Source organism: Rothia nasimurium, assembly GCF_928381415.1.
Classification (GTDB): domain Bacteria; phylum Actinomycetota; class Actinomycetes; order Actinomycetales; family Micrococcaceae; genus Rothia; species Rothia nasimurium_H.
The window spans coordinates 282716-340386 of sequence record NZ_CAKMSF010000003.1 but is presented as its reverse complement, the minus strand read 5'-3'; the positions used below and the strand labels follow the sequence as shown (position 1 = coordinate 340386).

55 protein-coding genes (2 of these 55 running past the window's edge) are annotated in these 57671 nt (G+C 59.4%); 18 read left to right on the top strand and 37 right to left on the bottom strand.

Translation table 11 applies throughout. The annotated features are described in order from the left end of the window. From L7A20_RS05185 to galU, 3 genes are all read right to left on the bottom strand, one after another. A protein-coding gene (locus L7A20_RS05185) for a CYTH and CHAD domain-containing protein (protein ID WP_237222625.1) crosses the window boundary here: on the bottom strand, positions 1-674 show its start. It extends 967 nt beyond the left edge of the window; only the first 674 of its 1641 coding nucleotides appear in the window; the start codon lies at positions 672-674; its stop codon lies off the left edge, out of view. Positions 675-803: 129 nt separating this feature from the next. Then, the gene (locus tag L7A20_RS05180) at positions 804-1694 is read right to left on the bottom strand and encodes a hypothetical protein (RefSeq protein ID WP_237222624.1); all 891 of its coding nucleotides are present in this window, start codon (positions 1692-1694) and stop codon (positions 804-806) included. A 196-nt stretch (positions 1695-1890) separates the two neighbouring features. After that, complete coding sequence (galU, locus tag L7A20_RS05175) at positions 1891-2796, bottom strand: UTP--glucose-1-phosphate uridylyltransferase GalU (protein ID WP_237194634.1); 906 nt, start codon at positions 2794-2796, stop codon at positions 1891-1893. 100 nt (positions 2797-2896) lie between these two features. On the opposite strand from galU, the gene L7A20_RS05170 reads away from it, so the two are divergent. Both L7A20_RS05170 and L7A20_RS05165 read left to right on the top strand, forming a co-directional pair. Next, positions 2897-3502 carry a 5-formyltetrahydrofolate cyclo-ligase gene (locus tag L7A20_RS05170; RefSeq protein ID WP_237222623.1) on the top strand — a complete coding sequence of 202 codons (606 nt, stop codon included), beginning with the start codon at positions 2897-2899 and terminating at the stop codon, positions 3500-3502. A 64-nt stretch (positions 3503-3566) separates the two neighbouring features. Further along, a complete protein-coding gene (locus L7A20_RS05165; protein WP_135013206.1) occupies positions 3567-3749 on the top strand; it encodes an FmdB family zinc ribbon protein in 183 nt (60 codons plus the stop codon). Positions 3750-3805: 56 nt separating this feature from the next. Here the strand turns inward: L7A20_RS05165 and L7A20_RS05160 are convergent, their stop codons facing one another. From L7A20_RS05160 to L7A20_RS05140, 5 genes are all read right to left on the bottom strand, one after another. Further along, positions 3806-4048, bottom strand: a complete 243-nt coding sequence (locus L7A20_RS05160) for a hypothetical protein (protein WP_237222622.1) — start codon at positions 4046-4048, stop codon at positions 3806-3808. Continuing rightward, on the bottom strand, positions 4041-7952 hold the full coding sequence (locus L7A20_RS05155; RefSeq protein WP_237222621.1) for a DEAD/DEAH box helicase: 3912 nt from the start codon (positions 7950-7952) through the stop codon (positions 4041-4043). The genes L7A20_RS05160 and L7A20_RS05155 overlap by 8 nt, the downstream gene beginning before the upstream one ends. 126 nt (positions 7953-8078) lie before the next feature. Then, positions 8079-8534 carry a cell shape determination protein CcmA gene (locus tag L7A20_RS05150; protein WP_237204648.1) on the bottom strand — a complete coding sequence of 152 codons (456 nt, stop codon included), beginning with the start codon at positions 8532-8534 and terminating at the stop codon, positions 8079-8081. Next, a complete protein-coding gene (locus L7A20_RS05145; RefSeq protein WP_237194640.1) occupies positions 8531-9298 on the bottom strand; it encodes a MurR/RpiR family transcriptional regulator in 768 nt (255 codons plus the stop codon). The genes L7A20_RS05150 and L7A20_RS05145 overlap by 4 nt, the downstream gene beginning before the upstream one ends. A gap of 95 nt (positions 9299-9393) precedes the next feature. Continuing rightward, on the bottom strand, positions 9394-11022 hold the full coding sequence (locus L7A20_RS05140; RefSeq protein WP_237222620.1) for an alpha-glucoside-specific PTS transporter subunit IIBC: 1629 nt from the start codon (positions 11020-11022) through the stop codon (positions 9394-9396). Positions 11023-11312: 290 nt separating this feature from the next. Here L7A20_RS05140 and L7A20_RS05135 point away from each other — a divergent pair, with 290 nt between their 5' ends. From L7A20_RS05135 to L7A20_RS05115, 5 genes are all read left to right on the top strand, one after another. After that, positions 11313-12143 (top strand): endonuclease/exonuclease/phosphatase family protein, encoded by an 831-nt coding sequence (locus L7A20_RS05135; RefSeq protein WP_237222619.1) that lies wholly within the window; start codon positions 11313-11315, stop codon positions 12141-12143. A gap of 22 nt (positions 12144-12165) precedes the next feature. Next, complete coding sequence (locus tag L7A20_RS05130; RefSeq protein WP_237222618.1) at positions 12166-13899, top strand: alpha-glucosidase; 1734 nt, start codon at positions 12166-12168, stop codon at positions 13897-13899. A gap of 3 nt (positions 13900-13902) precedes the next feature. After that, entirely contained in the window at positions 13903-15642 is a 1740-nt protein-coding gene (locus L7A20_RS05125; protein WP_237222617.1) for a glycoside hydrolase family 13 protein, read from the top strand. 127 nt (positions 15643-15769) lie between these two features. Next, entirely contained in the window at positions 15770-16189 is a 420-nt protein-coding gene (locus tag L7A20_RS05120) for a VOC family protein (protein ID WP_237222616.1), read from the top strand. A gap of 250 nt (positions 16190-16439) precedes the next feature. Then, complete coding sequence (locus tag L7A20_RS05115) at positions 16440-16862, top strand: hypothetical protein (protein WP_237222615.1); 423 nt, start codon at positions 16440-16442, stop codon at positions 16860-16862. A 14-nt stretch (positions 16863-16876) separates the two neighbouring features. Here the strand turns inward: L7A20_RS05115 and L7A20_RS05110 are convergent, their stop codons facing one another. Next, positions 16877-17284, bottom strand: coding sequence for a hypothetical protein (locus tag L7A20_RS05110; RefSeq protein ID WP_237222614.1), 408 nt, complete (start codon positions 17282-17284; stop codon positions 16877-16879). Between the two features lie 469 nt (positions 17285-17753). Here L7A20_RS05110 and L7A20_RS05105 point away from each other — a divergent pair, with 469 nt between their 5' ends. After that, on the top strand, positions 17754-18494 hold the full coding sequence (locus L7A20_RS05105; protein ID WP_237222613.1) for a type 1 glutamine amidotransferase domain-containing protein: 741 nt from the start codon (positions 17754-17756) through the stop codon (positions 18492-18494). 479 nt (positions 18495-18973) lie between these two features. Continuing rightward, complete coding sequence (locus L7A20_RS05100; protein WP_237222612.1) at positions 18974-19333, top strand: hypothetical protein; 360 nt, start codon at positions 18974-18976, stop codon at positions 19331-19333. Positions 19334-19591: 258 nt separating this feature from the next. Here L7A20_RS05100 and guaA read toward each other — a convergent pair whose 3' ends face one another. From guaA to groES, 8 genes are all read right to left on the bottom strand, one after another. Continuing rightward, positions 19592-21142 (bottom strand): glutamine-hydrolyzing GMP synthase, encoded by a 1551-nt coding sequence (gene guaA / locus L7A20_RS05095; RefSeq protein WP_237186071.1) that lies wholly within the window; start codon positions 21140-21142, stop codon positions 19592-19594. A 114-nt stretch (positions 21143-21256) separates the two neighbouring features. Then, positions 21257-21808 carry a DUF3817 domain-containing protein gene (locus L7A20_RS05090; protein ID WP_237222611.1) on the bottom strand — a complete coding sequence of 184 codons (552 nt, stop codon included), beginning with the start codon at positions 21806-21808 and terminating at the stop codon, positions 21257-21259. A 72-nt stretch (positions 21809-21880) separates the two neighbouring features. Continuing rightward, positions 21881-22828 (bottom strand): SURF1 family cytochrome oxidase biogenesis protein, encoded by a 948-nt coding sequence (locus tag L7A20_RS05085; RefSeq protein ID WP_237222610.1) that lies wholly within the window; start codon positions 22826-22828, stop codon positions 21881-21883. Between the two features lie 90 nt (positions 22829-22918). Continuing rightward, the gene (locus L7A20_RS05080) at positions 22919-24046 is read right to left on the bottom strand and encodes a GuaB3 family IMP dehydrogenase-related protein (RefSeq protein ID WP_237222609.1); all 1128 of its coding nucleotides are present in this window, start codon (positions 24044-24046) and stop codon (positions 22919-22921) included. 111 nt (positions 24047-24157) lie between these two features. After that, positions 24158-25675, bottom strand: a complete 1518-nt coding sequence (gene guaB, locus L7A20_RS05075) for an IMP dehydrogenase (protein ID WP_237222608.1) — start codon at positions 25673-25675, stop codon at positions 24158-24160. 174 nt (positions 25676-25849) lie between these two features. Then, complete coding sequence (locus L7A20_RS05070) at positions 25850-28015, bottom strand: acyltransferase family protein (RefSeq protein WP_237222607.1); 2166 nt, start codon at positions 28013-28015, stop codon at positions 25850-25852. A 213-nt stretch (positions 28016-28228) separates the two neighbouring features. Beyond that, complete coding sequence (gene groL, locus L7A20_RS05065) at positions 28229-29824, bottom strand: chaperonin GroEL (protein WP_237186019.1); 1596 nt, start codon at positions 29822-29824, stop codon at positions 28229-28231. 55 nt (positions 29825-29879) lie between these two features. Further along, on the bottom strand, positions 29880-30167 hold the full coding sequence (groES, locus tag L7A20_RS05060; RefSeq protein ID WP_135013045.1) for a co-chaperone GroES: 288 nt from the start codon (positions 30165-30167) through the stop codon (positions 29880-29882). A gap of 267 nt (positions 30168-30434) precedes the next feature. Between groES and L7A20_RS05055 the strand changes: the two genes are divergently transcribed. The 3 genes from L7A20_RS05055 to L7A20_RS05045 all read left to right on the top strand — a co-directional run bounded on the left by L7A20_RS05055 (position 30435) and on the right by L7A20_RS05045 (position 34463). After that, positions 30435-31637 carry an MFS transporter gene (locus tag L7A20_RS05055; RefSeq protein WP_237222606.1) on the top strand — a complete coding sequence of 401 codons (1203 nt, stop codon included), beginning with the start codon at positions 30435-30437 and terminating at the stop codon, positions 31635-31637. Between the two features lie 292 nt (positions 31638-31929). Further along, complete coding sequence (locus L7A20_RS05050; RefSeq protein ID WP_237222605.1) at positions 31930-33210, top strand: class I SAM-dependent methyltransferase; 1281 nt, start codon at positions 31930-31932, stop codon at positions 33208-33210. Positions 33211-33320: 110 nt separating this feature from the next. After that, positions 33321-34463 carry a glutamate--cysteine ligase gene (locus tag L7A20_RS05045; protein WP_237222604.1) on the top strand — a complete coding sequence of 381 codons (1143 nt, stop codon included), beginning with the start codon at positions 33321-33323 and terminating at the stop codon, positions 34461-34463. Positions 34464-34494: 31 nt separating this feature from the next. Here the strand turns inward: L7A20_RS05045 and tsaD are convergent, their stop codons facing one another. The 5 genes from tsaD to alr all read right to left on the bottom strand — a co-directional run bounded on the left by tsaD (position 34495) and on the right by alr (position 38832). Further along, positions 34495-35601, bottom strand: a complete 1107-nt coding sequence (gene tsaD / locus L7A20_RS05040) for a tRNA (adenosine(37)-N6)-threonylcarbamoyltransferase complex transferase subunit TsaD (RefSeq protein WP_237222603.1) — start codon at positions 35599-35601, stop codon at positions 34495-34497. A 16-nt stretch (positions 35602-35617) separates the two neighbouring features. Next, entirely contained in the window at positions 35618-36118 is a 501-nt protein-coding gene (rimI, locus tag L7A20_RS05035) for a ribosomal protein S18-alanine N-acetyltransferase (RefSeq protein WP_237198929.1), read from the bottom strand. After that, a complete protein-coding gene (gene tsaB / locus L7A20_RS05030) occupies positions 36118-36795 on the bottom strand; it encodes a tRNA (adenosine(37)-N6)-threonylcarbamoyltransferase complex dimerization subunit type 1 TsaB (protein WP_237222602.1) in 678 nt (225 codons plus the stop codon). Before tsaB ends, rimI begins: the two co-directional genes overlap by 1 nt. Before the next feature lie 174 nt (positions 36796-36969). Then, positions 36970-37569 carry a tRNA (adenosine(37)-N6)-threonylcarbamoyltransferase complex ATPase subunit type 1 TsaE gene (gene tsaE / locus L7A20_RS05025; RefSeq protein WP_237222601.1) on the bottom strand — a complete coding sequence of 200 codons (600 nt, stop codon included), beginning with the start codon at positions 37567-37569 and terminating at the stop codon, positions 36970-36972. Positions 37570-37572: 3 nt separating this feature from the next. Further along, entirely contained in the window at positions 37573-38832 is a 1260-nt protein-coding gene (gene alr / locus L7A20_RS05020) for an alanine racemase (RefSeq protein WP_237222600.1), read from the bottom strand. A gap of 116 nt (positions 38833-38948) precedes the next feature. Here alr and L7A20_RS05015 point away from each other — a divergent pair, with 116 nt between their 5' ends. From L7A20_RS05015 to L7A20_RS05005, 3 genes are all read left to right on the top strand, one after another. Beyond that, positions 38949-40154 carry a glycosyltransferase gene (locus L7A20_RS05015; RefSeq protein WP_237222599.1) on the top strand — a complete coding sequence of 402 codons (1206 nt, stop codon included), beginning with the start codon at positions 38949-38951 and terminating at the stop codon, positions 40152-40154. 10 nt (positions 40155-40164) lie between these two features. Beyond that, positions 40165-40941, top strand: coding sequence for a phosphatase (locus L7A20_RS05010; RefSeq protein WP_237222598.1), 777 nt, complete (start codon positions 40165-40167; stop codon positions 40939-40941). A gap of 176 nt (positions 40942-41117) precedes the next feature. Then, positions 41118-42590 (top strand): sugar transferase, encoded by a 1473-nt coding sequence (locus L7A20_RS05005; RefSeq protein WP_237222597.1) that lies wholly within the window; start codon positions 41118-41120, stop codon positions 42588-42590. Positions 42591-42646: 56 nt separating this feature from the next. Here L7A20_RS05005 and L7A20_RS05000 read toward each other — a convergent pair whose 3' ends face one another. From L7A20_RS05000 to glmS, 3 genes are all read right to left on the bottom strand, one after another. Then, the gene (locus L7A20_RS05000) at positions 42647-43570 is read right to left on the bottom strand and encodes an ADP-dependent NAD(P)H-hydrate dehydratase (protein ID WP_237222596.1); all 924 of its coding nucleotides are present in this window, start codon (positions 43568-43570) and stop codon (positions 42647-42649) included. Between the two features lies 1 nt (position 43571). Further along, positions 43572-44009, bottom strand: a complete 438-nt coding sequence (locus L7A20_RS04995; RefSeq protein ID WP_237222595.1) for a holo-ACP synthase — start codon at positions 44007-44009, stop codon at positions 43572-43574. 129 nt (positions 44010-44138) lie between these two features. Next, positions 44139-46022: a glutamine--fructose-6-phosphate transaminase (isomerizing) gene (gene glmS / locus L7A20_RS04990; protein WP_237222594.1), complete on the bottom strand. Its 1884-nt coding sequence runs from the start codon at positions 46020-46022 to the stop codon at positions 44139-44141. A gap of 127 nt (positions 46023-46149) precedes the next feature. Between glmS and coaA the strand changes: the two genes are divergently transcribed. The 3 genes from coaA (at position 46150) to mscL (ending at position 48446) form a co-directional block, all read left to right on the top strand. After that, on the top strand, positions 46150-47106 hold the full coding sequence (gene coaA, locus L7A20_RS04985; protein WP_237186004.1) for a type I pantothenate kinase: 957 nt from the start codon (positions 46150-46152) through the stop codon (positions 47104-47106). A gap of 50 nt (positions 47107-47156) precedes the next feature. Further along, entirely contained in the window at positions 47157-47921 is a 765-nt protein-coding gene (locus tag L7A20_RS04980; RefSeq protein ID WP_237186003.1) for a M15 family metallopeptidase, read from the top strand. Positions 47922-48065: 144 nt separating this feature from the next. After that, a complete protein-coding gene (mscL, locus tag L7A20_RS04975; RefSeq protein ID WP_237186002.1) occupies positions 48066-48446 on the top strand; it encodes a large conductance mechanosensitive channel protein MscL in 381 nt (126 codons plus the stop codon). Between the two features lie 192 nt (positions 48447-48638). Here mscL and glmM read toward each other — a convergent pair whose 3' ends face one another. From glmM to rlmN, 12 genes are all read right to left on the bottom strand, one after another. Then, positions 48639-49994, bottom strand: a complete 1356-nt coding sequence (gene glmM / locus L7A20_RS04970; RefSeq protein WP_237204780.1) for a phosphoglucosamine mutase — start codon at positions 49992-49994, stop codon at positions 48639-48641. Positions 49995-50019: 25 nt separating this feature from the next. Beyond that, the gene (ppk2, locus tag L7A20_RS04965; RefSeq protein ID WP_237222593.1) at positions 50020-51105 is read right to left on the bottom strand and encodes a polyphosphate kinase 2; all 1086 of its coding nucleotides are present in this window, start codon (positions 51103-51105) and stop codon (positions 50020-50022) included. Positions 51106-51278: 173 nt separating this feature from the next. Then, positions 51279-51767, bottom strand: a complete 489-nt coding sequence (gene rpsI / locus L7A20_RS04960) for a 30S ribosomal protein S9 (RefSeq protein ID WP_135013062.1) — start codon at positions 51765-51767, stop codon at positions 51279-51281. 35 nt (positions 51768-51802) lie between these two features. Continuing rightward, the gene (gene rplM / locus L7A20_RS04955) at positions 51803-52246 is read right to left on the bottom strand and encodes a 50S ribosomal protein L13 (protein ID WP_135013063.1); all 444 of its coding nucleotides are present in this window, start codon (positions 52244-52246) and stop codon (positions 51803-51805) included. A 290-nt stretch (positions 52247-52536) separates the two neighbouring features. Then, positions 52537-53466 (bottom strand): tRNA pseudouridine(38-40) synthase TruA, encoded by a 930-nt coding sequence (gene truA, locus L7A20_RS04950; protein WP_237222592.1) that lies wholly within the window; start codon positions 53464-53466, stop codon positions 52537-52539. Positions 53467-53580: 114 nt separating this feature from the next. Continuing rightward, positions 53581-54261 carry a 50S ribosomal protein L17 gene (gene rplQ, locus L7A20_RS04945; RefSeq protein ID WP_237222591.1) on the bottom strand — a complete coding sequence of 227 codons (681 nt, stop codon included), beginning with the start codon at positions 54259-54261 and terminating at the stop codon, positions 53581-53583. A 98-nt stretch (positions 54262-54359) separates the two neighbouring features. Continuing rightward, positions 54360-55355: a DNA-directed RNA polymerase subunit alpha gene (locus tag L7A20_RS04940; protein WP_135013066.1), complete on the bottom strand. Its 996-nt coding sequence runs from the start codon at positions 55353-55355 to the stop codon at positions 54360-54362. A gap of 146 nt (positions 55356-55501) precedes the next feature. After that, positions 55502-55906, bottom strand: a complete 405-nt coding sequence (rpsK, locus tag L7A20_RS04935; RefSeq protein ID WP_083090739.1) for a 30S ribosomal protein S11 — start codon at positions 55904-55906, stop codon at positions 55502-55504. A gap of 71 nt (positions 55907-55977) precedes the next feature. Beyond that, positions 55978-56346 carry a 30S ribosomal protein S13 gene (gene rpsM, locus L7A20_RS04930; protein ID WP_083090738.1) on the bottom strand — a complete coding sequence of 123 codons (369 nt, stop codon included), beginning with the start codon at positions 56344-56346 and terminating at the stop codon, positions 55978-55980. 159 nt (positions 56347-56505) lie between these two features. After that, entirely contained in the window at positions 56506-56619 is a 114-nt protein-coding gene (gene rpmJ, locus L7A20_RS04925; protein ID WP_004005257.1) for a 50S ribosomal protein L36, read from the bottom strand. 142 nt (positions 56620-56761) lie between these two features. Next, entirely contained in the window at positions 56762-56983 is a 222-nt protein-coding gene (gene infA, locus L7A20_RS04920; RefSeq protein ID WP_083090737.1) for a translation initiation factor IF-1, read from the bottom strand. Between the two features lie 381 nt (positions 56984-57364). Next, positions 57365-57671, bottom strand: partial view of a 23S rRNA (adenine(2503)-C(2))-methyltransferase RlmN gene (gene rlmN / locus L7A20_RS04915; RefSeq protein WP_237185997.1) — the 3' portion only. 875 nt of this gene lie beyond the right edge of the window; 307 of the gene's 1182 nt are visible here — the last part of the coding sequence; its start codon lies beyond the right edge, outside the window; the stop codon is at positions 57365-57367.

Here is a 57671-nt window from a genome sequence, read left to right as displayed (position 1 = left end):
ACCTTCTTGCCCTGCCCCTTAGCTTTGCTGCCCATTCGCCGGGCCTCAAACTCGGCATCCTGCCCTAGGGCCCGGGCAATCTTAGCCGGGGAGTTCGACGGAACAGCACCAACAGCCTGTAGCTGACGGGCAACGTCCGTAAACAGAGCTTCCGTGAGCTTACGATCTTGGGCGGTCTGCCCCAGCAGCTCTATCTCCCACTCGTGCCAGGCCCGTTCTTGGCCGGTGGCGTAGTCAAGGGCCTGGACCCGGTCATCGCAAATCTCAGCTAGCTGTTCCCCGGTTTTATCAAGGATCACGGTACGGATCCGCTGGGTTTTCAGAGAAACCCGAGGCTCTAGCTCCTCTCCGAGGGCTGGCACCTGCACAAATTTCCTCACCGCAGCGGGCATAGCGGACCGGTTAGATAGCAGGTCAAAGGTCACCTCATGGCGCTGGCCCGCAGCGTCGAACTTGATGTGCCAACCCTGGTCGTAGCCACCCAATCGACGGCGCAGGGCTACCTTATGCCGCCCCAGGTTGCCCGAGGGGGTGTCGTAGTAGGTGGCATCAAGCTGCTCGGTCACAGGTTCACTGACACTCCACCGCTTAAAGCTCCACTCCACCGAGGGAACCTCACTGTTCACATCGGCAAGCTCAAATTTCTGCTCAATTTCCAGGTGGTGTGTAGCCATACGGTTAGCCTTCCTCAGAATATCGTGGGGCGGTGTGGTCCTGCCCCTCAAACAGAATACCCAGCTTCGCGGCCTCTCAGGGTGAGGCTACGGCTGGGTATCTATTCTTTGAAAAAACTTCATCTTCGCCTAGGCGCGGCGGCGCTTCAGCACATCGTCAAGGTTGAGGCTTGCTGCCTCGGCCAGGGTCTGGGTCTGGGCCTTCGGAGCTGCTTCAGTCTCAAGCGGAGCAGGAGCTTCCCTGCGCACGGTCTCTGCTTCAAGGTAGGTAGGCAGGGGCACCTCGGTGACCTGCCAGCGGGTGTCGGGCAGGGCCTCGTCCATGCGTAGGCGGGCGGGCTTGTGCTGGGTAGCGGCCTCGCCGTCAGCAATGGGAGCAGATGCAGCTACCACCGGGTGATGCTGGGTTTTTGCCCGGCGGAGAGCCTTAGCCGCGTGGCTGACCGGCATCTGCTGGCGGGCACGGGCAGGACGCTCGGGGGCAGGCTTCAGCTCGACAGTAGAGACGGTAGCTGCTGGGCGACCCTGCTGGCGGCTGGGGGCGTGAGAGGTGCTTGAGGGGGCAGAAGGACGCCGCTGGGCCTGGCGCTGTTCAACAGCCAGTACGGTGTGGGCCCGCCTACGGTCGCGGTCACGCAGGGCCAAAACCCGCAAGGTAGCTAGGCAGGCCAGGCTAGCAAGCAAGAAGAGGAGGAGAAGGAGCGGGGCTGCTCCACCGGTGAGAGACAGAACCCCCGTAACCAGGCTGGCCAGCGCAAAGGCTAGAGCTAGCCCGAACACAGCCAGACGGGTGGGTTTCAGCCGAAAAGCCGGGGCGGTTTCGGTCGCGGCCTGAGCCGGAGGGGCGGACGGCGCACGGCGGGCCTCAGCCTCACTGGCGTGGCTCTCAACAATATCGGCAACGAACTTCTCAGCCCCGATGCTGGTCACAGAATCTGACTTACGGCGGCGCACAACGAGCCCAAGGCCAACCAGCACGCATACCAGCAAAATAAGGCCTGAACCACTCAGGAAGTCCATCGCTGCCCCCGTTCTTTATCTCTGTGACACAAATATCTAGTTCATTCTACCCCAGCTCTCTCAAACAGAGCAGGGCCATGAGACAAGAACTGGGTACCTTCTAGAAGGTACCCAGTTCTTCTGCTTCCAAGCTACTCACTACCGAACGGTTCAAGGCCTCCCTTAGCCCGCGTCCGCCCAGCAGTAGCATCAGGGCTTACAGCTCGGCTGCGAATTCCTTAATCCAGGTACGCAGCTCAGGGCCCAGATCATCGCGCTCAGCAGCGAGAATGACGTTGGCCTTGAGGTAGGAGAGCTTGTCGCCGGTGTCGAAACGGCGGCCCTTAAAGACCACACCGTAGACACCTTCGCCCTCGCCGGTGCCCTGAGCCAGAGTCTGCAGGGCGTCGGTCAGCTGGATTTCATCGCCGCGGCCCGGTGCGGTATTTTCCAGCACCTCAAAGACCTTGGGGGAAAGAACATAGCGGCCGATGACGGCCAGGTTTGAGGGGGCATCCTCAACAGCGGGCTTTTCGACCAGGCCGGTGACCTTAACGAAGCCGTCCTCACCCTCAACAGCCTGCACTGCAGCACAGCCGTAAGCAGAAATCTGCTCTTCGGGGACCTCCATCAGGGCCACGACAGAGCCGCCGGTCTTCTGCTGGACAGCAACCATGGCAGAGAGCAGGTCTTCTTTTTCGTCAATCAGGTCATCACCCAGCAAAACCGCGAAGGGCTCATTGCCAACGTGCACCTTACCGCGCAGTACAGCGTGGCCCAGACCCTTGGGGTCGCCCTGGCGTACATAGTGGATCTCACCCAGGTCGTTGGAATCTTCAACGCTCTTGAGCAGGGCGTCCTTGCCCTGGTCAGCGAGCTGCTGTTCCAGACCGGGTACACGGTCAAAGTGGTCCTCTAGGGCGCGCTTGTTGCGGCCGGTAATCATCAAAACGTCGTTCAGGCCAGCGCGAATGGCTTCTTCGACAACGTACTGAATCGCAGGGCGGTCCACCACGGGCAGCATCTCCTTAGGAGTGGCCTTGGTGGCGGGAAGGAAGCGAGTGCCGAGACCGGCGGCAGGAATCACAGCCTTGGTCACGGAGAGTGATTTATTTTCAGTCATACCTCCCAGAATACCTAAATAATAGAGTTTGCTCCTCTTTACGCCCCATCAACGGTAAATTGTGACTAGATTCAGCTAACACTTCTTTAGGAGGGCACCCGTGAGCTCTAGTAGATCAGCAAGCACCGCCCAGGCTAAGGCTTTTGCCCGCAGCTACCTGCGCAGACGCCGATCCCACAACCCACCGCACCAAGAAACGGCTCAGGGCTTTGAACGCACCCTAACTCCCCTCTGGCAAGGCCTCCCTGCAGGTAGCACCCTTGCCGCCTTTCTTCCCCTTCCCACGGAGCCTCCCCTGCTACCGGCTCTGACCCGGGCAGTAGCTGAGGGGTACCGGGTGCTGGTGCCGGTCGTCCGCCCCCGGCGTCAGCTGGCCTGGGTAGAGTGGCAGCCGCAGGTAGAACACACTATCAATGCGCTGGGTATCGTGGAGCCGGTAGGTGAGCGCCACAGGGCTGAAGCCTTTATCCAGGCAGACCTGCGCCTGGTACCTGCCCTTGCCTACGATCTGGCAGGGCGGCGGCTGGGGCAGGGCGGAGGCTACTATGACCGGCTTTTTGAGCAGCTCGACCCTCTGGCACAAGAGCCCTCTACCGTGGGGGTTGTGTTTGAGCGGGAAATTCTCGATGGCCTGCCTGCAGATAGCTGGGACGCCCGGCTGCACTTTGTAGCGACAGAGAAGACCCTGCACCGCCTGGGTAATTGAGGTCGAGCCGCCAGAACAGAGTAGAATAACCCCCAGATTTATCGCCTATTTGATGGAGTTATCCGTGCCTGTTTACGTTTACCAGTGCAAGAACTGCGGCCACGTGTTTGAGCAGCACCAGTCGTTCTCGGACGACGCGCTCAAGACCTGCCCCGAGTGCGGCCAGGACACCCTGCGCAAGAAGTTCGGCCAGGTCGGTGTGGTTTTCAAGGGCTCTGGTTTCTACGCCAACGATAAGGGCAAATAAGCCTAGAGACGTTCAAGGGGCTGCCTGCCACGGTATGTGGTAGGCAGCCCCTTCTTTTATTGCCCGTAGTGGGGTGGGCGTTGTTCTTTGAGCCAGGTTGCCCGGGCGTCCTCCCCCTCGGCAGCAGGGGCGGACGCGCCTGGGTCGGTAAGCCCTGCCAGTTTGGGTTCGGTGCCGGTGAAGGCTGAGCCGCCGGTGGCCCGGCGGTGGCCGCGCCGTTTTTTGGGTACGGGGCTGTAGCCGGGGCCAGGGGTTTCGGCCCCTGCCCCTGCTGGCTCAGCGCCTGATGGCTTACTCATTGCGCCCCAGCCCCAGGTAGCTTCCAATTCGGCCGACCAGGGTTTCGGGGTCTGAGAAGACCTCGATAGTCCAGCAGGTCATGTGGTTCCAGCCGGTACGGGCCAGGAGCTCAGGAATCAGGCGGGAACGTTCGCGCACGCTCATGGCAGCGTAGGCGTCTGACCCGTCGGAAACAACGGCCAGGGGTACCCTCACCGGGGTGGTACGGTCCACGTCCTGCACCATGGTGCGGGCCCGGGGGCTAGCCACTGCTCCGGCCAGTAGGGATTCTTCCTCGCTCGTCACAATCAACGAAATCAGAGGAACAGCTGATTCATGCAGGGTGACCCTGTGCTGGCCCAGGCGGCGCACCAGGTCGTTGAGCAGCCAGTCGCCCATGTCGATGGCTTCTAGGTGGTCGTTCGTGAGGAATTCGTTGACCGGTAGTTTGTCGGTGATGGGCTTGGTCAGCTCCTGAGCAGCGCGGGCTTCTTGCTCACGGCGGTAGGCCAGCAGCAGGCGGTAGATATCGAAGGCCCCGTACTCTAGGCGCTGGGGGTCTAGGTCTTCGGGGGTTACGCAGGTGACCAGGCGGGTGAGGTGGCGGGCGCGGGTGGTTGCAAGCACGAAGCTTTCGCGGCCGCTGCGCTCGGAAAGGTGCCCGAAGTGGTGGGCTGCGCCCTGGGCTGTTTTGCCGGCGCCAAGGGCGAAGATGATGACGTCTCGTTCCATATCGACGGCGCGGGAGACATCAACGACGCGGAAGGACTCGTCCCCCGCTGCGAAGTAGGGGGCGAATTGGGGGTAGCGCGCCAGTAGCTGGCGGACGGCCTCGGCGATACGCTGGGCGTGACGGGCTGTGGTAGTAACTACTGCTAGGGTCTGCTGGGGGCTGCGGTAGGCGTGCTCGATGACCATTTCGGCTACCCGCTGTACCTCAAGGCTCGGTGAGTCGAGGGCGGCGTTGTCGGAGACCCGCCCGGTGACGTCCACATATTCCACGGTGAGAGCCGGGGTGCCGTCGGTAATTTCTTCGCCCCAGGGGTAGCTGGTGAGGGCCCCGCCGTAGAAGTGCTCGTTGAGGTAGGCAAAGAGGGCGGGGTCTACGGCTCGATTGACGGTAGCTAGGGAACGTGTGGGCAGGACCTTGGCTAGGGCTTCGAAGGTACTGACCAGTTTTTGGTTCTTGATAACCGGCGCGTTCTGGGCTACCGCAGAGACCATGAAGGGTGAGGGGAAGCCACTGTGGGGGTCACCCAGGGCAATGACCTGCTCTGCTCGGATGAGGGCAGGTAGGTTAGCTGCCAGCGGGGTGGATTCGGCATCGAGCAGAATCGCTGCGTCAAAGCGCATGCCGGTGGGCACCTTGCCTGAGAGGGCGAAGGGGCTGGTAATCCACAGGGGTAGCAGGGTGGTGGCCATGGTGGGAGCGTGGGTCAGCACCTGCTGGAGGTTGAACTCGTGGCTCTTGAGCTGGCTGCGCAGGAAGGCCGCTTCGTGGTCGTACTCGTGGATGCGGGCGCGCCAGGTATCGGCTACGCGGGCATGCAGGCGGGCAGGAGCGGACGCCAGGTGCGAGTAGTCTGCACGGCGAAAGCGGGTTTCGAGGTCGCGCAGGGTGTCTGCACTCAGAATCTCAAGTTCTTGAGAGGCCAGCATCATTTCAAGGGCGGTCTGCCACCAGGCAAGTTCTAGTTCGGCAGCTACAGCGCCGCTTTCGAGCTGGCGTTCGTAAAAGTCATCGAGGAGTTCGCCCAAGCCCTGGTCGCTCAGTTCCCGGGTGAGGCGGACGCGCTCAGGCAGGGTGCGCAGTAGCCATTCGTCGTCGATGAGGGCGGCGAGCCTCTCTTCGAGCTGGTTGAGGGGTGTGGATGAGAAGCGGGTTCCGGCCGGGGAATCTTCCAGCACGATAGCTAGCCCCGTGAATTCTTCGAGTAGGGCGGTGTAGCGGGCCCGCAGGTCGGCGAGGTTCTCGGGGATGGTGGGGACGCGTTCGTCCTTAGCCAGGCTAATCCATTCTTCGCGCTGGCCCTGAACGATGAAGAGGTTCTCGTGCAGGTCTGAGATGTTGACGCCGGGCACGATGTATTCTTTGGCGGCCCGGCGCAGGCGGGAGCGCTGGATGCTGGACATGTCGATGCCGTGCTCTCGTCGCCAGGTTCCGCTCGCGGTGGCGGCAATCAGGTCGGTGACAGGTCTGTCAAAGATATCGGGGCTGAAGCGGGTGAGGGTATCAGCGATACGTTCGAGCAGGTCAAGCTGGGTTCCCCAGTCGTTCATGCTGGTGGCTGGCTTCAGGCCGGTTTCGTCGGCCATGAGGGCCATACCCGCTGACACCTCGTTCAGGGAAGTACGCAGGCTCTTGACGAGGGCGTGGGCGGCTTCGGTGTCTTCTGAGCTGGTGAGCTTAGCCCGGTGCCAGGCTGAGGCCCTGGTTGAGGGGCGGAAACCGCCAAGGTCAGCTAGGCGCTGGAGCTTGTGGACAGTCTCTGTACGGTGAGTCAGCTCGTCCATGGTAGTGCGGGATAGACGTACCTGGGTAGAGGGCGCCGGGTCCTGGGCGGTAAGCGCTGCCAGGGTTTGAAGGGCATCGTAGACAGAGCAGCCCCAGCGGGATTCGGTGAACCGCAGCGATTCGGTGTGCCCGCGCAGCTTGGAACGGGTTTCTACCAGTTCCCGGTGGATATCGGTCACGTTGGGGGCGGGTGCCTTCTCATCGCGCACAATCGCTGAGATGAACTCCTGCCGGTAGGCCTCTGAGTCCCGTTCGGTCAGCAGATCGAAGGTGAGGTCGGTGAGGTGGGTACGCTCTAGCAGGCGGTTGAAATCGTTGAGGGTGGAACGCTTCTCCCCTACCACAAGCACAGATTTCCCCTGGTGAATCAGGGCCGCAGCGATGTTGGCTGCGGTGCCGAGCTGGTCGGTACCGGGAGCGGTGGTCACAGCCAGGGAGTGCCCCAGGTGGGCCAGGTCGACGATGTCCTGCCCGCTGGCGTCCGCGTCTACCACCAGCATGTCGGTGTCAGGGTCGCGGCTATCAAGGGGTTCGCGGGTGTTGTGGATGGGGGCAACGAAGGGCTGCTCCAGCGGGTTGAGCTTGAGCTGGGCAATATCGCGGACGAGCGGGGTGTGGGCGGTTGCCGGTAGCTCCCCGGTGCTTTCCTTGAGATCTGCGAAGGTCGAGATGAAATAGGTAGAGCGAATCGTCATGCCGGGTACGGCTCCGGTCGTAGCCCGCATGCGTTCAATGACCGGCTCGGGGTCTAGCTTGCGCATGGAGTTAGCCAGCTGGGCAACGTCCATGGTACCCAGGTCGATGCCATACTCTTTCTTGATCTGCCGCACCATGGCGGGGTTCAGCTGGGCAGGGCCAGTCAGCTGGATCTCGAAGTCATCACTGGTGGGGTGGGGGGTGATAGCAAGAGGAGCCATCAGGATAGGGGCGATAAATCGCTTCTCCCCCACCATACCGTCCTCTCGCACATCGCGTGAAAGCCAGGAGGCTGTACCCGCTACGAAGTAGCCAGCATCCAGCCCATGCCCGGTTGCCAGCTCAAAGATTTTGGTGCGCAGGGCGCGGGCAGCCACCATACCGGCCTCAAGCTTGGCCTTGTCGCGCAAGATGGTAGAGAGGCGGGTCTTTCTGCCCATAAACATCTGGGCAACACCCGAAGAGTTGGCATCGGTGAGGTCGATGTGCACGTAGTCAACCTGGTTGAAGTCCAGCATGGCATCGGGGCCGGTGTAGGTTTCCATCTGCTCAGCCCAGGCTTCAAGACCTGCCTGCACCTGAGCTATTACCTGTTCATCAGCAGCAGAGTCGGGGGCTTCCTGCGGGGGCTGCGCATCGCTCCGGGACCAGGGTGCGGTGCCGGCACCGGTAGTGCGCTCGTTAGCGGTTTCAGGGTCTACCTGCTCGTTCACTGAATCTACTCTAGCTTTCTGCACGTGTTAACTTCCCTACCATCATAGAGGTTTCGGGCCCCTGGCACAGATTCACGGGCCCTATAGAAAGACCCTGTTCCTAAGAACAGGGCCTGTGAGGTTGCTTTAGCCTGTAGCCAGGTTGACGTAGGCCAAGAGAGTGAGCAGAGACAGCAGACCGAGCAGGGCCATACCCGCAAGGATGACCCAGCGCAGGCGGGGGGCGAAGGGCTCACGATGAGCATCCCAGAGGGATCGGGTGTAGAAGTAGCTCAGCAGGAACCCGGGAATATTGCCGGTGAGAAGTTGCTGGGCTACCGCAAACATGCCAAAGGTGCGCTCGGTGTTTTCGTTTTCGGTTTCTGCAGCCCGAAGTAGGCCCACCATAATCAGCGACATACAGCTGACGATAAAAGCAAGGGCGATAGCCGGTTCGTTGAGCATTTCGCGAAAGTCAACGTTTTCTCCACGCGACACCGCAAACTGGTAGAAGAAGAAAACCATGGGGCTGATAAGCCAGTACCAGAAGAGGAAGGCGCGGAGGCGCTGGGTGTCGCGCAGGGCGTAGAGCAGGGCGTTCATGAATTCTTTTCTTGGGTATCGATGTACTGGATATATTGGCGCACCGTGTAGTCCAGCAGGACGGTCAGGGCGACAAAGGAGTGGTAGGGTTCCTTGGCGCTGAGGGTAACGGTGGGGGTGGACTCGTAGTGCAGTGAAAAATCTGCGGCAGCAGAGATGGTATTGACGCCCAGCGCTGTAATGGCAATCATGGGAATCTTGCGGGCAGCCAGGGCACGTACGGTGGGTAGGGCGCTTTCCGTTTCACCCGAGAGCGAGGCAATAATGACGAGGTCATCGGGCTTCATCACCCCGATACTCCCACGGAATTCGCTGGAGGCCGGGATAACGTGGGTGAATTTACCGCAGGCCAGCATAGACTTCGAGAACTCTTGAATCGCGGTGCGCTGGGCAAAGCCGGTGCCGTAGCAGTAGATGGTACGAGCCGATTCAATTTTTTTCAGAATCGGTTCGAAATCGACGTTCGTCAGCCCCTCGTAGGTTTTGAGAATATCGGAACGGCCGCTTTCTAGAAAATCCCTGTTAGGGGCGGCAGCGTCAGAGAGAGAATTTTTCACGAAAAACTTCAGTTCGGCAAAGCCAGAGAAGCCTAGCTTCTTCGTCAGGCGGATAATGCTGGACGTTGAGGTGAAGGTCTTGTGGGCCAGAGCGCTAATGGTTGAGTCGGCAACGAACTGCTCGTTGTTGAGCATGAAGGCGAGTATCTCGCGCTCGGTGTCGCTGAGGCGGTTCTGGTGCGCGTTGACGAGTTCCTGTAAGTCCACAAAAGGCTCCTGAAGTTTTGCGGTTCACTGCAATTCTATACAGTATAGGCGCTAAAACATCAGGAGCCCTGTGTTAGGTCATTGGTAGTAGGTGTCTACTTACCAGCGTTGACCATTTCTTCGAACTTGTCGCGGACCTGGGGTACGTCCATACCGACGATGACCTGCAGGGCCTTGCCCTTGTTCACCAGGCCGAGTGCGCCAGATGACTTGAAGTCAGCTTCGGTAGCGACCAGTGAGGGGTCATCTACTGAGACGCGCAGGCGGGTGGCGCAGTTGTTCACATCGGTGATATTGGCGGGGCCACCGAGCAGAGCCAGGAAGTCGGTTGCGCGCTGGGTGTAGGGGTCTGATGCTACTGCGGTTGCAGTACCAGCAGCGGCGCCTTCAGCACCGAGGGTGCCGTTCTTCTTAGCTTCCTTGTAGTCAGCCTTGGTGTAGAGCTTGGTTTCGTCACCGTCTACTTCGCGACCGGGGGTATTGAAGTCGAACTTGAGGATCAGGAAGCGGAAGACGACGAAGTAGATCAGGGTGAAGCACAGACCGATACCGATCTGGGTGAGAACCATACCTGAGTGGTTGGGCCACATGGGGATCCAGTTCTGGAAGAGGAAGTCAATCAGACCGCCGCCCATGTTACCGACAACGCCGAAGGCGTACATGGTAGCTGACATGGTTGCGGCCAGGACTGCGTGTACTGCGAACAGCGGGGGTGCCAGGAAGAGGAAGGTGAATTCGAGGGGCTCGGTGATACCGATCAGGATTGCGCTGAGGCAGACGGGGATCAGCAGAGCCAGGGTTTCCTTGCGCTTTTCGGGGCGAGCAGTGGTGTAGAAGGCTGCTGCGATACCGAGGGGGCCGAAGACCTTGGAGTTACCGTGCAGGGCGAAGCCGCCACCGGGGAAGAGTTCCTTGACGGGGGTGGTTGATGCTGCGAAGGTTTCGAGGTTAGCAACCCAGTACTTGGTGATGCCGTCCGGAACAACGGCGGGACCGAAGACGAAGGGGGTGTAGATGAAGTGGTGCAGGCCGGTGGGGATCAGGATGCGCTCAAGGAAGGTGTAGAGCCATACGCCGAAGACGCCGGATGAGATGAAGAAGCCCTGCAGGGAGCCAATGCCGGTCTGGATGGTGGGCCAGATAGCGACGAAGGCGAGCGCGATAGGCATCATCAGGAAGAAGCCCAGGCCGTAGACGAACTGGGTGCCCTGGAAGATACCGAGGAAGTCGGGCAGCTTGGTGTTGAAGTAGCGGTTGTGCAGCCATACAACGATAGCTGAGATGATGATGGCGCCGAAGATGCCGGTGTCGAGGGTCTTGATGCCCGCGATCATCTTCAGACCGGTACCTGCTGCTCCTTCGGAGAGGTCGACAGCGAAGTCGACGCCGAACTTGTCGCCCCAGATGCTGAGGATAGAGTTAACGAAGTAGTTGAAGGTCAGGTAGATCATGCCTGCTTCGAGCACGGCACGGGCCTGGGCGGTCTTAGCCAGAGCGATGGGAAGACCCAGAACAAAGAGGAGTTCCATCTGGTTGAAGACGGTCCATGCGCCTGATTCCCAAACGGACCAGAAGTTGTACCAGCCGGTACCTTCTGCGGCGATGCTGCCCAGAAGCTGCTCGTTCTTGCAGATAATGGCGATACCCACTGCAAGACCGGCGAATGCAAAGATGAGGACGGGGGCCAGCATGGCCGAGCCGAACCTCTGAATCTTCTCCATCATCGGATAAGAACCTTTCGTGTATAGGTGGGGCTCGCCGTCTGCTTGCTGCGTTGGTGTGTGCGGAGCGCCACCCGTGTGATTACTAGGCCTATCTAACCATTCTTTGGGGGCCCGCGAGAGTGATTTGGGGTACTTTGGCATTAATGCCGTGAACCGGCACGTTTTTCGGGAGCGGGTAAAAGTGCCGGGGCTCGGGAGCCGGGTTTGTTGGGGGCAGACAGGCTCGGCGCACCTAGGATGGGTAGCCGTAGGTTTCCCTTCTTCACCCGCGAAAGTGACGCTTGTCCTCGATGAAACTATTAACTCTGAACACCCATAGCTGGCTTGAGGTGCACCAGATTCCCAAAATTTTTGAGTTGGCTCAGTTTATTGTGCGGGAGCAGGTTGATGTGGTTGCTCTACAGGAGGTCAACCAGTTTGTGAAGTCCCCCGCGGTAGATGCCCCGCTGGGCTTTGCCGGGGGTGCTGACCGCCCCGTCCGCCAGGATAACTATGCTCTGTTGCTGAACCAGTTTTTGGAGCAGCTGGGTTCCCCCTACCACTGGGCCTGGTCGGTGTCTCATCTGGGATTTGACCGCTATGACGAGGGTGTCGCTCTTTTGACCCGGCAGCCCTTTGAGCGCTGTGAGCTAGTTGATCTTTCGCCGGCGTATACGGATCAGGACGTCGCCCGGCGGGTTGCTGTGGCGGTTCAGCTGGGTGAGGAGTTCGGTGGCGCCTGGATTGCGAGCGCCCATATGAGTTGGTGGAAACTCGGTGAGGTAGCCCTCTTTGCTGATGAGTTCACCCAGCTAGAGGGGCAGATGAAGCAGCTAGCTAACGGTGCTCCCGTGATTCTTGCCGGCGATTTTAATAATGCGGCTCAGGTGCAGGGTGAAGGTTATGATCTGATGCAGGAGCGGGGCTGGATTGATACCTACACGGTAGCTGAGCAGGTGACCGGCGAGTTTACCGTTCACAAGGCCATCCATGGCTGGGATAATCTCACCCAAGCCCTGCGTATCGACCTTGTGCTGACCGACCGGCCCACGCGCGTCCGCACCCACGATGTCGTCTTCCCCGACACCGACGAAACCGCAATTTCAGACCACTCCGGTCTGCTACTGACCCTCGATATCTAGCCAAACCGCAAAGGAGCACATCATGACAGTCGAAACCCAGTGGTGGCAAGAACCCGTTGTCTACCAGATTTACCCGCGGTCCTTCAACGACTCTAACGGCGACGGCATCGGCGACCTTCCCGGTATCACCGAGAAAATCCCCTACCTAGCCAAGCTCGGGGTGGATGTCATCTGGCTCTCCCCCATCTACAAGTCCCCCAACGACGATAACGGCTACGACATCAGCGACTACCGGGACATCATGGACGAGTTCGGCACCATGGCCGACTTTGATGAGCTCCTTGAGACCGCTCACGCAGCCGGCATCAAAATCATGATGGACCTGGTCGTCAACCACACCTCCGACGAACACGACTGGTTCGTGCAGGCTAAGAGCAGCCGGGAGAACCCCTACCGCAACTATTACATCTGGAAGGACCCAGCGGGCTTTACCGAGGACGGCACCCCGATTCCGCCCAATAACTGGGTAGCGGCCTTCTCCCCCTCCGTCTGGGAATGGGAGCCTGCCACCGAGCAGTTCTACCTGCACCTCTTTTCAACCAAGCAGCCCGATCTCAACTGGGAAAACCCTGTCGTGCGCAACGAGGTCTACGACCTCATGCGCTTCTGGCTCGATAAGGGCGTCGATGGCTTCCGCATGGACGTCATCAACCTGATCTCCAAAGACCCTGCCTACCCCGATGACCCCCAGGTTGCAGCCGGGGGTGGCACTGACTCCATCACCATGGCAGCCAACGGCCCCCGCGTGCACGAGTACCTGGCAGAGATGAACCGCGAGGTGCTCTCCCACTACCCCGTCATTACCGTGGGCGAGGCTCCCGGCGTCACCACCGCCGACGGTCTGCTTTACACCGGCTTTGATCGAGGCGAGCTCCAGACCCTCTTCCAGTTCGAGCACATGGGCGTGGATGCCAACCCCAACCCGGCCCTGGGCAAGTGGAACGATGAGCGTTTCGACCTGCGCGACCTCAAGCGGATTCTCACCAAGTGGCAGGTCGACCTGGCTGGCAAGGGCTGGAACGCCAACTACTGGAACAACCACGACCAGCCCCGCGCTGTCTCCCGCTTCGGTAACGACTCTGCTGAGTACCGGGTGGTCTCAGCCAAAATGCTGGGCACCGTACTGCACGGCATGGCAGGCACCCCCTACATCTACCAGGGCGAAGAACTGGGCATGACCAACGTCTTCTTCACCGACCTGGCCGACTACAATGACCTAGAAATCCACGACCACTACGCCAAGCTGGTCGGCTCAGGCGTGGTTGACCACGACACCATGCTGCGCTACATCTCAGCCTCCGGACGCGACAACGCCCGCACCCCCATGCAGTGGACGGCCGGTGAACAGGCAGGCTTCACCAGCGGCACCCCCTGGATCAAGCTCAACCCCCGCTACACCGAAATTAACGCTGAGGAAGCCCTTGCCGATGAGCGCTCGGTCTTCTACCACTACCGCGACCTCATCAGTCTGCGCCATGCCCACCCCATCATGGTCAACGGTACCTATGAGCTCATCGACTCGGCCGAGGCACCCGCTACCGAGGACGCCGAAGTCTACGCCTACCTGCGCCAGGGCACCGGCCCCACCGAGCACCAAACCCTGCTGGTCGTGGCCAACTTTACCGACGGCGTCCTCACCCGCACCTTTACCGAACCAGGCGGTGCGCGTACCCTGCTCAGCAGCAACTACACCGACGACGCAGGCGCAACTCTGCGCCCCTACGAAGCAAAGATTTACCTCTACGAAAGGGACTAAACCATGGCAGATAATTCAGGAAAGACCTGGTGGAAGGAAGCGGTCGTCTACCAGATTTGGCCGCGCAGCTTCAACGACTCCAACGGCGACGGCATTGGCGACATCCCCGGCATCACCGCCCGCCTGCCCTACCTGGCAGACCTCGGCATCAACGTCATCTGGCTCTCCCCCGTCTTCGCCTCCCCCAACGACGACATGGGCTACGACATCAGCGACTACCGAGCCATCATGCCCGAATTCGGCACCATGGACGACTTCGATACCATGCTCGAAACCGCCCACTCCCTCGGCATCAAGATCCTGATGGACCTGGTCGTCAACCACTCCTCAGACGAACACGAATGGTTCGAAAAGGCCCGCGCCTCCCGCGATAACGACTACCGCGACTACTACATCTGGCGGGACTCATCGGGCGTCGATGAGGACGGCAAACCTCTGCCCCCCAACAACTGGGGCAGTGAGTTCGGCGGCCCGGCCTGGGAATACGATGAAACCACCGACCAGTGGTACCTGCACATGTTCTCCCGCAAGCAGCCCGACCTCAACTGGGAAAACCCCAAGGTTCGCCAGGAAATCTTTGACCTGGTCACCTTCTGGCTCGATAAGGGCGTCGACGGCTTCCGCCTGGACGCTATCAACATCATCTCCAAGCCCGAGGGCCTGCCCGATGACCCCAGCGTGGACCCCGAAAAGCACTCATCTTCCATTCCTTTCGTGATTGAAAACGGCACCAAGGTGCACGAGTGGATGCACGAGCTCAACATGGAAACCTTCGATAAGTACGACTGCATGACCGTGGGCGAAATGAGCGCCACCGGCCCAGAAGAAGCTGTACAGTTCTCAGGCTTCACCACCGATGAGCTGCACATGATCTTCCACTTTGAGCATATGGGTCTTGATTCAGATCCCGATACCGGTATGGGCAAGTGGTCTTATAAGCCCGTGCAGCTGACGGAGATGAAGGAAATCTTGAACACCTGGCAGACCGAGCTGGACGGCAAGGCCTGGGGTTCGCTCTACTGGAACAACCACGATCAGCCCCGCATCATCTCCCGCTTTGGTAACGATTCACCCGAGTACCGGGAGCTCTCCGGCAAGATGCTGGCCACCGTGCTGCACGGTATGCAGGGCACCCCCTACATCTACCAGGGCGAAGAGTTCGGCATGACCAACGTGCAGTTCGACTCGATTGAGGACTACAAGGACCTCGACTCCATCAACTTCTACACCGACATGGTCACCGAGCACAACCGTATGAGCGCGGATGAGGCCATGGCCCTGATTTACGCCAAGGGCCGCGACAACGCCCGCACCCCCGTGCAGTGGAGCGCGGACGCCGGCGCCGGCTTTACGAGCGGCACCCCCTGGATTGGGCTGAATGAGAACTACACCGAGATCAACGCGGCTGAGGCTGTGAACCGTGAGGATTCCCTGTGGCGCTACTACCAGCAGCTGGTAGCCCTGCGCCGGGGCGAGCTCAAGGATCTGCTGGTCTACGCTTCCTTTGTACCTCTTGACCCCGAAGATTCTGAGGTCTACGCCTATGAGCGCCACGGGGAGGGCGAGAAGCTGCTGGTCGTCGCCAACTTTACCGACGGCGTCCTGAACCGCACCTACCAGGTGCTGGAAGGTGCGGACGCCCAGGTGGTGCTAGCCAACTACGCGGACGCCGCCGACCAGGCGGCCGGGGCTGAGCTGACCCTGCGCCCCTACGAGGCCCGAATCTACCGTATCGCCGCCTAACACTAGGTACCATCTAAATCGGAAAAACCCACGAACCAGGTGGGTTTTTCTGATTTAGATGGTCTTTTCTGTTAACCGGTGCGTGGTACTCTAAAGCCGCTCAATCACTTTTAGAGAAAGGCCACCCATGGCTATCCAGTTCAACCCATATTTCACCTTCAAGGGCGACGCCCGCGAAGCCATCGAATTCTATGCTGAGGTCTTCGGCGGCGAAATCCAGCTTGCAACTTTCAAGGACTTCCAGGCCCCCGTTGCCCCCGAGCACGAAAACCTGGTCATGCACGCCGAACTCATTACCGAACACGGCTTCAACCTGCGCGTATCAGATGGCGCTGCCCTCTCAGAAGCCCCGGCGCAGGCCACCACCAACATGGAAGCTTCCCTCATCGGCCCCACCGAGGACGTCGAAACCGCCCGCCCCTGGTTCGACAAGCTCTCCGACGGCGCCACCAACGTCCAGCCCCTCACAGCCGCCCCCTGGGGCGCCACCTTCGGTTCCCTCACCGACAAGTACGGCATCGCCTGGATGTTCAACTTCGGCGGCTAAACACAACCGCACGAGCAGAATAGCCCCCGCTCACTTCCCTACTAGGGGAAGGGACGGGGGCTAATTTATTATTTCAATAATCAACTCTACTTTTCCCCTTAGCAAGCATTCCACTATGCTAAATTATCAAGGTACGGTCTGACCAGGAGACACCTAACATCAGGCTACATAATCCAGGCATAGCACCGATACGGTCATTTAATTTCCACACAACCCCAGCTTCCAACAAATTAAAATTTTGGATTCCACAATGAATGCCGAGAATAGTAAAATCAACAAAAAAATTCAGAAAAAATTTACACCAAATGACATTTTTGATTTCATTTTGTTTTTTCTACTTATCGCCCCTATCATTTACGGGATCCTATTCATCACTCTCTCAAGTCCAATAAATAAACACTGGAACACGACCATGGAATGCACAATCAAAGATTCTGGAATCCTCAAGTCTGGTTCAAAGTCTTACAGCAGTAGCGAAGATGTTATTTTCTTCACAGAGGAATGTGGAGATCAGCCTTTCGAATATGCAGGTACTCAAAAGATGAGCAATGAAGATTTTGCCGCCAAGGTAAATGAACTGGTAGGGCAGAAAGTAAAAATCAAGGTTGGCAACTGGCAACTTTTCATGAGCCTCCAAAGAGTTTACTATATCGAAGGAGCAACTCCTGAGTAATACAGAATTCCAACTCACTTACCCAAGAATTTCTGCACTTTCGGAAAAATGCTTATCAGAACACCTCTAACAAGGGCACCAAACAGTGCACCGGTAGCTACAATATTCACTAAGTTCATTTGCGCGACGCCAAAATTTCTTTCCGTATTGGTTCCGAGGATAAACATAGAGTACTCTGCCAGTACTGCCAATAACAAAAATGCTGTCATCTTACGGAAAATTTGAAGAATTACAGCAACAAGAAAAGCAGCGCCTAAATAAATCATCAACGCATTAAATTGATTAGTTGAATTTAAAATACCAAAAATTCCAAATGGCTGAAACGGGATCGATACCAGAAAAGTAAAAATTAAACCATCTGAAACTTTTAATGTAGGTTCACTCTTTTTGTCCATTTCATCTGAATTTGAATCTTTAGTCAACAATTTTCCCCTATTCTAGCCTAGCAAACTGATAACTTACCTATATATCTGCTGTTGCTACTCGTACCCTAACCCACCTAAATATCATTAATAAAAAGTTTACAGCTATACAAAGCTACACCCATTCCATGCAGAGGGAACCCTAGACTACATAATACTTTATATCTGATGCCTTACAGTATTTTTTGAAAATTTTAAGTCTCCAGAGCAAATCAATACGGCATCGCCCTGATGGCATCAGGTATCACCGGCCACAGCTACCTCGGCGAGATCTCAAACCAACAGGTACTCATCCACAACATCACCTTCGAACCCGGCTGCCGCCCCCCCACTGGCACAAGCACCGCGCAGCCAGCTCCCCTAACTCCAACCACACAAAACAGCCCACTCCCACTCCCCTAAACGGGGAAAGACGGGGGCTGTTCCACAGTCTCTACACCGTTTGAACGCATGGGGGTAGATTGTAACCATGACTCCAACGAACTCCAGCTCCCCCTCGCAACGTATCCTACAGGTAGTCACCAACGTCAGCGCATACGAGTCAGACCCTAGCAACCTCACCGGCCTGTGGCTTTCCGAACTTACCCATTCCTACGAAACATTCGAACAAGCTGGCTTTGAACAGGTAATCGTAAGCCCCCTCGGCGGTAAGTCTCCGCTAGAACCTCGTTCCCTCAAATTTCCCAATCTAGATGCTTCTGCAAAAGCCTGGCTCAATAATCCTGAACGTATGAAGCTGCTAGAGGAAACCAAAAGCCCCAACCAGGTAAACGCCGCAGACTTTGACGCCATTTTCTTTACCGGCGGCCACTCCGTCATGTACGACTTCCCTACCAATGAAGGACTACAAAAACTCACCCGAGAGATCTATGAACACGGGGGCGTCGTTGCTTCAGTCTGCCACGGCTACTGCGGCCTCCTCGAAACCAAACTATCCGATGGCACACCCCTACTCACAGGTAAACACATCACCGGATTCTCCTGGCGCGAAGAAGTCCTCGCCGGAGTAGCCAAACTCGTACCCTACAACGTCGAACAAAAAGTCAAAGACCTCCGAGCCCACTACTCCAAAGGACTCATCCCCTTCACACCCTTCGCACAAGTGGACGGACGCCTCGTCACCGGGCAGAATCCCGCCTCAGCCAAAACCACAGCACAAAAAACAGTAGAACTCCTGCGCAGCCTAGGTAACACCACCCGTCCTGCCTAGAACCAGGTTAAATACGGTAGCCCCCGCCCAATCCCCTCAACGGGGAAGGACGGGAGCTGTTCAGTTAAAGGAGCGGACGGGTGCACCTGCCCATGGCCATGACGCTCTCACAGACTCGCTAACATTCACCGTACAATTCATACCAGATCCGAGTAGTCAGGAAAGTTTAATATTCTGACTCTGATACCCCGATATATTCGGACTCCTGATGAATTAGGCTTCGAGGCCATGAAAACCTCATACCATCAGATTGGACATCGTATGAATACCTTAAGAGTTCTCAACCTATCTCCCAGTAATAACCCTCTCACCACAGTTATTTTTAGTTTCTACGACGCCCACAGCCACTGTTCACCAGCATGAGTAAGCCAGATTTGCAACCCCGCTACCGTCCGCTATTGACTGATGGCGCAGAGCGGTCTGAGCTCACTAGAGAACCCCTTATTATCAAAAATACACCGGTAATAGCACTCATCATCATGTGCGACCTCGATACCCCGCCGGTTGAAAACACCAGCCCTACCCTCAGTGTAAGTATTGCCCAATACCTCAAACTCCAAGACGGTTCACTCATCAAGCTCGACATGGACCGGGGGCTAACCTCCTTCTGGCACGGCAACCCGGATACCCCAGGGAAATGGCACCAAACGGCAGACAGAGCTATCCAAGAACTCCTCACTATTGTGAAAGCAGATGTTCCCAACCAGGTTGATTTCCCCTGGGAAGAGTACGTTGAAGCAGCCACTCAACGCGGTATTGATATCGATGAAGTAAAACTACGTGCACTCCCCTACCAGGTGACCTTCTCAGATGCTCTGCTGAAGGCCTACGGATACTAAAAAACCGAAAAGGCCGCCCTATCGATCAGTAGGGCGGCCTTTCGCTTAGCCTGTGCTGCAATCACGAGTATCGCAGACATGCGATCTATGCCGATATAACCGCTCGCAGGCTCGCGGAATAACAAAACGAGGAGCTCACTAAGTTCGCAAGCTCCTCGCCCGAGGCCCGCAAGCGGCGGTCGCACTAAATCGTCCATGCCGCTCGCAGGCTCGCGGAATAACAAAAATTTTATTTTCCCCTGTTGGGGAAAATTTTTGTTATTCCCACTCAATCGTTCCCGGAGGCTTTGACGTCACGTCCAGAACCACTCGGTTCACCTCAGCAACCTCATTGGTAATCCGGTTAGAAATCTTCGCCAGCAGGTCATAAGGCAGGCGTGACCAGTCAGCAGTCATCGCGTCCTCAGACGACACCGGGCGCAGCACAATCGGGTGACCGTAAGTACGACCATCACCCTGCACACCAACGGAGCGGACGTCCGCCAGCAGCACCACGGGGCACTGCCAGATCTCCTCATCCATGCCCGCGGCAGTCAGTTCCTCGCGCACAATCAGGTCAGCAGCGCGCAGGATATCCAGGTTGTGCTTATTGACCTCACCAATCACGCGGATGCCCAGGCCGGGGCCGGGGAAAGGCTGACGGGCAACAATCTTCTCAGGCACACCCAGCTCACGGCCGATAGCGCGGACCTCGTCCTTAAAGAGGGTGCGCAGGGGCTCAACCAGCTCAAACTGCAGGTCATCAGGCAGACCGCCCACGTTGTGGTGGGACTTAATGTTGGCAGCGCCCTCGCCACCGCCAGATTCAACAACATCGGGGTAGAGGGTACCCTGCACCAGGAACTTGATATCGGTACCTTCAGCACCGGCCTCTTCAATCAGCTTGCGCTGGGCAGCTTCGAAGGAGCGGATAAACTCGCGGCCAATCGCCTTACGCTTAGCTTCGGGCTCGGTGATACCGGCCAGGGCGCCCAAGAAGCGCTCTGACTCATCGATGGTCACAACCTTGATACCCATGGTTGAAGCGTAATCCTGCTCAACCTGTTCGCGTTCACCCTCGCGCAGCAGACCGTGGTCGATGAAGAAGCAGGTGAGCTGGTCGCCCACAGCCTTGTGAACCAGGGCTGCGGCAACAGATGAGTCAACGCCACCGGACAGGGCGCAGATGACCTGGTCATCGCCAACCTGCTCGCGGATCTTAGCGACCTGCTCTTCGATAATGTTGCCGGTTGACCAGGTCTTCTTCAGACCCGCTACGTTGAAGAGGAAGTTCTCCAGGGCAACCTGGCCGTAATCGGAGTGCTTAACCTCAGGGTGCCACTGCACGCCACCAAACTTGCGCTTCTCATCAACGAAGGCTGCAACGGCTGCGCCGGGGGTCTGGGCCAGTACCTCGAAGCCTGCGGGAGCTTCAGAGACAGAATCGCCGTGGCTCATCCAGACGTTCTGGGTCTTGGGGGTACCGGTCAGGAAGGAAGAGTTCTCTGCACAGACCACGGCATCGGTTGCGCCGTATTCGCGCAGGCCGGTCTTAGCGACGGTACCGCCGAGGGTCTGGGCCATGACCTGGAAGCCGTAGCAGATACCGAAGACGGGTACGCCAGCCTCAAACATGGCGATGTCGCCCTTGGGGGCGCCGTCCTCGTATACGGATGAGGGGCCGCCAGACAGAATAATTGCAGCCGGGTTCTTGGCGAGCATCTTCTCGGTGGGCATGGTGTGAGGAACCAGCTCCGAGTAGACACCGGCCTCACGCACGCGGCGCGCGATGAGCTGCGCGTACTGGGCGCCGTAGTCAACGACCAGCACGGGGCGCTCTTCGAGCTCCTCGATGGGGTTGTGGGTAGTCACAGGTATATACCTTTTCGGTTGGGGTTGAAGGGTAATCCTTGGGTTCTATTCTAGTGCAGGGAAGCGCTAGACCTAGTAACGTTTAGTGGCCTGCGGGTTCGCATCAAGCAGGGCAAGGGTTTCTGCGTAGATGCGGCGCTCCACGATGAAGGACAGGAAGGGAACCACACCGCCCAGGGCCATGACGATCATCTGGGGCAGGGCCCAGCGCATGAGCAGCCAGAGACGGAAGCAGGAGAGGAGGTAGACGACGTAGAACCAGCCGTGAATAATCAGGATCCATGTGGAGATGTTCAGGCCCCCGTGCAGGTTGCCGGTCTCGAGGTTCAGCCAGCCCAGGGCCACGGTTTCACCGGTCTGGGCGTCGACACCACCGGCAATCAAGTCGTAGCCGAAGATGTAGCGGCTGATCATTTCAGCAACGAGCAGCAGCAGGAAGGTACCTGAAATCCAGGCACACCACTTATAGAAGGTGAGGGCCCCACGAATCTGGGATTCGGTTCCGCCGAATTTCTTGCGCACGGTAAAGCCACCGGCGGCATTCGTTTCGGTAGTTCCCGCAGCGAGGGTAACTTTCTTACCGTCGGTGCGGTGGGTGGGGCGCGGGGTGGGGTTCTCGCTCACAGCTGGTTTCTCCCTTAGCTGGTATGGGTGGTCTGTTCGGTGGTGGGCGGACGCCTGCGGGCAGCTTGCCCTTTAGCGGGAGGACGGGGCGGGGGCGTCCGGAATATCATCAAAGTAGTAGTAGGCCTGATCTGCCGGGTCCCAGTAGTAGGGGCGGCCGGTGGCCTCATCGACCCAGTATTCGCCCTCGTACTCGAAGTAGAGGGTGGGGTCTGTGGTTTTTTCGACTGAGTCCTTGAGCAGGCGGTACCAGAGGTAGAGGGCAAAGCCTGCGAAGACCAGCCATTCTAGAGCGTAGAAGATGTTGAGCCAGTCGACGGTGTCGTCGGTGACCTGCTGTGCACGAATGGGCTGCAGGGCTCCGCTGCTATCGAGCAGGGTGGCGGTCTCGGCGATAGTGCCCTGGTCGGTCAGCGGGGTGGCCCCTGTACTTTCAGAGTCGAGGGTGAGAATACCGTTGAAGAGGGCGGCGTTCCAGACGTTGGTCAGGTAGGAGGAGTTGGCGGAGGCCAGCACACGATCCCTACCCCGGTTTTCATCGCTGATGTCACGACTGGTAAGCGGGGCGTCGTTACCCACAACGCGCCCCGCGATGGTCACTGTGCCGGCCGGTTCAGCGGGAATCTCAGCGATAGGGGTCCAGGCGCGGGCCACGACGATACCGCGGGGCCCCTCCCCCAGGCTGGTGCTTACCTGCTGACTATCGTCAGGAACGAAGAGGCTGACCAGCCAGTAGCCCTCGGCACCGTCCTTCAGCTTGTTTTCCACCAGGTAGGTGGATCCCGGTACATAGCTGCCGGTTGCCTCAACCACGGTGTCAACCTCAGACATGTTCAGGGCATCATGGGCCTGGAGTACCCGACTATAGGGGCGCACCTGGTCCTTAGCCGGATCAGCGGTGACCTGCCCCAGGGTAGAGGCGTTAATCTGCCACTTGCTGAGCATGACGAAACCGCTAGCCAGCGCTAGCACCAGGAGCAGTCTGAGGAGCCAGCGGGGGGTCAAAGCGGTTTTTAGCACGATTGCTCTTTTCGGCTTGAGACGGGAGGACGACAGCAGGTCAGCCCCGCGCGCCTAGGAAAACTAGGTGCACGGGGCCGGGGGCGTCATCTACTTGACGTAGGGGGTGACGTTGACATCGATGCGCTGGAAGGACTTGAGGTCGGTGTAACCGCAAGTTGCCAGTGCTCGTTTAAGGGCGCCCACCAGGTTAGCGCTACCGTCGGTATGGGCTGAAGGGCCGTAGAGCACCTCTTCTAGGGAGCCTACGGTGCCCTGGTAGGTGCGGATGCCGCGGGGGAAGTCAGCTGAGTGAGCTTCGTTGCCCCAGTACCAGCCGGCACCGGGGGCTTCAGCTGCGCGGGCCAGGGGCGCGCCGATCATGACGGCGTCCGCGCCCATCGCCAGTGCCTTGACCATGTCGCCGGAGCGGCCCAGGGAGCCGTCCGCAATCACGTGCACATAGCGACCACCGGACTCATCCAGGTAGTCAGAACGCGCAGCAGCGACGTCGGAAATCGCGGTGGCCATGGCAGCCTGAATGCCCAGGCCGCGGCGGGTGGTCAGGGCAGCACCGCCGCCGAAACCTACCAGCACACCGGCAGCGCCGGTGCGCATCAGGTGCATCGCCGGGGTATAACCGGTGACGCCACCGACCATCACCGGCACGTCCAGCTCGTAGATGAACTTCTTGAGGTCCAGGGGTTCACGGCGGGAGGAGACGTGCTGGGCAGATACTGCCGCACCGCGAATAACAAAGAGGTCAACGCCAGCCTTGACCACGGTCTGGTAGAACTCCTGGGTGTTCTGGGGTGTCAGGGAGCCTGCAACAATTACGCCAGATTCACGAATCTCAGCTAGGCGGGCAGTGATCAGCTCAGCCTTGATGGGCTCAGCGTAGATTTCCTGCATGCGACGGGTGGCGGCGGGGGCATCGTCAGCGGGCAGGGCGTTGATTTCGTCGAGCAGGGGCTGGGGATCCTCGTAGCGGGTCCACAGGCCCTCAAGGTTGAGGACGCCGAGCCCACCGAGCTTGCCCAGGGCAATGGCGGTAGCCGGTGACATGACGGAGTCCATGGGGGCACCGATGATGGGGGTGTCGAACTTGAACGCGTCAATCTGCCAGCTGAGGTTCACATCGTGGGCATCGCGGGTACGGCGGGTGGGTACCAGGGCGATTTCATCGAGTGAGTAGGTGCGGCGGGCGCGCTTGGACATACCAATCTGGATGTCGGTCATGGATCTTCCTTTCACCGGTGGTAGGCCGGTTGGTGCAAAAGAGCGTGGTAACGTTCGGAAGCCCCGGCCCCTCACCGCAGGGGCGAGAAAACCGGGGCTGGCCGCTACAGTTTAGCGACGGTAGTTGGGGGCCTCGACGGTCATGGTGATGTCGTGGGGGTGTGATTCCTTCAGACCTGCTGAGGTAATGCGCACGAACTGGCCCTTGTTCTTGAGTTCTTCAACGGTGTGGGCACCGACGTAGAACATGGTCTGACGCAGACCACCTTCCAGCTGGTGCAGTACGGAGGACAGGGGGCCGCGGTAGGGTACCTGGCCCTCGATGCCCTCGGGAATCAGCTTCTCTTCGGAGGATACGTCGGCCTGGAAGTAGCGGTCCTTAGAGAAGGACTTCTTGCCGCCGCGGGACTGCATAGCACCCAGGGAGCCCATGCCGCGGTAGGCCTTGAACTGCTTACCGTTGACGAAAATAAGGTCGCCGGGTGATTCAGCGGTACCTGCCAGCAGGGAGCCCAGCATCACCGAATCCGCACCCGCCACCAGGGCCTTGCCGATTTCACCGGAGTGCTGCATGCCGCCGTCCGCAATCAGGGGAACACCGGCGGGGATAGCAGCCTTAGCTGACTCATTGATAGCGGTAATCTGGGGCACGCCAACACCGGCGATAATGCGGGTGGTGCAGATGGAACCGGGGCCAACGCCGACCTTGACCGCGTCGGCACCGGCGTCGATGATAGCCTGGGCGCCAGCGCGGGTAGCAGCCTGGCCACCCACAATATCAACGTGGGCTGCGGCAGGGTCCTTCTTCAGGCGGGCAATCATATCGAGCACGCCCTGGGAGTGGCCGTTAGCGGTATCAACGAAGAGGGCGTCAACGCCTGCCTCAACCAGGGTCATGGCGCGCTCGTAGCCGTCGCCGAAGAAGCCGATAGCCGCACCAACGCGCAGGCGGCCGTCCTCGTCCTTAGTGGCGCGGGGGTACTGCTCGCTCTTGGTGAAGTCCTTGACGGTAATCAGGCCGGTGAGCTTGCCGTCCTTGTCGATCAGGGGCAGCTTCTCAATCTTGTTTTCTGCCAGCAGGGCGAAAGCTTCGTCCTTGCTCATGCCCTCGTGGCCGGTAATGAGCGGCATCTTGGTCATGATGTCGCGCACGCGGGTGGTCTCAAAGGTGGACTCGGGCAGGTAGCGGGTGTCGCGGTTAGTGATGATACCGACCAGTACGTTGTTCTCGTCCACAACGGGAAGGCCCGAAACCTTGTAGTGGCCGCACAGGGCATCGAGCTCGGCGATGGTGGCGTCGGGGCCGACAGTCACGGGGTTGGTAATCATGCCGGATTCGCTGCGCTTGACGCGGTCCACGTGGTCAGCCTGGTCAGCGATAGAAAGGTTGCGGTGAATCACGCCCATGCCGCCCAGGCGAGCCATGGCGATGGCCAGGGCGGACTCGGTGACGGTGTCCATTGCTGCCGAGATAATCGGTGAGGCGATGGAGATGCGCTTGGTCAGGCGGGTGGTGGTGTCTGCATCTGACGGGATGACGTCGGTGTTGCCGGGCAGGAGCAGGACGTCATCGTAGGTGAGGCCGGTGAAGCCGAAGGGGTCTTCGCTCAGTGCAGTGGGAGTAGTCATGAAGGGTTCGCTACCTTTCGAGGGTATTCAGGTGGGCGCTTAGCGACACTGGTTTTAATCTTAGTCGGGTTAGCCCCGATGTGCGAGTGTAGGGCCCGGGCAGCTAACTGCCGCTTGCTCACATCAGGGGTTCCGTCCCTGTTCGTACTGGGTGAAACCCCTCCCCCGCCGTTTCTATTCCACGACCTCGTAGGGGGCGCTTCCGGCCGGCACAAGTTGAGTATGTGCCTGTGAACTAGCATCGGCTTTGCCCAGGGCTTCGAGCACGCGCGGGTCGAAGTAGGGGCTCAGGGTTTCGATATAGGTTGCGGTGATGTGGTCGTAGTCGAAGTAGGTGTAAACGTTACCGATGGACGCCGGGCAGGCGTTCTCGGGGCAAATCAGGTCAGAGAGGTTAAGGGCAGCAAAACCCGGGTAGGTTTCTTCGAGGGAGCTGAGGGGGTTGACCGTGACGTCCTGGCCGGGGCTCATGACGCAGTCGTCCGCCGTGCCGAAGGCGTCCATGCAGTCCTTGTGCATGGTTTCCATGCGCGGTGTATCGCGCAGGCCCAGAACCTGGATGCCAGCACCGGTAAGTTCCGCGATACGGCTTTCAGCATCGAGCAGCGGGGTGTCGGGCAGGTTGGGTTCTGACTTGGTGCCGTGCAGCAGGACGGTGTTGGGGGCAAGTTCCTGGATGAAGGCAGCGCTGTCTGCCGCCCAGGTATCGCATTCAAACCCGCTAGCGTAGGCGGTGTTGTCGGTTTCACCGAGGAAGCAGCCGGGGCGGGTCAGGGCGATGACCGTCCAGCCCTGGGATTGGGCGAGCGGACGCATGGCCGTCATCCACATCTGCATGTGGGAGTTACCCCAAGCCACGATGGTTCGGCTGGGCTGGGGTGAGTAGGCGACGTAGGTGCAATCCCCGGCAAGAGAATCGGGAACGGCCAGCTCGGGGGTCACATCGGTGCAGGCTGTGCCCAGGTCAGCCCAATCCGCATCGAGCACGGCACGGATGGGGATGACGGGGGCGTCTTCTTCCCCTGTGTACTCGTAGTCGGGCTGTAGCACTGCCGCCCCCACGTTATTGAGGGTGCGGTTAGCTTCAGCTTGCTCGGCCTGCCGGTAGATGGATGATTGCCAGGCGTAGGAGGGCCCTAAAGCAAGGCCCATGCATAGCGCACCGGTCACTAGCCCCGCTGTCATGGACCGGTTAGGTAGGGCCCAGTCCCGCAGGGGCTTTTCGACCAGCTGGGTCAGAGCCCAGGCGATAACACCCGAGAGAAGAAGCAGGCCAAGCCCAGCCCAGAACCCTGCCTTTTCCTGGCGGGTCTGGGATAGGTAGAACACGAGAATGGGCCAGTGCACCAGGTACAGGGCGTAGGAGAAACCTCCCAGGGCCAGCAGAGGTTTGGCGGTGAGGAGTTTTTCCGGCCCGAACCGGGTGCCTGTATCTCCAGCGATGATGACGAGCGAGGCCGCCAGGGTGGGCCACAGCGCCACATAACCGGGGAAGGTGCCGTTGACGTCCAGCACAAAGCCGCAAGCGATAATTGCCGCAATCCCAGCCCAACCCAGCACCGCACGCACTAGCGGCGGTAATTTCAGGACGGGCAGCCAGAGAGCCACCAGGGAACCTAGCGCGAATTCCCACAGGCGGGCCTCGGTTTCGAAGTAGGCCGCTTGCTGGTTAGCAGCAGTGACCTCAATCGAGTGGGACAGGGATAGCACAAAGAGGGCTGTAAAGGCACCGCTTAAAGCCCAGCGGGCAGAACCCCTCATACGCTTACCCAGCACCAGGGCGAGGGCAACCATCAGCATCGGCCACAGCACATACATCTGCCCCTGGACCGATAGCGACCAGAAATGGCGGAAGGGGGAGGCCAGGGAGGTATCGGCTGCGTAGTAGTCCACCGCGTTCTCGATCGACCAGTTGTTGTGCTGGTACAGAATCACGGCCTTTGCCTCATCGGCAATCGACAGCCAACGCTCTGCCGGAATAAAGAAGTAGGTGCCCAAGAGGGTCAGAACAACGGTAATAGACGCCAGGGGTAGCAAACGTTTAAAGACATGAACCCAATAGGCCACCAGAGTCTTTACACCGAACCAGGTGCCGGGCCCGACCAGCGTGCCCTGCTCCATCTTGCGAGCAAAAGAGCCGGTCAACAAAAACGCTGAAATCAACAGGAAGACATCGACACCGCCCGATACACGACCAAACCAGAAATGGTAAGCGGCAACCAGCAGGAGGGCGAGTGCGCGCAGCCCCTGGATCTCGGGGCGCCAGGTGCGTTCTGCTGAACGAGTGACGGCTGCGATGGTGCCGGTGGCTGGTTTGGTCTCGCTTGCTGGGCGGGGCACTGCGGTCTACCTCCTTTGCTGACAATCATCTGGTGCCAAAACATCGGTTGCTGAGGGGTAACGGGCAGGATGACACCAAGTTAAAAATGTTACTCTCGGTGGCTGGAAATTTGCTTTAAAAAGCAAATCCCGCTCTTACAGTGTTAGTCACTGCAAGAGCGGGATGTGCTGTACCCGAAAGGGGCTCCGGGTAAGGAGCCTTAGAGAGGGGCCTTACTTGGCTTCGTCCTCGTCCTTTTCCTCGGGCTTTTCGACAACCAGGGTCTCGGTAGTCAGCACCAGGGCAGCGATGGAGGCTGCGTTTTCCAGGGCTGAGCGGGTGACCTTGACGGGGTCGATGACGCCGCGGGCGATGAGGTCCTCGTATTCACCGGTTGCGGCGTTGAAGCCGTGACCGATGGGCATATCTGCCACACGGGAGGTAACCACGTAGCCGTCCTCGCCGGCGTTCTCCGCGATCCAGCGCAGGGGCTGGACCAGGGCGCGGCGGACGATGTCTACACCCACCTGGGCATCGCGGGATTCGAGCTCAACGCCGTCCAGGGCTGCCAGAGCGTGAACCAGGGCGGTACCGCCACCTGCGACGATGCCCTCTTCGAGTGCTGCGCGGGTAGAGGATACGGCATCCTCAATGCGGTGCTTGCGTTCCTTGGCCTCAACCTCGGTAGCAGCACCCACCTTGATGACGCCCACGCCACCGGCCAACTTGGCAAGGCGTTCCTTGAGCTTTTCGCGGTCCCATTCGGAGTCCACACGCTCAATTTCAGCACGGAGCTGGTCAACGCGCTCAGCAACAGCCTCAGAAGTACCGCCACCATCAACGATGGTGGTGTTGTTCTTGGTGACGGTCACGCGGCGGGCTGAACCGAGCTGATCCAGGGTGACGGCATCCAGGGAAATACCCAGTTCACCGGTAATAACGGTGCCGCCGGTCAGGATAGCCAGGTCCTGGAAGATTGCCTTACGGCGGTCACCAAAACCGGGTGCCTTCAGGGCAACAACATCGAGGTTGCCGCGCAGCTTGTTAACGACCAGGGTGGAGAGGGCTTCGCCGTCCACGTCCTCAGCGATGATGGTCAGGGACTTCTTAGCCTGAACGATCTTCTCGAGCACGGGCATAATCTCAGCCACGGTTGAAATCTTGCCCTGGTAGAGCAGAATGGCGGTGTTCTCGAGAACAGCCTCAGCACGCTCCGGGTCGGTGACAAAGGAGGGTGAGAGGTAGCCCTTATCGAACTGCATACCCTCGGTTACTTCGAGCTCAATCTCGGTAGTGGAGCCGTCTTCGATGGTGATGACGCCATCCTGGCCTACCTTGCTGAAGGCCTCAGAGAGCAGCTCACCAATCTGGGGTGACTGGGCAGAAATAGCTGCCACGTGAGCAACCTCTTCGCCGGTTACCTCGCGCGCATTAGCCAGCAGGCGCTCTGACACCAGCTTGGTAGCGGTCTCGATGCCGCGCTTGACCTCACCGGGGGCAGCGCCCGAGGTGACGTTACGCAGGCCCTCAGAAACCAGAGCCTGGGCCAGGACGGTTGCGGTGGTGGTACCGTCGCCAGCAACATCGTTAGTCTTGGTAGCTACTTCCTTAGCAAGCTGGGCACCCAGGTTTTCGTAGGGGTTTTCCAGTTCAATCTCGCGGGCAATAGATACACCGTCGTTGGTAATGATGGGTGCGCCCCACTGCTTATCAAGCACCACATTACGGCCGCGGGGGCCCAGGGTCACCTTGACAGCGTTAGCAAGCTTATCAACGCCTGCCTGCAGGTGCTTACGCGCATCATCATTGAATTCAAGCTGTTTTGCCATGAATCCTTACTTCTTTCTCGTGTTTCGTGTTGTATTCGGTAGAAACAGCGAAAACTTAGGAAACGACAGCCAGTACGTCGCGGGCTGACAGAATCAGGTACTCAGCGCCACCGTACTTAACCTCGGTGCCACCGTACTTGGAGAAGATAACGACATCGCCTTCAGCTACGTCAACGGGGATGCGGTTGCCCTTGTCGTCGATGCGGCCGGGGCCAACAGCGATAACCTTAGCCTCCTGGGGCTTTTCCTTAGCGGTATCGGGGATGACCAGACCTGATGCGGTGGTCTGCTCTGCTTCAACGATCTGAACGACAATGCGGTCTTCGAGGGGCTTGATAGCCATGGTGAGGTACTCCTTCAAGTGAGGTCTCAGCGTAAAACTTATGGGGGTGACCGTGGGGCACTAAGGCGGCTATACCCGGTATCGTCGCGGTGCTACCGGTTGCCGATTTAGCACTGTTAGCGGTCAAGTGCTAACTAAAACTTTATTCCCCTCACCCCCTACGGGCAAGATAAGGCGCCGGTTTCGCAGACAGCGCACCACCAGCATCACCACTGATGTGCAATAAAATACAGGTTGAAAGCCCCAAACCCGGCAGAAAGGCTAAACATGCTCAAACTCATCTTCTGGCCGGTACTCGTCCCCTCCTTCCTCTTCGCCGCCGGCTTCGGGGCTGTCGTTCCCGTCCAAATCATTGCAGCTATCAGGCTAGGAGCCTCACCCGAACTCGCCTCCCTGCTGGTAGCCGCCGCGGGCGTCCTCGCCCTCATCTGCACCGTCCCGGTGGGTGCAGCTATCGACCGGGTGGGCGATAAACGCGCCATGACACTGGCAACCCTCAGCGCCTCTGTAGCCCTCACCCTTTCAGCGCTCTCCCTCGCCCTACCCCTGGCAGGGGCTCTATGGCTCTACTTTTTCGCCCACGTTGCTCGTGTGCCAGCCACCGTCGCGTGGGGGCTCGCCCGACAAGCCGTACTAGCAGAAACTGTCGCTGCCCAAGACCGCGGCAAAGCCATGACCGCCCTCGGCGGCGCCCAACGAGCAGGTGCCCTCGCCGGGCCCCTCGCCTCAGCCCTCCTCCTTCTCTGGCTCCCCCTCTGGACAGTCTTCCTCTTCGCCCTCGCCCTCGTCGTCGCAGCCACCCTCTGCCTGCGCATCCGCAAACTCAACCAACGTTTCGACACCGCCACCAGCACAGCCCGCTCAAACCGCACCGAAGAAGACCTCGCCCTAGCCGTCCGCTGGCCCGCCGTCTGGGTCGCAGGCCTCGGCATCATCACCCTCGCCATGAGCCGAGTAACCCAACCCATCGTCGCCGCCCTCTGGGGTCTACACCTAGGGTGGAACGACGCCCAAATCGCCCTAGCCATCGCCCTGGGTTCAGCCCTCGAAATGGTCCTCATGGTTCCCGGAGGCTACCTCAAAGACCGAGTAGGACGCTCCGCCGTCCTCGCCCTCTGCCTCAGCATCTTCGGCGCCGGCTTCATCCTCGTACCCCTACTACCCACCAGCGCCGGCTTCATCACAGGTCTAGCCCTCATGGCCATCGGCAACGGCTTCGGCGCCGGCATCAACATGACCATCGGCGCCGACCTCTCCCCCAACATCGGACGCGCCAAATTCCTCTCCATCTGGTCCATGTTCTCCCAGGTCGCCATCGTCGCAGGGCCCCTAGCAGTCTCTGGCATCATGCTGATCTCTTCACTCCCGGTGGCCTTTACCGTCATCGGCTCTAGCGCCCTGGGCGGAGCTGTCTGGGCGCTTGCGACCCAGCCCATCACGAAGCTACCTACGGGGAGAAAAGGCACGTAAGAGGGGCGGGGGAGACCCGCTTGCGCCGACTGACCCTCTCGGGCTCGCCCTGGGGGCTCGCCCGATTCACGCCAGACCCAGCCAGTCGGCTTTCAGCGGGTCAATCCCTGCCCTCTCCCGCTCGCTCGATTCACGCCAGCCCCGAGCCAGCGGGCGTATGGCGCTTCCCCCTGCCCCTCCGGCTCGCCCGATTCACGCCAGACCCAGCCAGTCGGCTTTCAGCGGGTCTTCCCCCGCCCCTCCTCTTTCTGAACCAGCGGGTCTTCCCCGCCCAAACCTTTAAACTGGACACATGACCTTTTTCCCCCGCGCCGGCGCCCCCCCTTTCTCAGCTGACCAGCTAGCAACCCTTGACCAGCTCGTCCCCTACAACCCCGTTGACTCCCTGCAGGCGGTCTCTAGGCTCCGGACCCAGGGCATCAGCGCCGAGGACTCATCAGCCCTGCTAACCCAGGCCCGTCTTCGCACGCTGGGGGCTACCAAGTTCGGGGAAGAAGCCTCCCACATGCTTTTCACCGAGGCCGGCTATGAGCAGGCAACCCGCGCCGCCGTCGCCAACCACCACGCCGCCCGCTTCGTCGAGGCCGGACTCAACTCAGTTGCTGATTTAGGCTGCGGCCTGGGGGCAGACTCCCTCGCCTTTGCCCGCGCAGGGTTAGCGGTGACGTCCGTTGAGCTCGACCCCGCTACAGCAGCCCTCACCGCCCACAATCTCTCCCCCTACCCGTCCGCCCAGGTACTCGTGGGCAATGTGGAAGACATTGAGCTCGAAAAACTCACCACCGTGAGCGGCGAGCGCGTCGCCGCCCTCTGGCTAGACCCAGCCCGCCGAGAGATTGAAGGTGGCTCTACCACCTCCCGCCTTTTTGACCCCGAAGCTTTCTCCCCGCCCTTTTCCTTCCTGCAGAAGCTGGCGTCAACCGGAATTCCTATGGGGGTCAAGCTGGGGCCGGGCCTGCCCCACGAGGCCATTCCAAGCGGGGTGGAGGCCGAGTGGGTCAGCCACGGCGGGTCCGTGGTTGAGGTGCTGCTCTGGTTCAACGCCCTAGCCCGCCCCGGGATTGCCCGATCAGCTACAGTTCTAGGGGCGGACGCCACCACCCGGCAGGTGCTGGGTGAGATAAGTTCACCGCTTGCAGCGTCAGCTGATGAAGAGCCGGTTGAGATCACTGAGCTGGGTGCTTACCTGATTGAGCCCGACGGCGCGGTAGTACGGTCTCATCTGGTGGCAGACTTCGCCCGAGCGATTGGGGCTACCCTGCTTGATGAAAATATCGCCTACCTAACCTCAGACTCCCCCGCCCCTAGCCCGCTAGGCCGGGCCTACCGCGTCCTGGGTACCATGCCCCTCAACGAGAAAAAATTGCGCCGCTGGGTCAAAGAGCAGGGTATTACCACCCTGACCGTCAAAAAGCGGGGAGTCGATGTGATTCCCGAAAAGCTCCGGGCCACCCTACTCGCCGGGGTGAAAAAGAAAAAGGGGACGGCTGGCCGCGAAGCCACCCTGATTCTGACCCGTCTGGGCGAGGGCGCAGCCTCCCAGCGCCTGGCCATCTGGGCCGAACCGGCCTAGTTTATTACGTCTATCTCACCAGTAGCGTCATAGAGTGAGCCGGATTCTTCTGCGCTAGCCCCTGCCCCTAAGATAGAACCAGCACCGCACCGAGACCCTGGAGCCAGCGCATGATTTTTCACCCATCAGACCAGTCCACGATTGGTGTGGAATGGGAGGTCGCCCTCGTCGACCCCAAAACCCGCGAACTGGCATCCCGCGCAGACGAAGTGCTAGCGCTACTGAAAGAACAGCACCCGCAGGTTCTTGAAGCAGCCCCGGACCGGGCCCATATCACCGGCGAATTTTTGAATAATACCGTTGAGCTCGTTACCGGTATCTGCCGAACCCCGGCGGAGGCCGCAGACCAGCTCTCCCAGGCCACCGGCGTCCTGAAAAATGTAACCGACCAGCTGGGCCTAGCCTTCTTCTCAGCCGGAACCCACCCCTTCTCCCGGGCCCTGGACCAAAAAGTCGTTGATAAGGATCGCTACCTGCGGGTGCTCGACCGCTCACAGTTCTGGGGCCGCCGCCAAATTATCTACGGGGTACACGTACACACCGGGGTTGATTCTCGCGATAAAGCCCTACCGGTACTCAACGGACTCACAAACTTCTACCCCCACCTACTGGCTCTGTCGGCGTCCTCCCCCTTCTGGGAGGGAGAAGACACAGGGTTTGCCTCCCAACGAGCCCAGATTTTCCAGCAGCTACCCACCTCAGGTCTCCCCTTCACCTTCGAACGCTGGGAAGACTACGAGGACTACCTTAACGACCTGGCGGTCACCGGCGTCATCGACGACCCCAGCGAAAACCGGTGGGACGTCCGCCCCGTACCCAAATACGGCACGGTAGAAATGCGGGCCTACGACGGGCTGGCCTCTATTCGCGACATCACGGCCCTGACCGCCTTTACCCAGTGCCTGGTGGAGTGGTTCTCCCGCCAGCTCGATGCGGGCAAGCGAATTGAGCCCCTCAAACCCTGGCACGTGCAAGAGAACAAGTGGCGGGCTGCCCGCTACGGCACCGAGGCCATCGTCATTCTCGATAACCAGAACACCGAGCGCCTGGTCACCGAAGACACCCTGGGGCTTCTGAATAAGTTGGAGGCTATTGCCTCTGACCTGGGATGCTCTACCGAACTGGCTGATGTGGAGCGTATCTGCCTGGCCGGGGCTGGCTATCAGCGTCAGCGTCGTGTCGCCGCCGAAAACGGCGGAAACCTGCAGGCTGTGGTGGACGACCTGGCCGCACAAGCTACCGAGGGGCTGTAGCCTTCCACCCAGCAACCCGTGCTTTCTCCGGCTAGAGCGAAATCTTAGTGACGGGCAGGGACGAGTCTGCCGTGAAGTCGATACCCGACGGTGCCCGCCCCTCAGATACTAGACGGGCGCCCAGAGCCGCCACCATGGCCCCGTTATCGGTGCACAGGCTCAGCTGGGGAATGACCAGCTTGATACCGTGCTCAGCGCAACGCTGGGCAGTCAGCTCACGCAGGCGGGAGTTAGCGGCCACTCCCCCGCCCAACAGCAGGGTGGTGATACCGCGTTCAGTGCAGGCCAGCATAGCTTTCTTGGTAATAACGTCGACCACAGCTTCCTGGAAAGAAGCTGCGATATCAGCAACCGGAACCTCTTCACCCCGAGCCTCAAAGCCCTCAACGACGCGGGCAACAGCGGTCTTTAGACCCGAGAAAGAAAAGTCATAGCGGTGGGGACCGGGCTCCTCAGCGGTGCCCATAAACTTGCGGGTCGACAGGCCCCGGGGGAAGGCGAAAGCCGCCCCGTTGCCGTCCGCAGCAACCCGGTCAATCACCGGCCCACCCGGGTAGGGCAGGCCCAGCAGGCGGGCCACCTTGTCGTAGGCTTCACCGGCGGCGTCGTCCAGGGTCGCGCCCAGCAACTCAACATCCCCGGTAATGTCACGCACAGCCAGGATTTCGGTGTGCCCGCCGGAGACCAGCAGGGCGCCAATTCCCTCGCTCGGCAGGCCGTCCAGAAAATCAGCGGTGTGCCCCTCAATCCCGCAATCATCGAGCAGGCCCACGCCCACGTGGGCAACCAGGTGGTTGATGCCGTAGAGGGGCTTGCCGGTGGCGGTAGCCAGGGCCTTGGCCGCAGAGACCCCCACCATGAGGGCACCGGCCAGGCCGGGGCCAGCGGTCACGGCAATAGCGTCCAGATCGTCCAGGCTGACCTGGGCTTCGTCCAGGGCTGCTTGCAGGGCCGGAACCATGGCATCCAGATGGGCTCGGGAGGCAATTTCAGGGATGACCCCGCCAAAGCGCACGTGCTCGTTCATGGAGGACGAGACGGTGTTGGTCAGCAGGGTTGAGCCCCGCACAATGCCAATGCCGGTTTCGTCGCAGGAGGACTCAATACCCAGCACCAGGGGTTCGGTTTTAGCGGTCATGGCTGGTTTCTCCTTGCTAGGCGGTCTGTTGGGTGAGGTCGCGGCGCATGATGAGGGCATCGACCCCGTCGTTGTAGTAGCGGCGGCGCACATGGATCTGCTGGTAACCGTTTTTCAGGTAGAGGTCCTGGGCCCGGGGGTTATCGGCGCGTACCTCCAGTAGTATCTGTTCAGCGCCGCGGGCGGCTGCTTCACGGGCGAGAAAATCGAGCAGAGCCCGCCCGTAGCCGCGCCCCTCGTAGGCGGGGGCAACAGCGATGGTTTGCACGTCGGCGGTGTCGGCTACGCTCATGAGCCCGGCATAACCGATAACCTGCGGACCGGTTTCTGTAGGTATCTCCAGGACGACATATCCCCGGGTTTCGTGGGTGATTTCGGCAAGGAACATGTCCAGGGGCCAGGCGTCGGCCGGGAAAAGGTCGAGTTCTAGGGTATGGACAGCTGGGACATCGTGCAGGGTCATTTCCCTGGCTTGGGCTCCGTCGGCCAGACCCGTGGGGAGGTCAGTCAGTAGCATTAGACACTGGCCTTCTTGCGGGCGGCCGGCACCTTGGCATCGGATTCGCGCAGGTAGAGGGCGCTCGTATCAGTGCTGAGATTGGCCAGGCCCAGGCGGGCAGCGGCTGCCAGCAGGGCGGCGGCGTCCGGATGGGTATGCTCAAAGCCGGGCTGGGCATCCAGGGACTCCGGGTAAAGGGAGGTCCCAAACCCGTAGGCAGGCAGGGCGGGGGCCTCGCTGGCCGGGCCGACGGTGGGGCCACTCTCCAACTGGTAGCCGCTCTCGGTTAGTTCATAGACAGCCGAGTATATTTCCTTGCGGCGGGCATCTGAGGCGACAAGAAAACGGGTATGACCGGACGCCCGCGCGGTACCTTCCGCACGTTCGGCGAGGGCAGTAAGACTCATGATTCCGTAGAGGGGCTTGTTCCAGGCAAAGGCCAGGGAGCGGGCAGTGACGATGCCGGCGCGTAGACCGGTAAAGGGGCCGGGGCCGGTACCGGTTATCACAGCGTCAATGTCTTGGCCTGTTACTCCGGCTTCAGCCAATACTTCGGTGACGAAGGGAGCCATCACTTCGGCGTGAGAGCGGGTGTCTTCGGTTGACCGTGAGGCGAGCAGGGTCAGGGTCTGCCCGTCCAGGCGCCCCAGGGAGACAGAAGCAATAGCGGATGAATCAAGAGCAAGAATAAGCACCCCACCAGTCTAGCGTGTCTAGGCTCGGAGACTATGTGATAGGTATTTCCTGAAGCACCGCGGGCTCGCAGCGAAGCTGCTGGCTCGGCGGCTGGCGTGAATCGCATTGTGAGCGAAGCGAACCATGCGAGAGGGTCGGCAGCGAGCGCGAGCCCGCGGTGTTCCCAAAAGCCCCTATGCGCCCTCCGCCCCGCTACCGCTCAGCTTCTCTACCATCTCATCCCAAGCATTTTCCCAGCGGGGTCCGCTTCCGATGAGGCGGAGGCGGCGCGGTTCGGGGGCTCCGTCGTCCTCGTCGTCTTCTTCCCAGCTTCCCGGGGCGTAGAGGGCATAGGGGTCGGTTTCGGCCAGGTCTGCGCCTGTCACGCGGGTAAATTCCAAATCGAGAATAGAGTCTGACAGGTGCTCGGCTTTGTCGCGGCCCCATTCAATGACGGTGACGGAGCGATCCAGGGAGTATTCCAGGTCGAGATCGTCCAGCTCTTCGGCGCTGGCCAGTCGGTAGGCATCCACATGCACAAGGTCGGGCCCGCCGGGGCGGGGGCCGTCGGGCAGGTTGGGGTGCACGCGGGAGAGCACAAAGGTGGGAGAAATGACGCCTTCGCGCACGCCAAGCCCCTCACCCAGGGAGCGGGTAAAGGTAGTTTTTCCGGCTCCCAGTTCGCCGGTGAGAATCAGGACGTCGCCCGCGGTGAGGAGGGGGGCCAGGGCCAGGGCGATGGCGCGGGTGTGCTCGGGGCCGGTGATTTCGAGGTCAAGGACGCGGTCGGTCACGGTTTACTGCTCGCTTTCGGTGTCGCGCTGGCGCCAGGATCCGCCGACGCTGATGCGGGTGACGCGCGGGGAGATGCGGGTGACGATTTCGTAGTTGATGGTTCCAGCCGCTTCTGCCCAGTCGGTGACTGGCGGGTTGTCGCCGGTTCCGAAGAGGACGGCGGGGGCACCCAGGAAGCCAGCTGCGGGGTCAGCCAAACCGGGTTCGCCGAGGTCTACGACCAGCTGGTCCATGGCGATTCGACCCACTGCTCGGTAGGTTCGGGCCGGGCCGGATGCCGGGTAGATACGGACCGGCCCGCCGGTTGCGACTCGGGGAACGCCGTCCGCGTAGCCAACCGGCACTAGGGCCAGGGTCGTGGGCTTGTCGGTCACGTAGTTAAGGCCGTAGGAGACGCCCTGGCCTGCGGGGACTTCCTTGACTGCGTTGATGAAGGTTTGCAGGTGCATGACCGGCTTGAGTCCCAGGTCTGCTGGGGTCTGCCCGGGCAGGGGTGACAGCCCGTAGAGACCGAGACCAACCCGGACGGCGTCCCGCAGCAGGCCTTCTTCAGCGCCGACGGACGCCGCGCTGAAGGTTGCAGGAGTGTTAGCGAGGTGGCGCAGGGTCGGGCGCAGACCGGCGGAGTGTAGGAGGCCTAAAGCCCGGTCGAAGGTCTGGGATTGTTCGGCTGTTTCGGTACGTTCTGGCTCATCGGCTACTGCCAGGTGGGAGAAGACCCCGACTACCTGCAGCACCCCGCCCTCTTCGAGCTGGCGGGCGGCGGCGGCGAGCGCCGGTAGTTCACTCATGGTCACGCCGTTGCGGCCGAGGCCGGTATCTACTTTGAGATGGACCTTGACGGGCTCTTGCTGCCCGCTGTCACGGTAGGCGGTTGCAATGGCGTCAAGTTCCCAGGTGCTTGAGACGCCCAGTTCGAGATTGTCTGCCAGGGCTTGAGCAAAGTCGGTTCGGGGGGTATGGAGCCAGGCGATAATGGGAGCCGTAACGCCACCGGCTCGGAGGGTGCGGGCTTCTTTGACGTGGACGACCCCCAGGTAGTCAGCTCCTGCCGCCACCGCTGATCGGGCTACGTCGAGAGCCCCGTGCCCGTAGGCGTCCGCTTTGACCACGGCAATGAGGGCGCGCTGCCCGATGAGGGCTTTGATGCGCCGGACGTTATGTTCGACGGCATCCAGATCGATGATGGCCAGGCGTTCTGCGTCTGTGGGAGCGTCAAGGGGCACGAAGCCGTGGGCGCGGTAGAGGCTGTCGATAGACACGGTGTCATCCTTGGGCGTAGGGTCTTTTCTTCTCTAGCTTAGTTGAGTTTGCCGTTAGCGCACCTGCGCTGACGCCTACAGAGCACGGGCAGATGTGGCAGGGGTAGAGTAGAGGTGTGAGTTTTTCTTTTCCGCTGCACCTGCATATCTTTTCGCTGCATACCTCACCCCTGGCCCAACCCGGGTCAGGGGATGCCGGCGGCATGAACGTCTATATTGAGCGTTCTTTGGCGGCTCTTCTTGAGGTCAACCCCCAGCTGACCGTGGAAGTTTTTACGCTGGCAACCGACCGCCAGCAAGCTGGGCAGGTACGGTATCACGAGCGGGCTACCGTTACCGCTCTCTACCTGCCTGAGGCTGAAGGAGCCCGTAAGGAAGATTTACCTGAGCTGGTTCCGGGCTTTGCTATGGCCGTTCGGGCTATAGCGTCGCGACCGCCCCAGCTGGTTCACAGCCACTACTGGCTCTCGGGCCTGGCGGCCCTTGCAGCCTACCCGCAGGTACCGCTCGTTCATACAATGCACACCACCGCAGCTGCCAAAAATGCCCGGCTGGGTGAGGGCGAGCGCCCGGAACCCGAGGTGCGTTTGCGGGGCGAGCAGGCGTTGGTGCGTAGAGCCGCTGCCCTGGTAGTGAATACAGAGTATGAGGCTACCCAGATGCGCGACTTCTACGGGGCACAAGAATCCCAGCTGGTAACGGTAGCCCCCGGTGTTGACCTTTCTGTTTTCTCCCCGAGCGATGGCCTCCGCCCTCTTCACGAAGGGCAGGACGGCGCAGCCCACCTGGTCTTTGCCGGCCGCCCCCAGCACCTCAAGGGCCCTCACCTGCTGGTTGAAGCCCTCGGCCTGCTTCCGGGGGAGCTGGGCGTTACCCTCGACATCATTGGGACCTCCGGCACAAGCTATGAGCAGGGTCTCGCTACCCGAGCAGAAGAGCTGGGATTAGGTGACCGCGTCCGTCTGCTTCCCTCGATGACTGCCCCCGACCTCGCCCAGGCTTTCCGAAAGGCCGATATCGTAGCCTGCCCTTCATCCTCAGAAACGTTTGGCCTGGTTGCCTTGGAGGCCTCTGCCTGCGGCACCCCGGTGCTCGCCAGCAAGGTGGACGGGCTCAGGGAGGCAGTAGCTGACGGCGTCACCGGTCTGTTGGTAGCCCAGCGGACGCCCGCCGCCTGGGCGGACGCCATCGAGCAGCTCGTGAAAGACCCGCAGCTTCGACACGCCTTAGGACAGGCCGGGGCCCGGCGCGCCCACGACTTTACCTGGCAAGCAACAGCCCAGGCCCTTATTCAGCTCTACCAGTCCCTTGCCCGCTCTTAGGAGGAAACCCATGACCTTTTCCATGACCCGCCAAGAATTCGCAGCCTACCTCGATAATTCGCGCATCACCGGGCAGGTAGCAACCGCCCGTGAGAACAACCTCGCCCATATGAAGGGCTTTGTTGAGGGCAACGAGCACCTAGAATTCGGTGTGAAGTGGACCAGGAACTGGACCGTCGACGATATCTTCGAGCTGATGGCGCGCAGGGTCGGCACCAGCTCCGACCCCAACCATAGGGAGGGCCAAGACACCATCAGCGCTGACCTCTGTATCGACGGTCTCACCGAGTACGCCCACATCTTCGGTGACGCAGTACGGGCGGGCAAAAGCCTGCTCTTTGCTACCGGCCACCCCGCAGGCCTCTTCCCTATCTACGCCCGACTTGCAGCAGCGGCCAAAGCCCACGGCGCGACCGTCCTGACCATCGAGGAGGGCGACCGCTTTCTTGACGGCGATATCCGCCAAATCTTTGACGTTATCATGTTCGAGCAGTACGGCAACCTGCAGCACACTCACTTCCCCGGCCCTATGCAGCTAGCGCTCGCCCAGCTTCAAGAACGGGGAATTACTCCCAATCTTGTTGTCGCCGATCACGGGCTTGCCGGCTATGCGGCGTCCGCTGGGATTCCGACCATCGGTATCGCTGACTGCAACGACCCCGGGCTGTTCGTCTCCGCCGAACAGGGTCAGATACTCGTTGCGGTGCCCATGGACGATAACGTCACGCCCCACCTCTACGAACCGGTGATCGATTTTATCCTGCATGAAGCTGGACTTACCCGCTAAGAACACTCTGACCAGCACTAACAAGTTACTTTCACCTGAAAGTGTGAAGCATATTTCAGGATATCTACCTGCTCTTAAGCCAGCTGACACTGTAGTATTAAAAGCCTAATCGTACAGGTCTGCCCACCTCACTCTCGCACCCGGCGCAGGCACCATCTTTAGGGGAATACACACTAGTGAACGAACAGTACATTGAGGAGCGGTGGGCAGAAACCCGTAACCGCCGCACCTGGCATCCCAAGGTCAAAGCTGCGCTTTACCTAGTCGACATTTTGGCTATTGCGGTGGCTATCACGGTGTCGCATATCGTCAGCTTCGGCTTTCAAAACACCGAAGTTGTATCCCGCACTCCCCTTCCGCTTGGGTATGTGGGAACCGGCATCGTTTTTGGCATGATTTGGTTCTTTGTCTTGTCAATCGCCAATAGCCGCAACATCCGTTACCTGGGCCATGGCGTCGATGAATACCGACTCGTCACTAAAGCGACAACCTACTTCTTCGCGGTCATCGCAATTTTCTCCTACCTGACCAAAATTGATTTTGCCCGCACCTACGTTATGCTGGCCTACCCCATCGGCATTGTTCTGCTTCTCTGCGCCCGCTGGGGCATCCGCCGCTGGCTCGTTCACTGGCGATATAAGGGGCGCGCGCTTTCCCGCGTCATGATTATCGGTGACTCAGCCTCGGGCGAGCACCTCTACAAGACCCTCCAGGGGGCCCGCACCTCAGGCCTCTCGCCGGTAGCAGCCTACCTGCCTCGTTCACGTCCGGGCACCCAGCTCGCCGAGGGGGCTATCCCGACCCTGGGCTACTCGCCCGATGCAGCCGAGGTCCTCAAGGTAGTCCGTGAGAACAATATTCACGCGGTAGCTGTCTCCACCGGTCACGGCCTCAACCCCACAGAGCTGCGCCGTCTGGGCTGGGCGCTGGCGGCCGCCCACGTCGCACTTATCATGGCACCTGCCATGACCGATATCGCTGGCCCCCGCATCCATACCCAGCCCCTCAACGGCGTGCCCCTAATTCACGTTCACACTCCCCGCATCGAAGGCATGCAGGCCCTGATTAAGCGAGCTATCGATGTTGTAGCCTCAGGCCTTGGTCTGATTTTCCTGGCCCCCCTGCTGGTTCCGGTTGCCCTGCTGGTCAAGAAGGACGGTGGCCCCATCTTCTTCTTGCAGGAACGCGTCGGCTACCGCGGCACTCCTTTCCACATGATTAAGTTCCGCTCCATGGTAACCAACGCCGAAGAGCTCAAAAAGGAGCTCATGGATCAGAACGAGGGTAACGGGGTGCTCTTCAAGATGGCAGACGACCCCCGCATCACTAAGATCGGCAAGTTCATCCGCAAGTACTCTATCGATGAGCTTCCCCAGCTCTGGAACGTCTTTGTCGGCGATATGTCGCTGGTAGGCCCCCGCCCTCCGCTACCTTCTGAGGTTGAGCAGTACGAAGAGGACGCCTACCGCCGCCTGCTGGTCAAGCCCGGCATTACCGGCCTCTGGCAGGTCTCTGGCCGCTCGAATCTTTCCTGGGAAGAGTCTATTCGCCTAGACCTCTACTATGTTGAGAACTGGTCGGTTATGAGCGATATCGTCATTCTCTTCCGCACCGTCCGCGCGGTCTTCGCCAAGGACGGCGCCTACTAGAACTCGTATGTAAGAAGGCCGGTTACCGTTAGGGTAACCGGCCTTTGGTATAGGCTCTACCGCTCAAGGAATATGGCAACGGCCTCTGGGATCTTCTGGGCCACCAGGGTAGGTGGCGTGGGGCCAGAAATCCCTGCTCCGTGCACCAGGCCTGCTGCTAACTGCTGGACCCGGACGGCCGCCCCCGCTAACCTGGCGTAGTCAGTTGAGAGGGCACCGGGCTTGGATTCTTCTGCCTGATAGCGGGCAAGAAGAGCCCCCAGAATACCGGTAAGAGTATCCCCGCTACCGGCGGTGGCCAGCCAGTGGTTCTCGCTGGTTATCTGAAAGAGCTCACCGGTGGGTGCGGCGAAGATGGTCGTGCTGCCCTTAAGCAGAACAGTTGCCCCCGTTGCCTGAGCCAGTAGGCGGGCAAAGCGGTCCGGGTCAGCTTCGACATGCTCCCGGCTGGGTGGCTCGGTGAGCTCAGGATCCACGGCATAGAGCGCGGACGGTGCCAAGGCAAAAATCCAGGTCAGGGCATCGACCAGCTCACCGGCATGAGGCGTCAGAATATGGTGTGCCGTCAGCTCTAGCCCGTCAGCCACCAGCCGGGCAGCTAGGGATACTGCCCCTGCGTCAATAACAGCCGGCTGCCCTCCTGCAAGGACGGCCAGGGCTTCAGCTTCTCGTGATTCTCCGGCGATACCTGAGCCAAGAGCCCAGGCATCTATGTGTAGTTTCTCGGCTTCGCCCACGCTGCATACAGCTTCAGGCACGGCCAGCTGTACCTGGAAGTTCAGGGAGGACGTTCCAGCAAACCGCACCATGCCGACCCCGGTATTGACGGCAGCGCGGGCAGACATGAGGGCAGCACCCGGGTAGGTATCGCTCCCGGTCAGCAGGCCTAACACCCCGCGGGTGTACTTATGGGAGGAAGAAGTAGGGCAAGTGACATATTGTTCGACGTCCCCGTGGGTCAATTCTTTGGCGCTAACCACTCTAGTTCCCCTCTTCTACCGGGCGAGCTAACAGCAGCCCCCGGGCAGAGGGATCTAAACGCAACAGGTTCAACAGGTCACTGTCGCTCAGGTACTCTGCCACAACGGTTGCGGTAGCTATAGGTTCATCATGGCTCATCGTGAGGTGCCAGCGGTTGATCCCCAGTTCAGCAGCTCGCCGGGCAACCGTCCCTTCTGCGACCAGGTAGGGGGCGCCGTCCGCGTCCTTCTCCACCCAGCAATCCTGCCAGTTCAAACCCGCAGGGGCCCGCAAGGCCTTGGCAGCGGCCTCCTTAGCCGCAAAGCGGGCGGCTAGGGAGCGGACGGGCAACCCCCGCTCCCCCGGCGCAAAGAGCCGCTCCCGTAGGGCTGGGGTACGTTCTAAGAGCTCAGCGAACCGATCTATATTGACCACGTCAGTACCGGTACCAATAATCATAGGCTCTCTCTTCGCTCCTTCTAAAGCATCTTTCTCTTGCCCATTCTACGTTCCCGCCTATCAGTTTAAAGAGCGAACCCCGCACCCTACCGGGTACGGGGTTCCTATCTCTACTCGTGTAGAGAAGCTTTACTCGACGGTTACTGACTTAGCCAGGTTACGGGGCTGGTCAACGTCGTAGCCCTTCGCGTGAGCCACAGAGCATGCAAAGATCTGCAGGGGCACGGTGGACAGCAGGGGCTGGAGCAGGCTGGGTGAGGCGGGGATGCGGATGATGTGATCTGCATGTTCCTCAACAGCGGTATCGCCCTCTTCTGCGATAACGATGGTCACTGCACCGCGAGCGCGGACTTCCTGGATGTTAGAAACAACCTTGGAGTGCAGGGAGTCGCGGCCGTTGGGTGAGGGGACGATGACGAAGATGGGCTGGCCTTCTTCGACAAGGGCGATGGGGCCGTGCTTGAGCTCGCCCGCTGCGAAGCCTTCGGCATGCAGGTAGGCGATTTCCTTGAGCTTCAGGGCGCCTTCCATCGCTACGGGGAAGCCAACGTGGCGGCCCAGGAAGAGCACGGACTTGGCGTCCTTCATAGAGGTGCCGAGATCCTTGACCTGCTGCTCATTGTCGATAACAGCCTGAATCTTCTCGGGCATCTTCTGCAGCTCTTCAAGGATGGTACGGATTTCATCCTTGTACATGTTGCCGCGCAGCTGGGCCAGGTAGAGGCCGAGCAGGTAGGCAGCAGCAATCTGCGAGAGGAAGGCCTTGGTGGATGCAACTGCGATCTCGGGGCCCGCGTGAGTGTAGAGAGCTGCATCGGATTCACGGGGCAGAGTTGAGCCGTTGGTGTTACAGATTGAAATAACCTTGGCTCCCTGTTCCTGGGCGTGGCGCACTGCCATGAGGGTGTCCATGGTTTCGCCGGACTGGGAGAGGGCAACGACCAGGGTCTTCTCATCTACGATGGGGTCACGGTAGCGGAACTCATGGGCCAGCTCGACCTCGGTGGGGATGCGGCACCAGTGCTCGATAGCGTAGCGGGCTACCTGGCCAGCGTAGGCGGCGGTACCACAGGCGACAACGATAATCTTGTTGACGGAACGCAGGGTGGCGTCGTCAATCTTAAGTTCGTCGAGGGTCAGGTTACCCTTTTCGTCCAGACGGCCCAGCAGGGTATCGCGCACGGCTGCGGGCTGCTCGTGGATTTCTTTCTCCATGAAGGAGTCGTAGCCACCCTTTTCAACAGCAGCGGCGTCCCACTCGATGGTGAATTCCTTGCCGTTGGCGGGGAAACCTTCGAAGTCGATGATGGAGTAGTCGCTACCGGTGATGGTAACAATCTGGTCCTGGCCCATTTCGACTGCCTTCTTGGTGTAGTCGATGAAGCCAGAGACGTCTGAGCCCAGGAAGTTTTCGTTTTCGCCCAGGCCAATAACCAGGGGTGAGTTGCGACGGGTTGCTACGACACGATCAGGGTGGTCAACGTGGATGACCAGGATGGTGAAGGCGCCTTCAAGGCGGTTTGATGCCTGACGGACGGCTTCGGTGAGGTCCTTGTTCTCCAGCTTGTTGTAGATGGAGGCAATCAGGTTAGCTGCAATTTCAGTGTCGGTCTGTGACTTGAACTCACAGCCTTCTTCAACCAGTTCAGCGCGCAGCTCTGCGAAGTTTTCGATAATGCCGTTGTGCACAACTGCCAGGCGGCCGTTGTCTACAACGTGCGGGTGAGCGTTATTGTCGGTAGGGCCACCGTGGGTAGCCCAGCGGGTGTGACCGATACCGATAGTGGTAGCAGGCAGCGGGTTAGCTTCTACTTCGGCTTCGAGGTTAACAAGCTTGCCTGACTTCTTACGGAATTCAATGCCGTTGTCACCAATGAGGGCGACACCGGCTGAGTCATAGCCGCGGTATTCCTGGCGGCGCAGACCTTCGAGAACCACATCGTATGCGGTATGGTCAAATTTCTTACCGTCTACGGCAGTGCCGAGACTTACGTATCCTACGATTCCACACATGCCTTCATCTTACATCTAAGAATTCGCTGACCCACTGCAGTCTTCGCCACAGTGTCGCAACCTATTGCCTCTCTATAGACCTCTGTCATATTAGGTGCTCTTTCTTCCGACCTCTAGACTGATGTAAATGAGCATGTCCGCGCTTTCTTCTAAATACTCTCCTTTTACCGAGCTAGACCGGGATACCTGGTCGCGTCTCGCTAGCGAGATTTCGGTTCCGCTGACGGAGGACGAACTACAGCAGCTTCGCGGTCTGGGCGAGACCATTGACCTAGATGAGGTGGCTCAGGTTTATCTTCCTATTTCTCGACTGCTCAACCTCTACGTCAATGCAGCCGCGAGCGCTAACCACATGACGAACGACTTTTTAGGCCTTCAAGGCCAGAAAGTCCCTTTTATTATCGGTGTGGCAGGGTCAGTAGCTGTCGGCAAGTCCACTACCGCGCGCGTCCTGCAGGAGCTTCTCCGGCGCTGGCCCTCAACCCCGAACGTCCAGCTAGTGACGACCGATGGCTTCCTCTACCCCAATGCCGAGTTAGAACGCCGGGGGCTTATGGGACGCAAGGGTTTCCCAGAGTCCTACGACCGCCGTGCCCTCTTGAGGTTTGTGTCAGAAGTGAAGTCAGGTGCTCCCCTCGTCACCGCCCCTAAGTATTCCCACCTCTACTACGACATCGTAGAGGGTGAGCGCATTGAGGTTACCAGCCCCGACGTTCTCATTGTCGAGGGCTTAAATGTATTAGCCCCAGCCAAGCTTGATAGCGAGAAAAGCTCGGCACTAAGCCTGGCTGACTTCTTTGATTTCTCTATCTACGTTGATGCTTCCACACGGGACATCGAACACTGGTATGTGCAGCGGTTTTTGAAGCTGCAACGGTCAGCTTTTACCAACCCCAACTCCTACTTCAAACGGTATGCCGATTTATCGGAGGACGCAGCGGTTGAGCTAGCTTTGAGTATTTGGCGCTCTATCAACGAACCTAACCTGCGAGAGAATGTGCGCCCCACACGTGGGCGAGCCCGACTGATCTTGAAGAAGTCCCATGATCACAAGATTCGTAAGGTTCTGCTACGGAAGAACTAGGTATGCGCTCTTATCTTTCACACTTTTCATTGGCTTTAGCGGGTAGCCTCATGGCTCTGTCGCTGACCGCCTGCGGTCAGAGCACATCCACTGAGCCGGACGCCGCCCCGTCGTCTGCCAGCTCAGTGGCGGCTTCCATTCCTCAGCAGGTAGCTTCTTCGAGCGCACCACCTTCTTCTAGCGCGAGCGCTGAGTCAGCTGCCCCTAGCCAGGCTGCCACGCGCCGTCCTGCCGATATTGAGTCGGCATCATCGATGACGGTTCTCGTCAATAAGCACAATCCTCTCTCCCCTCTCACCTACGCTCCTGATGATTTACAGCCGTTTGGCTCCGTCCTGCTTCGTGCCGAGGCAGCGCAAGCAGCGCACCGCATGTTTGCTGACGCTTCGGCAGTTGGTGCCCCCATGGTGGCCCTCAGCGGCTACAGGTCGTATGAGACCCAGCAGGGAACCTACGCCAGCTGGGCTGCCCAGTACGGTACAGATCAGGCAGATGTGGCTTCTGCCCGCCCCGGTTATTCGGAACATCAAACGGGTCTTGCCCTCGATATCGGAACCGGTGGCGCCTGCGACCTCCAGCCCTGCTTCAAGGACACGGCAGCTGCCCTGTGGGCAGCTGAGAACGCCCACCGCTATGGCTTTGTAGTGCGCTACCCCTGGTGGCACCACGAAACCACCGGCTACTGGTATGAGTCCTGGCATTTGCGCTATATCGGTGTTGACGAAGCCACCGCACTGAAGGAATCCGGGTTTGAAACGCTAGAAGATTTCTGGGGTACGGGGCCCGCCCCCACCTACCAAGAAACGGGTACCTAGTGAGGGGTTGACGGTCGGTAACCTACAAATTTTTAGCATAAGCTGGCAGGCTACCCTAGCCTGTGAGTAAACCCACTGGTTTACAGCGAAAATTTCAGCTCAGATTGGTGTTCACCGCTGGCAGAAACCGCTATTCTTGAACTCATGCTTAGTGGTTTTAAAGATTTCATCACCCGCGGTAACGTCATCGACCTCGCAGTCGGTCTGATCATTGGTACCGCCTTTACTGCAGTAGTTAACTCTCTCGTTGAGTCCGTCATGATGCCCGCCATCGCGATGCTGACCGGTGGAGATATCTCCTTCGATCAGTGGCTAGCATTCGGCGACGTCAAAATCGGTGTCTTCCTGACCGCAGTTGTTAACTTCCTCATCGTTGCAGCAGCCCTGTACTTCTGCATCGTTATGCCCATCAACAAGTTCAACGAGCGTCGTGCTGCCAAGCTCGACCTTGAAGAAAAGGTTGAGGAAGAGGATCCCCAGGTTGCTCTGCTGAAGGAAATCCGCGACGCTCTGACCGTCAAGTAATTTTCTATCCTTTGATAGAGAAAGCCCCGGTAGTTACCTACCGGGGCTTTCTCATGCCCTGTTGTTTCTTGCATAACCGGAGAAAACAATTTCTCACATAGGTTAGACAAGTATAGGCTTGAGCGCAAAAAGCCGGGCACCGCTCCCCCGGTGAGGGAGAACAGGGCCCGGCAGAGGCTAAGAGGAGGCTACCTAGATAGCCAGTTCACGAGCCACAACGTCGGCTAGAGCCTGGGCGGTTGCATCGGCAACCTCCTGGGTTTCAGCTTCAACCATGACGCGCACCAGGGGTTCGGTACCCGAGGGGCGAAGCAGAACTCGACCGGTATCGCCCAGCTGGGCTTCGGCGTCCTTAATCGCTTCTTGCAGGGGCACACAGCCAGCCACGCCAGCGCGGTCAACGCCCTTGACGTTAATCAGCTTCTGGGGGGTTGCCTGCATGCGGTTAGCCAGCTCAGAGAGGGGCAGGCCGGTACGGGCCATTTCAGCAGCCAGATGCAGACCTGTGAGCACGCCGTCACCGGTAGTGGCATGGTCCGACATAATCACGTGGCCCGACTGCTCACCGCCCAGGTTAAAGCCGTTCTTGTTCATGGATTCCAGCACGTAGCGGTCGCCCACAGCGGTGCGCTCTAGCTTGATGCCGTGTTCCTTGAGGAAGATTTCCAGGCCCAGTGAAGACATGACAGTGGCGACCAGGGTGTCATCCTTGAGGGTTCCTGCTTCCTTCATCGACAGCGCCAGAATCGACATAATCTGATCGCCATCGACCAGGTTGCCCTGCTCATCGACAGCCATACAGCGATCGGCGTCGCCGTCGTGGGCAATACCCAGGTCAGCACTGTGGCGAACAACCGCTTCCTGAAGCTTCTCGGGGTGGGTCGAGCCCACACCGTCGTTGATGTTAATGCCATCGGGTTCAGCACCAATCACAAACACCTTGGCGCCCAGGGTGCGGAAGGCATCGGGAGAAACCCCGGATGAGGCACCGTTAGCACAGTCCAATACAACCTTGAGGCCGTTAAGGCGGCGGTGCTCGGGCATGGTTGAGACCAGATGGGTGACGTAGCGGTCTTCACCATCAGTCAGCGGACGGACGCGCCCCACCTCACCGTGGGTGGGGTAACGGAAGTCCTTAGAGCGGTAGAGGGCCTCAATGGCGTCCTCAATCGCATCATCCAGCTTCTTACCGCCGCGAGCCAGGAACTTAATTCCGTTATCTTCAGCCGCGTTGTGGGAAGCAGAAATCATGACGCCGAAGTCGGCTTCTGTGCTTGCCACCAGGTAGGCCGCGGCGGGGGTGGGCACCATACCCGCATCGAGCACGTCAACACCTGACGCTGCGAAGCCTGCGGTCATTGCCGCGCCAATGAACTCACCTGAGATACGGGAGTCATGGGCGATAACAGCCTTGGGGCGGACACCTTCTTTAACCGTATTGAACCCAAGGACGATGGATGCGGCCTGCGCAAGCTCCATAGCAAGAGCAGGAGTAATCACTTCGTTAGCGAGGCCGCGAACACCGTCGGTTCCGAATAATCTAGACATTACTGATTATTCTACGCGCTCAGTTCTATTTTTCTTCGCGTAGGACGGGGAAACCTTCTGGGTTTTCGGGCACATCGTCCTCGAGAACATCCGAGCCCTTGCCCACAATCAGCGGGTCGGTAGAACCGACCAGGGCGTGGTCCTTATCGGGGTAGTCGAACTGGTTGAGCACGTGGCGCATAGCTTCGAGGCGGGCGCGCTTCTTGTCGTTAGACTTCACAACGGTCCAGGGGGCATCGCCGGTGTCGGTGTAGAAGAACATAGCCTCTTTAGCTGCCGTGTAGTCATCCCACTTATCGAGGGAAGCCAGGTCGGTAGGCGATAGCTTCCACTGGCGTACGGGATCGGTGCGGCGAGAATTAAAGCGAGCCAGCTGCTCTGCACGGGTAACGGAGAACCAGAACTTAATGAGTTTGACACCAGAGTTAACCAGCATGCGCTCTAGTTCGGGGACCTCGCGCATGAACTCGTAGTACTGCTGGGAAGTGCAGTAGCCCATGACGCGCTCAACACCTGCTCGGTTGTACCAGGAGCGGTCCATGAGCACGATTTCGCCGCCGGAGGGTAGGTGCTGGATGTATCGCTGGAAGTACCACTGGGTCTGCTCGACGTCGGTGGGCTTTTCAAGCGCAACCACGCGGGCACCGCGGGGGTTCAGGTGCTCCATGAAACGCTTGATGGCACCGCCCTTACCAGCTGCATCTCGGCCTTCGAAGATAATCAGTACCTTCTGGCCGGTTTCCTTGACCCAGAGCTGTAGTTTGAGCAGCTCAATCTGCAGGGCTCGCTTTTCCTTCTCGTATTCCTTACGGGAAAGCTTCTTGTCGTAGGGGTAGCCGGCCTTCCAGGCATCCGATTTCTCGCCGTCACCGCTGAGTTTCTTGGTCAGAGATGAAATTTCGTCGAGCTCTGCGCTGTAATCCTCTACGACCGATACGCGGCGGGTCTCTTTGGTGAGAGCCGCTTTAACGGCTTCCTTCTTGGAGTCAGTTGCCTGTTCAGGGGTAACCTGCTCCGCAGCTTCGGTGCTGGGAGTTTCTAGCTCGGTTGCGGCGTCCTTGCCTGCGGCCTTGGTGGAGCGTGAAGTGCGAGTGGTGTTCGAAGATGCCATGGGCACCCTTTCTCTCGTGTGTATGTTCCACATCTATTTTAGGCATAAGACGTGAGACACCCCACTGTTACACGTCTTTTGACCCTAAGCCAGGCAAGGCAAATGCCCCATTTCTGCAAAGAGAAATGGGGCATTTGACAACAAATCTGAGCAGTAGGCCCAGTAATCGCAGCTTAGCGCTTTGAGAACTGTGAAGCCTTGCGTGCCTTCTTAAGACCAGCCTTCTTACGCTCGATAACGCGAGCGTCGCGAGTCAGGAAGCCTGCCTTCTTCAGAGCGGGGCGGTTGTTCTCAGCGTCAATCTCGTTCAGGGCACGAGCAACGCCAAGACGCAGAGCGCCAGCCTGGCCGGAGGGGCCGCCACCTGAGATACGTGCGAAGACGTCGTAGGCGCCTTCGAGTTCAAGCAGCTTGAAGGGGTCGTTTACTTCCTGCTGGTGCAGCTTGTTGGGGAAGTAGTTGTCGAGCTCGCGACCGTTGACGGTCCACTTACCGGTACCGGGTACCAGGCGGACGCGGGCAACGGCTTCCTTGCGACGGCCAACAGCCTGACCACCGACGGTCAGGGCGGGGCGGGCAGCCTTTTCAGCAACGGGTGCTGAGGACTCGGAAGTGTAGCTGGTGAGCTCTTCTTCGGTGGTGTACTCTTCGTTCTGAGCCACGATGTCTCCTTTAATAGTTCTTTCGTAGGCCCGAATTACTGGGCAACCTGGGTGAATTCGTAGGTCTTGGGCTGCTGAGCTGCGTGGGGGTGCTCGGAACCTGCGTAGACCTTGAGGTTCTTGAGCTGCTGGGCAGCCAGCTTGTTCTTGGGGAGCATGCCCTTAACAGCCTTTTCTACGGCGCGAACAGGGTTGGTTTCCAGCAGTTCGGCGTAGTTGACTGACTTCAGACCACCGGGGTAACCGGAGTGGCGGTAGGCACGCTTCTGCTCAAGCTTGGCACCGGTCAGTGCAACCTTTTCAGCGTTGATGATGATGACGGAGTCACCCATGTCAACGTGGGGTGCGAAGGTGGGCTTGTGCTTGCCGCGCAGCAGGATTGCGGTCTGGCTTGCGAGACGGCCGAGAACAACATCAGAGGCATCGATGATGTGCCACTGGCGGTTGTTGTCGCCTGACTTCGGAGTGTAAGTGCGCAAAATTTCGCCTTTTCTCGTTTCTTGTAGCGCTAGTTGGGTATCGCGCTGGTTTACATAGGTGCGTTTACGCAGGGTTTGGGTGAGGGCCAAACGCATCTGCGGTACCGATTTCCTCAGACCTCTTGTTCCCCGTTATTGTCCTGCAACTAGACCGAAGAACAGGGTACGAAATGAGGGCGGTATACGCACAACGTATGAAACTATACAGAGTTTCAGTCTCTTAATCCAGGTCCTTGCCCTTTAAAGACGGGGTTTTGACCGACCTCACGTTTAAATCACAGGCTTGTGATTTAGAGGGTTCGTAGGTTTCGGGCTTTCTCGCTTTGGGCTGCGTAGCCGGACGCCTCTGGGTAGGTGATAGCGGCTAGGGCCAGACCGCGCGGGGCAGATAGACGCACCTGGGAGTCTCGTACGGGCTCTTCGATACGGGAGATGAGCCAGGCTTCGTCCTTTTTCCCCTCCCCCACCATCACCAGTGAGGCGATGAGGGTGCGCACCATGTTGTGGCAGAAAGCGTCTGCTCTGATGCTTGCCTCGATGAGTCCGTCCTCCCGCCGGATAAATCGGAGTTCGCGCAGCTCGCGGATCGTGGTGGATCCTTCGCGGGGCTTACAGAAGGAGAGGAAGTCGTTAAGGCCCAAGAGGTTCTGGGCAGCGCGGTTCATCAGATCAAGATCAAGTATCGGGTTGATTTGCCAGGCGATCTGCCGATTCAGCGGATTACTGCCCTTATCTTCTTGTCCGTCTTCAAGCAGATAGCGGTAGGAGCGTTCCAGGGCCGAGAAGCGGGCATCGAAATCGCTTGGGACCTCCTGGCAGCTACTGACCGTGATCGCCCGCTGCATATAGCCCTGTAGACGGGATGGTATTCCAAGCTCTGCCTCTGCATCTGCCAGAGCTCTGCTGAGTGCCCCGCGCAATTTACGGCGGAGGGCGGACGCCGGTGCGTCCTGGCTGCGCCCGGGTAGTCGCTCCCAGGCGTCCTTGGCAATATCGAAGTGCACCACCTGGTGCAGGGCGTGGACGCCGGCGTCGGTGCGCCCGGCTACCGTAGTGTAGACAGGGCGGCGGAAGATAAGGGCCAGGGCTTCTTCGAGGACTCCCTGGACGGTGATAAGCCCCGGCTGCTTGGCCCAGCCTGCGAAGGGGCCACCGTCGTAGGCAAAATCAAGGCGCACGCGTACGCGGGGCTCGTATAGCGGCTCGGGGGTTTCGGTCACGGCTCTCCTTAGAAGGCGGGGGTACAGGCTCACTCCACTTTACCCGCTACAGACAAAGGCGGCTCTCCCCCGTGTGAGGGGAAGAGCCGCCTTTTATCTACCGGTGACTAAGAATTAGTCTTCGGAGATGGTCTGTGCTGCTGCACCACCGGCAGGTGCGTAACCTGCTGCTTCAGCTGATTCCTTGGTGTCGAACCAGATTTCAGCCTGGGTGTTTGCGTACCAGCGTGAGCCGGGTACGTGGTACTTCATGGAGTCAGCGTTACCCTTGATTTCGAAGCCCTCGGGAGCTTCGCCGTTCTCGGTTGCTGCGTGTGCGCCTGCGGGCAGGTCTGAGGACTCAGCTGCTGCGGGTGCTGCTGCCTTGGTCTCTTCTACTGCGGGTGCTGCGGTCTCTGCTACCTTGGTAGCTTCTGAAACAGCTGCTGCGGTTGCAACGGGCTCCATGACCAGTTCGATAACTGCCATGGGGGCGTTGTCGCCCTTGCGGTTACCGATCTTGGTGATGCGGGTGTAGCCACCGGGGCGCTCTGCCATTGCGGGGGCAATGACGGTGAAGAGCTCGTGGACTACGGTCTTGTTACCGATGGAGCGCAGGACGCGGCGGCGTGCGTTGAGGTCGCCCTTCTTTGCGAAGGTGATCAGACGCTCGGCAACGGGGCGCAGACGCTTTGCCTTGGTAACGGTGGTGGTGATGCGCTTGTGCTCGAAGAGCTGCTGAGACAGGTTGTTCAGCATGATGCGCTCGTGGGTCGGTGATCCGCCGAGGCGGGGACCCTTAGTGGGAGTAGGCATAATTTATTCTCCTGGTTTGCCGTTCCTTACTGCCTCACGGCAGGGGAACCAAAGATGTTTGACTGGTGTAACGCGTGGAAGCGTTGACTGCCGGTGTCTTAGTAGTCGCTGCCGTAGCTGTCGTCGTCCTGCAGGCGGGCTGAGAGGTCCATTCCGGCGGGTGAGTCCTTGAGGGACAGGCCGAGCTCGGTGAGCTTTGCCTTGACTTCGTCGATGGACTTGGCACCGAAGTTGCGGATGTCCATGAGGTCTGCTTCGCTGCGGGTCACGAGTTCACCCACGGTGTGGATGCCTTCGCGCTTGAGGCAGTTGTAGGAGCGGACGGTCATGTCCAGGTCTTCGATGGGCAGAGCCAGGTCTGCGGCCATTGACTCGTCAGCGGGTGACGGGCCAACTTCGATACCTTCAGCGGCGGTGTTGAGTTCGCGGGCGAGGCCGAAGAGCTCAACGAGGGTGTTGCCTGCTGATGCGACTGCGTCGCGGGGAGCAATTGCTTCCTTGGTTTCGACGTCCAGGGTGAGGGAGTCGAAGTCGGTGCGCTGCTCAACACGGGTTGCGCTGACGCGGAAGGTGACCTTGAGGACGGGTGAGTAGATGGAGTCGACCGGGATGCGACCGATTTCTGCGTCACCTGACTTGTTCTGTGCTGCCGAGACGTAGCCGCGGCCGCGTTCGATGGTCAGTTCTGCGTTGAAGTTTGCGCGGTTGTTGAGGGTTGCGATGTGGAGGTCCGGGTTGTGGATCTCGACGCCTGCGGGCACCTCGATGTCGCCTGCGGTGAGTTCACCTTCGCCCTGCTTGCGCAGGTAGGCGATGACGGGCTCGTCGTTCTCTGATGAGATGGAGAGTTTCTTGATGTTCAAGATGATCTCGGTGACGTCCTCGGTCACACCTTCTACAGTGCTGAATTCGTGCAGCACACCGTCGATGCGGATGCTGGTTACAGCGGCACCGGGGATGGATGAGAGAAGGGTGCGGCGGAGGGAGTTACCCAGGGTGTAGCCGAAGCCGGGTTCGAGGGGCTCGATGGTGAAGCGTGAACGGTTTTCCGATACGTGTTCTTCACGCAGGATGGGGCGCTGTGCAATGAGCACTATGTTTCCTTTCGGTGAGCATCCGCTATATGAGCTCACAGGTTGGGAAAAACGAGTGAGGAAGCAGACGAAGCAGTCTGTTCATTGACCTGCAGCCGGTGGGTTGCGGGTCGCCCGATGTTCGGGACGCGTCTAGCCGGTGGGGCTTAGACGTGGCGGCGCTTCGGAGGACGGCAGCCGTTGTGGGCAACGGGGGTGACGTCCTGGATGGAGCCAACTTCGAGGCCGGTAGCCTGGAGTGAGCGGATAGCGGTTTCGCGACCGGGGCCGGGGCCCTTGACGAAAACGTCTACCTTGCGGACACCGTGTTCCTGAGCGCGCTTTGCAGCGGTCTCAGCGGCCATCTGAGCTGCGTAGGGGGTTGACTTACGTGAACCCTTGAAGCCCATTTCGCCGGCGGATGACCAGGAAATAACAGCACCAGAGGGATCAGTGATTGAAACGATGGTGTTGTTGAAGGTTGACTTGATGTGTGCCTGACCGGCAACAATGTTCTTGGAAACCTTGCGGCGGCCGGTACGCTTGGCCGCTGCGCGAGTCTTGGGAGGCATTTTTGATTCTCCTACAAAGTTTTGGTTGAAGTGTTGGTCTTACGCGATGTGCAAGACTGAGGCAACACTGTTTACTTCTTCTTACCTGCGACGGTACGCTTCGGGCCCTTGCGGGTACGTGCGTTGGTCTTGGTGCGCTGGCCGTGTACGGGAAGGCCACGGCGGTGACGCAGACCCTGGTAGCTACCGATTTCTACCTTGCGGCGGATGTCGGCAGCAACCTCGCGGCGAAGGTCACCTTCAACCTTGTAGTTGCCTTCGATGAAGTCACGAAGTGCTACGAGCTGGGTATCGTCAAGGTCCTTGACGCGGGTGTTGGGGTCAACACCGGTTGCAGCAAGCGCTTCTTTTGCACGGGTCTTGCCCACGCCGTAGATGTAAGTAAGAGCAATTTCCACGCGCTTTTCGCGGGGAATATCGACTCCAGCGAGACGTGCCATGGGGCGTTCTCCTTGTTTTCGCAGAGGTCTGTGACATCACTGCCCGGTTGTCCCGGTCCCCGGCCTCTGTGCCCGGAGGTATCCTGCTTTATTAGCAGGAGCGGTGCCATTTTCTGTTGTGCCACCTGGTGGGGTGGTCTTGTCAGCGTTGGCTAGTGATTAGCCCTGACGCTGCTTGTGGCGCGGGTTTTCGCAGATCACCATGACCACACCGTGACGGCGGATCACTTTGCACTTGTCGCAGATCGGCTTAACGCTCGGCTTGACCTTCATCGCATTCCTTTGCGTTGATGTTTCAGCTAATGCTTTGGACGGGCGGGGTAAGAGGTTCTGTGTCCGGTGAGCCGGTGGGAGAACTGTTTACCCCTTTTACACGGCGTAAACGCCGCTGCTTAGCGACGTTTGCTGCTCGTGTTTACTTGTAGCGGTAGACGATACGACCGCGTGAGAGGTCGTAGGGGCTGAGCTCGACTACTACTCGGTCCTCAGGCAGGATTCGAATGTAGTGCTGACGCATCTTGCCTGAGATGTGTGCAAGTACTTTGTGTCCGTTGTCCAGCTCAACGCGGAATGATGCGTTGGGCAGTGCTTCGACCACGGTACCTTCAATCTCGATGACGCCGTCTTTCTTGGCCATATCCTCCGCTTTACTTTCGTGCTCCCAAGGTGTCTTGGGGGCTCTTGGTAGTGTTTTTTCTGTGTTCGGTGCGTTCTCCCGGGCTCGGGTACCGCCCCGCTTGCGTACTAAACGCATGGCACAGACAACCAACAAACTAATATACGGCAAAAGCCCCGGAATGTTAATGGTTTTCGCAAAACATAGCGAGCTTCACATTAAGGTCCGGGGCTTAAGGGCAGGGGCAGGACGCTTCGGCAGCCAGCTGACCAGACTCCCTACAACTGAGCACAGCAGATGCGCTGTCAGCCTGCTGGCTGGGGCTGGCGTGAATCGCTCGTGAGCGTTAGCGAACCAGCGAGAGGGTCAGCAGGCAAAAGCGCATCTGCTGTGCATCAGCATTTAATCTTCCTTAGCAGCAAGCTGGCCACAGGCACCGTCGATGTCACTTCCGCGGGTATCGCGTACGGTGGTGGGGATGCCGTGGGCTCGCAGGCGCTCAACGAAGTTTTGTTCGACGCCCTTGCGGGAGGCTGTCCATTTGGAGCCGGGGGTGGGGTTGAGCGGAATGGGGTTGACGTGTACCCAGCCGCGTCCGCGGGAGGCAAGTTTTTTGCCGAGGAGGTCGGCGCGCCAGCCCTGATCGTTGATGTCGCGAATGAGGGCGTATTCGATGGAGATGCGGCGGCCGGTGGTGCGGTAGTAGTCG

Coding starts and splice junctions, on each gene's coding strand:
- L7A20_RS05180 (WP_237222624.1), bottom strand. CDS start 1,694: ATGGACTTCCTGAGTGGTTCAGGCCTTATTTTGCTGGTATGCGTGCTG.
- galU (WP_237194634.1), bottom strand. CDS start 2,796: ATGACTGAAAATAAATCACTCTCCGTGACCAAGGCTGTGATTCCTGCC.
- L7A20_RS05160 (WP_237222622.1), bottom strand. CDS start 4,048: ATGAGTAAGCCATCAGGCGCTGAGCCAGCAGGGGCAGGGGCCGAAACC.
- L7A20_RS05150 (WP_237204648.1), bottom strand. CDS start 8,534: ATGAACGCCCTGCTCTACGCCCTGCGCGACACCCAGCGCCTCCGCGCC.
- L7A20_RS05140 (WP_237222620.1), bottom strand. CDS start 11,022: ATGATGGAGAAGATTCAGAGGTTCGGCTCGGCCATGCTGGCCCCCGTC.
- L7A20_RS05135 (WP_237222619.1), top strand. CDS start 11,313: ATGAAACTATTAACTCTGAACACCCATAGCTGGCTTGAGGTGCACCAG.
- L7A20_RS05130 (WP_237222618.1), top strand. CDS start 12,166: ATGACAGTCGAAACCCAGTGGTGGCAAGAACCCGTTGTCTACCAGATT.
- L7A20_RS05125 (WP_237222617.1), top strand. CDS start 13,903: ATGGCAGATAATTCAGGAAAGACCTGGTGGAAGGAAGCGGTCGTCTAC.
- L7A20_RS05120 (WP_237222616.1), top strand. CDS start 15,770: ATGGCTATCCAGTTCAACCCATATTTCACCTTCAAGGGCGACGCCCGC.
- L7A20_RS05115 (WP_237222615.1), top strand. CDS start 16,440: ATGAATGCCGAGAATAGTAAAATCAACAAAAAAATTCAGAAAAAATTT.
- L7A20_RS05105 (WP_237222613.1), top strand. CDS start 17,754: ATGACTCCAACGAACTCCAGCTCCCCCTCGCAACGTATCCTACAGGTA.
- L7A20_RS05100 (WP_237222612.1), top strand. CDS start 18,974: ATGTGCGACCTCGATACCCCGCCGGTTGAAAACACCAGCCCTACCCTC.
- L7A20_RS05080 (WP_237222609.1), bottom strand. CDS start 24,046: ATGACCGACATCCAGATTGGTATGTCCAAGCGCGCCCGCCGCACCTAC.
- guaB (WP_237222608.1), bottom strand. CDS start 25,675: ATGACTACTCCCACTGCACTGAGCGAAGACCCCTTCGGCTTCACCGGC.
- groL (WP_237186019.1), bottom strand. CDS start 29,824: ATGGCAAAACAGCTTGAATTCAATGATGATGCGCGTAAGCACCTGCAG.
- groES (WP_135013045.1), bottom strand. CDS start 30,167: ATGGCTATCAAGCCCCTCGAAGACCGCATTGTCGTTCAGATCGTTGAA.
- L7A20_RS05055 (WP_237222606.1), top strand. CDS start 30,435: ATGCTCAAACTCATCTTCTGGCCGGTACTCGTCCCCTCCTTCCTCTTC.
- L7A20_RS05050 (WP_237222605.1), top strand. CDS start 31,930: ATGACCTTTTTCCCCCGCGCCGGCGCCCCCCCTTTCTCAGCTGACCAG.
- L7A20_RS05045 (WP_237222604.1), top strand. CDS start 33,321: ATGATTTTTCACCCATCAGACCAGTCCACGATTGGTGTGGAATGGGAG.
- tsaD (WP_237222603.1), bottom strand. CDS start 35,601: ATGACCGCTAAAACCGAACCCCTGGTGCTGGGTATTGAGTCCTCCTGC.
- rimI (WP_237198929.1), bottom strand. CDS start 36,118: ATGCTACTGACTGACCTCCCCACGGGTCTGGCCGACGGAGCCCAAGCC.
- L7A20_RS05010 (WP_237222598.1), top strand. CDS start 40,165: ATGACCTTTTCCATGACCCGCCAAGAATTCGCAGCCTACCTCGATAAT.
- L7A20_RS04995 (WP_237222595.1), bottom strand. CDS start 44,009: ATGATTATTGGTACCGGTACTGACGTGGTCAATATAGATCGGTTCGCT.
- glmS (WP_237222594.1), bottom strand. CDS start 46,022: ATGTGTGGAATCGTAGGATACGTAAGTCTCGGCACTGCCGTAGACGGT.
- coaA (WP_237186004.1), top strand. CDS start 46,150: ATGAGCATGTCCGCGCTTTCTTCTAAATACTCTCCTTTTACCGAGCTA.
- L7A20_RS04980 (WP_237186003.1), top strand. CDS start 47,157: ATGGCTCTGTCGCTGACCGCCTGCGGTCAGAGCACATCCACTGAGCCG.
- mscL (WP_237186002.1), top strand. CDS start 48,066: ATGCTTAGTGGTTTTAAAGATTTCATCACCCGCGGTAACGTCATCGAC.
- glmM (WP_237204780.1), bottom strand. CDS start 49,994: ATGTCTAGATTATTCGGAACCGACGGTGTTCGCGGCCTCGCTAACGAA.
- ppk2 (WP_237222593.1), bottom strand. CDS start 51,105: ATGGCATCTTCGAACACCACTCGCACTTCACGCTCCACCAAGGCCGCA.
- rplQ (WP_237222591.1), bottom strand. CDS start 54,261: ATGCCTACTCCCACTAAGGGTCCCCGCCTCGGCGGATCACCGACCCAC.
- rpsK (WP_083090739.1), bottom strand. CDS start 55,906: ATGCCTCCCAAGACTCGCGCAGCGGCCAAGCGTACCGGCCGCCGCAAG.
- rpsM (WP_083090738.1), bottom strand. CDS start 56,346: ATGGCACGTCTCGCTGGAGTCGATATTCCCCGCGAAAAGCGCGTGGAA.
- rpmJ (WP_004005257.1), bottom strand. CDS start 56,619: ATGAAGGTCAAGCCGAGCGTTAAGCCGATCTGCGACAAGTGCAAAGTG.
- infA (WP_083090737.1), bottom strand. CDS start 56,983: ATGGCCAAGAAAGACGGCGTCATCGAGATTGAAGGTACCGTGGTCGAA.